Here is a 56124-nt window from a genome sequence, read left to right as displayed (position 1 = left end):
GGAACACGGTCGCGCCATGGCTGGCATTCAGATCGGCCCGCTCGAGGATCGTGAAGCCGAGGGCGGCGAAGTCGGCGGCGGCCTTTTCGAGGTCGTGCACCAGCAGCACCACGTGGTCGAAACGCAAATTCAAGCTCGTTGTCCTTCTGTCATGTCGATCATCCTGCGGTCCCGCGCTCGTGCTGGACGGGCGGCCGGTTGACCCGCAGCGCGGGCAGCTCGCCGTCGAACCTTTCGACCTCCACGAGGCAGGATTGCGCGGCGCAGCCCTGACCCAGTTCGGAGGTGCCGATGTCGCGGGTCAGCACGTTTGGATTGCTGTTGCGGTCGCTCGTGCCGTCGGGATCGTAGGTTGCTCCGGTCGGCAGCAGCACCACGCCGCGCATCACGCCTTCGTCGAGCCCCGCCACAGCGAAGCAGGCGCCCCGGCCATTGTAGAGGCGAACCGCGTCGCCCTCGGCGATGCCCCTGGCTGCGGCATCCTCCGGGTGGATTTGCATGATCTCGCGGTCCCGCACCTTGCCCGCCCGGCTGTGCGCGCTCCAGTCCATCTGGCCATGCAGCCGCCGCGCCGGTTGCGGCGTCAGGAGATGCAGCGGCCAGGTGCGGGCGAGATCGGCGCCGAGCCATTCTTCCGGATCGAGCCAGGCCGGGTGGCCCGGCTGCGCTCCGTCCGTCATGGCCGCGATCCCCGCGCTGGCCAGTTCGATCCGTCCCGATGGAGTCGGCAGCCGGTGCGTCTCCGGATCGTCCCGGAAATCGGCGAACATCACGTAATTGTCGCGCGGCTCCGGCAACTGGAAGTATCCGGCCTGCCAGAAGTCCTCGAAACTCGGTGGCTCGAGGCCGCGCTCCGACAGGCGCGCACCGATCTGCTCCCAGGCTTGCCGCACCCACTCGCTCGATGTGCGCCCTTCCGTAAAGGCCTCGCCGACATCGAGGCGTCCAGCGAGCGCGGCGAAGATGTCGTAGTCGTCGCGCGCTTCGCCGACCGGCGGCACCACCTGCTGCATGGCGAGGATGAAGGGATCGCGCGATGCGCCGCCGATGTCGTCCCGCTCGAGCGCGGTCGTGGCAGGAAACACAATGTCTGCATGGCGCGCCGTCGCCGTCCAGTAGCACTCGTTGACGATGACCGTCTGCGGACTGCGGAAGGCCTCCCGCAGGCGGTTGAGGTCCTGGTGGTGGTGGAACGGATTGCCGCCCGCCCAGTGCACCAGCTCGATCTTCGGATAGACGTGGGTGTCGCCGTCGAAGCGGAACGTCTGACCGGCATTCAGCAGCAGGTCGCTCACGCGCGCGCAGGGAATGGAGAAGCCGGTGACGTTCGAGCCCGTCGGCAGGCCGAACAGCGGCGTGTCGTAGCGCGGATTGCCCATGCCGTTCGACGAGCCGTAGCCGAAGCCGAAGCCGCCGCCCGGCAGGCCGATCTGCCCCAGCATGGCGGCAAGCGCGATGATCGCCCAGTAGGGCTGCTCGCCGTGGCGGGCCCTTTGAAGGCTCCAGTTCGCCGCCACCAGCACGCGCTTGCCGGGGAGGCCGCGGGCGAGCGCGACGATCGCCTCCGCCGCGACGCCGGTGATGCGGCTTGCCCAGGCGGGCGACTTGGGCTCCCCGTCGCTCGATCCGTCGATGTAGGCGATCAGGTCGTCGGCCCCGCTGCAGTAGCGCGCCAGGAACGCCCTGTCGTGGAGGCCATCGGTGACGAGCACGTGCATCAGCGCCAGCAGCAGCGCCGTGTCCGTATTCGGCCGGACCGGCAGCCATTCGCAGCCGAACCGCTCCTCGATGTCGCCGCGGAACGGGCCGATGTTGACGACGCGGGTGCTGCCGGCGACGCCTGCGAGGAAGCTCTCGTAGCGATGCTGGCCGAAACCCCCGGAGTTGACCTCCCAGTTCTTGGCCGGGATACCGCCGAAGGCGAGCATGACGTCGCAATGGTCGCGGATGGTCGCAAAGGAGGTGAGCGAAGCCCCGACCGCGTTTTTCACGCCCACCACGCGGGGAAGGAACGCCATCGCCGCGCCGTAGCTGTAATTGGTCGTCTGGTCGGTGAAGCCGCCGAGTGTGTTGTAGAAGCGGCGGATGAGCGTGCGCGCATGATGGATGCGGCCAGCACTCGACCAGCCATAGGACCCGGCGAAGAGCGCCTGGTTGCCGTGCTGCTCCCTGATTCGACCGATCTCGGCAGCGGCGCGGTCCAGCGCTTCGTCCCAGGGCACCAGCACGAAGTCGTCGTCGCCGCGCGCCCTGCCGCCGTCGCCGTTCAGCCAGCCCCGGCGGATGGCCGGGCGCTCGACCCGCATCGGCGAGGCGAGCATTTCCGGCCAGGCATCGTTGAGCGGGGAAGGGCGCGGATCATGCTCGAACGGCGCCACGGATATGAGCCTGCCGTCGGCCACCGTCGCGCTGAACGCGCCCCAATGGGAAACAGACCGACGGCGGGACATCAGACGTTCCGTTCCTTGAGCTGAATGGCGAATTTCATGGGCATGACCGGCTCCCGCCTATCTTGTGGGCAACGCTAAGACATAATATTCATACCGTCAAGTTGTGCATTCTGGATACGAATGTTATGTCACTTCGGACCGGCGAAAGGGAGGGCCATGCCTTGACAACTGCCGAAGCGAGACTCCGGGGGAGGTCCAGGTGAAGCGGTTCAACATTCGCCAGGTGGAGGCGTTCCGCGCCGTGGTCACGCTGGGAAGCATGACCAAGGCCGCGGAACTGCTGGGTATTTCACAGCCGGCCGTCAGCCGTCTCATGGTCGATTTCCAGGAGGCAGTGGGTTTCAAGCTGTTTCGTCGGCAGCGCAACGGCGCTGAGCCGACAGAGGACGCGCGCCGCCTGTTCGAGCAGGTCGAGAAGCTGTTCGTCGGGCTGGAGGATCTGAACCATCAGGTTCACGCCATCCGCAACCTCACCTCCGGCACGATCTCCATCGCCGCCATGGGCCTCTACGCCAATGGCCTCCTGCCCGAGATCATCGCGAAATTCGTCAAGCGCTTCCCCGACATCGCGATACGACTCGACAGCCAGCCGCAGGACCGCATCGTCGAATGGGTGTCGTCGCGCCGCTCCGACCTCGGCGTCGCGACGCTGCCGCTGGCGAATCCGACGATCCCGGTTCGCGAGCTCCTCAGCCGGCCTGCCATGTGCGTGTTTCCGGCCGAACACGACTTCGCCTCGCGCGACGAGATCCGCGCCGGCGACCTCGCCGAGATGCCGTTCGTCAGCTTTCCGCGCGGGACCTCGTTCCGCTTCGAGGTGGACACCCTGTTCGATCGCTCAGGCGTCGACCGCGTGATGATGATGGAGGCGACGACCCACGAGGCCGTCTGCAATCTCGTCGCCGCCGGCCTCGGCGTCTCGATCGTCAGTCCCTACTCGCCCCATCTGCGGCGAAATCCCCGCCTTGCCTTCCGTCCCTTCTCGCCCGCGATCCCGATCGTGCTCGGCCTGATCGGCGATCCCGACGAGATGTCCGTCGCGGCGAGGCAGTTCCATGATTTCGTCATCGAATACGTCGCCGCGATCGAGGCCCGCCGTGCCGAAGCGAAAGGGCGGGCCGGGAGCGATGGCGCATGAAACCCACCTCTGACAACCGGACCTTGCGATGAACATCCAGACTGCCAGCCCCCACCAGTTCCATGTCGTCCCGGTCGAGACGGAGGTCGTCATCATCGGTGGCGGCATCGTCGGCGTATGCACGGCGCTCCAACTCGCCCAGCGCGGCATTCCCACCGTGCTCTGCGAAAAGGGGACGATCGGGGAGGAGCAGTCCAGCCGCAACTGGGGCTGGGTCCGCAAGATGGGGCGCGACATCCGCGAGATGCCGCTGATGATCCAGGCGATGAAGCTGTGGGACGACATTCCCAACGTCATCGGCGCCGATCCCGGTTTCCGCCGCCGCGGCATCACTTACTTCTGCGACCAGGAAAAGGACATGGCGAAGTACGAGCCCTGGATGAAGGCCATGGAGCCCTTCGGACTCGACACGCACTTCGTCGGACGGGAACGGGCGAACCAGCTCGCGACCGGCAACACCCGCAACTTCGCCGGCGGCCTCCACACGCCGTCTGACGGCTATGCCGAGCCGCATCTGGCCAGCCGCCTGATTGCCGACGGCGCGCGCAGGCTCGGCGCCACCATCGTCGAGGGTTGCGCGGTCCGCGGCTTCGAGACGGCGGGCGGGCGTGTCTCCGAGGTCGTCACCGAGAAGGGGCGGATCCGCTGCAACACGGTCATTCTGGCTGGCGGCATCTGGTCGAGCCTGTTTGCGCGCAACCAGAACGTCAAGGTGCCGCAGCTCAAGATGCTGTCGCAGGTGATGCGAACCCGACCGGTCGCTGGTGGACCGGAGGGCTGCGGTTCGGGCAACGGCTTCGGGTTCCGCAAACGCAACGACGGCGGCTACAATGTCGGCATGCGATCTGCCCATCCGGTCGACATCGTGCCGGACAGCTTCCGCTATCTGAAGGACTACATCCCGGCCATGAAGAACGAGTGGCGGGCGATGAAATTCCGTATCGGCCGGCGCACCTGGCAGGAGACCATGATGCTGGGCGGCTGGAAGCTCGACCAGCGCACCCCTTTCGAGACCTACCGCATCATGCGGCCCGAGCCGGGCCATTCGATTCTCGACCAGGCGACGATCAACGTGAAAAAGCTGTTCCCGCAGTTCCAGGACATGGTCGTCAACGAGCGCATGAGTGCCTGGATCGACGTCACGCCGGACGCGATCCCGACGATCTCGCCGGTCGAGGCGGTGCCGGGCTTCTTCGTCTCAACCGGCTATTCGGGCCACGGCTTCGGCATCGCGCCGGCGGCGGGCCAGCTGATGGCCGAACTGGTTACGGGCGAGACGCCGCACGTCGATGCCAAGCCGTTCCGCCACAGCCGCTTCATCGACGGCTCGGAGATCGTGCACTGGCCGATCGGATTCTGAGACAGCCTCGGCGTCTTTCACCCGTCCGGCACGGCCGGACGGGTACGGTCCTCGCGAAAGTCTAGGCGGAGCGAAGGCGGGCCAGACCCTCGGCCAGATCGTCGCGCAGGTCCTCGACGGCCTCGAGGCCGACGTGCAGCCGCAGCACCGGCCCCTTGCCGTCCCACCTGGCGATCTGCCGGGTCTCGGGATGGACCGGCAGCACCAGGCTCTCGTAGCCGCCCCAGCTGAAGCCGATGCCGAAATGGCGGAGCCCGTCCACCATTGCGCGCAGGGACGCCGGCTCGCACGGCAGGAGTTCCACGGAGAAAAGGCCGCAGGCGCCCGAGAAGTCGCGCTTCCAGAGCGCGTGGCCGGGAAAGGACGGCAGGCCCGGATGCAGCACCCGCGCCACCTGCGGCTGGTCCTCCAGCCAGGCGGCGAGCGTCAGCGCCGACGCCTCGTGCCGGCGCAGCCGCACACCCAGCGTGCGAAGCCCGCGCAGGCCGAGATTGCATTCCTCCGAACCCGCGCAGGCACCGAGGTCCTGCGTCGAGCGGCGCACCGCGTCGTAGGTCTCGGCCGTCGTCGTCACCGTTCCCAGCATCGCATCCGAATGGCCGACGATGTATTTGGTGGCCGACTGCACCGACACGTCGATGCCGAGCGCGATCGGCTGCAGGAAGACCGGCGTTGCCCAGGTGTTATCCATGATCGTGCGCAGGCCGCGCTCGCGCGCCACCGCGACGACCGCCCGCAGATCCTGCATCTCGAACGTGCCGGAGCCCGGCGATTCCAGATAGATGACGCGCGTGTTCGGCCGGACGAGCCCGGCGATGTCGTCGCCCGCCGCCGGGTCGTAGAACGTCGTCTCGATGCCCAGCCGCGCCAGCATCCTGTTGCAGAAGCGGCGCACTGGCTCGTAGACCGTGTCGACCACCAGGACATGGTCGCCCCGGTCGAGAAAGGCCAGCAGCGCGGCTCCGATCGCCGCCACGCCGGACGAGGTCGCGATGGTCCGGTGCCCGCCCTCCAGTTCGCACACGGCCTGCTCGAAGGCGAAGGTCGTCGGCGTTCCGACGCGGCCGTAGAAGGGTCCGTCGAAGGGCGTCTTCGACGCGGTCTCGAAATCGGCCAGCGTCTCGAACAGATAGGTGGAGGCGCGGTGGACCGGCGGATTGACCGCAATCGCGCTGCGGCCGTGTTCGCGGCCGGCCTTGACAAGAATGCTGTCGATGGAGGCCGGTCGTGGTGTTGCGTCCATGGTCAGGTCGTCTCCTTGGGAAGGTCGTCGCGCTGGCCCCATTCGTGCCAGGAGCCGTCGTAGAGGGTCCAGTCGGTCTTGCCGAGCCGGGCGAGCTGGAAGGCGAGGATGGCGGCCGTGACGCCCGAGCCGCAGGTCGCGATGATCGGCCGGTCGACGTCGACGCCGGCTTCGCGGAAGATCGCCTCCGCCTGCTGTGGCGATACAAAGGTGAAGTCGCCGCTCTGCGGGATCATCCGCCCCCAGGGCACGTTGATCGCGCCCGGCATATGGCCGCCCGCCACGCCCGGATAGCCGGACGGCAATTCGCCGGTGAAGCGCTCCTTCGTTCGCGCGTCAGCCACGACCGCCGAACCGGTCTCGATGGCGGCAAGCACCTCGCGCCAGGTCGCAACGTCGCCGGACGGCTCGCGCGCCGTGAAGTCCGTCGCCGCGGATGGCGAGGCGGATCCGCTCTCCACCGGTCGCCCCTCGGCCTTCCAGCGCTTCCAGCCGCCGTTCAGCACCCGCACATTGTCATGGCCGAAGTGGCGGAACATCCACCAGACCCGGGTCGAGACGTAGCTCGAATCATAGACGACCACGAGGCTGTCGCTGCCGACGCCGAGGTCGCCGGCCACGCGCGTGAAATCGTCCGCCGACGGCAGCATGTTCACGTAGGCGGAGCCGGCATCGGAAGCGCGATCGAGGTCGAAGAATCGGGCGCCGGGAATGTGTCCCTGTTCGAATTCGTCGCGGGCGCTCTTGCCTGCCTCCGGAATGTACCAGGAGCAGTCGAGCACCACGATGCCGGCCGCGCCGAGCCTTTCCTCCAGCCACTGGGGCTCGACCAGAAACGCATTCATTCCAACCTCCCGAGAGCGATGACAATGTCAGACAGAACCGGAGGAAAACCTATCCTCGCTCATCAGAACCGACAAGCCCTCGGCCCAAATATTCAATCCTTACCGAAGACGCTCCTGATCCGGATTGACAATGGCTGCCGGCTCGTCGAATTTCTGTCAGACAATTATGGAGGAGCGGGTGTCCCAATCTCCCGTTGACGAGACGCTGACAGCCGATGGCGCCGGAACACCGGGCCTCGATCTTCGGGCCGTGGCGGCGCATCTGGCCCTGCACGGTCTGGCGCTCGATGTCGCTGCGGGCGCCGTGCGGCTGTCCGGCGGCCTGTCCAACCTGAACGACCTCGTCTCGGTGAACGGATCGAAGGCGGTGCTCCGGCGTCCGCCGATGGGTCCCCTGCCGCCCGGCGCGCACGACATGCGCCGCGAGCACCGCATCCTGTCGCGTCTGGGAGAGGCCTTCCCGCAGGCGCCGCGCAGCTTCCATCTGTGCGAGGAAATCTCCGTCATCGGCGTGCCGTTCCAGCTGCTCGAATACCGCACCGGCCTGTCGATCCGCGGCGACCGTCTGCCGACGGGATTCGACGCGGCGGCGTGCCGGCTGCTGTCGCACAGGCTCGTCGAGACGCTGGCCGCCCTCCATGCCGTCGATCCTTCGCGGGTCGGGCTCGGCGATTTCGGCAGGCCGGACGGCTTCTATGCGCGCACGGCGGCGGGCTGGCAGCGCCGCGGCAGCCAGGTCGCCCCGGATGCGCAGACGCAGGCCGCCGTCGATCGCATCGGCGCCTGGCTTTCGCGCCGCGAGCCCGCGGTCCTGGCGCCGACGCTGCTGCACTCCGACTTCAAGCTCGACAACTGCATGCTCGACGGCGACGGGCGCATCACCACCGTGCTCGACTGGGACATGGGCACCCGCGGCGATCCGTCGATGGACCTCGCGACGCTGCTCAGCTACTGGGCAGAGCCGGGCGATCCCGACTGCATGCACCGCCTGGCGCAGATGCCCACCGCGAGAGAGGGGTTCCTGCGGCGCGCGGAGGTGGCGGACGCCTATGCGGCGGCGACCGGCCGTCCGCTGCACGACCTCCAGGCCTGGCGGATCCTCGCCCTGTTCAAGCTCGGCATCGTGTTCATTCAACTGCACCGCAACTGGGCGAGCGGCAGCGTCGGCGACGAGCGCTATGCCGGCTTTTCCAGGCTCGGCGCCGATCTCGTCGATTTCACGCTGGCCTCGATCGACCGGCCGCTCTGAGGAGGATTGTCATGGATTTCACCGTTCCGCCCGATCTGGCGGCCCTCGCCGAGGAGATCGGCGCCTTCGTGCGCGACCGGATCATTCCGCTGGAGGACGATCCGCGCTGGACCTCGCACGGCCCGACCGAGGATTTCCGCCGCGAGCTCGTGGCCCTGGCGCGCGAGGCGGGCGTTCTCGCGCCGCACGCGCCGGTCGAGTATGGCGGCCGCGACCTCGGCCATTTCGGCCGTGCGGTCGCCTTCGAGGCCGCCGGCTATTCCATGCTCGGCCCGATCGCCCTGCATTGCGCGGCGCCCGACGAGGGCAACATCCACCTGATGCACGTCGTGGCCGACGACGGGCAGCGCGAGCGCTGGCTGCGGCCGCTGGCAACCGGCGAGACGCGCTCCTGCTTCGCGATGACGGAGCCCATGGGTGCGGGTGCCGATCCGTCGCTGCTGGAGACCGTGGCCGAGCCGGTCGCCGGCGGATACCGCATCCGCGGCCGCAAATGGCTCATCACCGGGGCGCAGGGCGCCGCCTTCACCATCGTCATGGCGCGCATGGCGTCCGGCCAGCACGAGGGCAAGGCGACCATGTTCCTCGCCGACATGGACCAGCCCGAGATCGTGCTCGAGCGCCAGCTCGACAGCATGGATTCCACCTTCACCGGCGGCCACTGGGTCGTCCGCTTCGACGATCTCTTCGTGCCGGAAGGGGACGTGCTGGGTGCCGTCGGGGAGGGGTTCCGCTATGCGCAGGTTCGCCTGGCGCCGGCACGCCTCACGCATTGCATGCGCTGGCTGGGGGCCGCGGTGCGGGCGCAGGACATCGCCCGCGACTACGCCAACCGCCGCACCGCCTTCGGCAAGCCGCTGATCGAGCACGAGGGCGTCGGCTTCATGCTCGCCGACAACGACATGGACATCTATTCGGCGCGGCTCGCGATCTGGCACACCGCCTGGCTGCTCGACCAGGGCGCGCGCGGCGGGGCGGAGAGTTCGCGCGCCAAGGTGATCTGCTCGGAGGCGATCTGGCGCGTCGCCGACCGCTGCGTCCAGATCCTCGGCGGGCTGGGGCTCACCCGCGATACCGTGATCGAGCGCTTCTTCCGGGATGCCCGCGCCTTCCGCGTCTATGACGGCCCCTCCGAGGTCCATCGCTGGTCGCTCGCCCGCCGCATGCGGGAGAAGCGTTCATGACCGCCGGCATCCCGTCGATGTTCGATCTTTCGGGCCGCGTCTGCGTCGTCACCGGCGGCGGGCGCGGCATCGGCAAGGCCATCGCCGCCGCGCTCGCCGCGCATGGCGCCACCGTCGTCATCACCGGCCGGACCCAGGCGACGCTCGACGCCGCCGCAGCCGAGATGGCCGGTTCCGGCGCGACCGTCGACGCGATCGCGGCCGATGTGGCGAACGAGGACGACGTCGCGCGTCTGGCGCGCATCGTCGAGGAGCGGCACGGCGGCGCGCAGGTGCTCGTCAACAATGCCGGCATCAACGCGATCTACAAGAAGGCGGAGGATACGACGCTTTCCGAGTGGAACGAGATCATCGCCACCAACCTCACCGGCGTCTTCCTGACCTGCCGCGCCTTCGGCCGCTCGATGCTGGAGGCCGGCTCGGGGAGCATCGTCACGATCTCCTCGATCGGCGGCCGGGTGGGCCTCGCCAAGACTGCGCCCTACTGCGCCTCAAAGGGCGGGGTGGAGCTTCTCACGCGATCGCTGGCGATCGACTGGGCGCCGCGCGGCGTTCGCGTCAACACCGTCGCGCCCGCCTATGTCGAGACGGATCTCACCGCCGGGCTGGCGTCGCATCCGGTACTGGGGGAACGCATCGTCCAGCGCACGCCGATGCACCGCTTCGGCCAGCCCGACGAAATCGCCGGTGCCGTCGTGTTCCTCGCCTCCGACGCGTCGCTCTACGTGACCGGCCAGACCATCGGCGTCGACGGCGGCTGGACCGCCGCATGAGCGCGCAGGCTTCACCGCCGCGCCGCGCGCTCGAAGGCCTGGTCGTCCTCGATCTCACGCGGCTCCTGCCTGGCGCCTTCTGCTCGCAGATCCTGGCGGATATGGGCGCCGAGGTCGTCAAGATCGAGACCCCGGACGGCGGCGACTACAACCGCTCCTGGGAACCGAAGGCCAAGGAGGAATCGGGCTCCTTCCTGCTCTTGAACCGCAACAAGAAGAGCCTGACGTTGAACCTCAAGGCCGAGGCCGGAAAGGCGGTGTTTCGACGCCTCGCGGCGGCCGCCGACGTCGTCCTCGAGGGATACCGTCCGGGCGTCATGGAGCGGCTGGGCCTGTCCTACGAGACGCTGCGGCAGGACAATCCGGGTCTCGTCTACTGTGCCATCTCCGGCTTCGGCCAGGACGGGCCGATGCGGCTCTCCTCCGGCCACGACCTCAACTACCTGGCGATCGCCGGCGCGCTGCCGCTCTTTGCACGGCCGGGCGAGGGGCCGTCGGTGCCGGGCCTCTCGATCGCCGACGTCGGCGGCGGCTCGCTGATGGCCACGACCGGCATCCTGGCCGCGCTCCGCTCGCGCGACGCGACGGGGCAGGGCCAGTTCGTCGACATCTCCATGACCGACGGAACCGTCGCATGGCTGGCGCTGCACGGTGCCGACTACCTCTTCGGCGGCATCGAGCCGCGCGGCGGCGAGCGGCCGTTCATCGGCCAGGCGCCCTGCTATGCGGTCTATCTCTGCGCCGACGGACGCCATGTCGCGCTCGGCGCCCTGGAAGCGCATTTCTGGGACAGGTTCTGCGCGCTGGCCGACGTCCCTGCCGACCTGCGGACGCACTATCCCGCGGGTGAGGAGGCTGATCGCCAGCGCGCGGCTGTCGCGCGGATCATGCTCGGCCGCAGCCGCGACGAATGGGTCGCCCTGGCCGAAGCGGCCGACATCCCGCTGTCGCCGGTCAACTCGATGGCGGAGGCCTTCCGCCATCCGCAGCTCGTCCATCGCCGCATGCTGCAGGAGATCGACCATCCGGTGGAGGGGCGCGTCCCGCAGCTGGGCTTTCCGATCAAGCTGTCGGAGACCCCGTGCGACATGCGCGCGCCGCCGCCGCGCCTGGGCGAACACAGCGAGGCGGTGCTGGCTGCCGCGGGCTATTCGACGGAGGAGATCATGGCCTTGCGCGAGGGAGGGGCGATCTGATGCAGACCGGGGGAGGAGTGCCGCTGGTGCGCGGCGGCGGCGACCACGAGGCGGTTCACGCCGCCTTCCGCTGGGACGTGCCTGCGACGTTCAATTTCGGCGTCGACGTCGTCGACCGCATGGCGCGCGATCACGACGGGCCGGCCCTGATCGCCGAAGACGCGGCCGGCGAGGTCCGGCGCTACGCCTTCTCCGACATGGCCCGGCTGACGGACCGGCTGGCCGCCGCGCTGCAGGCGCGCGGGGTGGCGAAGGGCGACTTCGTCCTGATCATGCTGCCGCGGATCCCGGAGTGGCAGATCGCCGTGGTCGCGGCACTGAAGCTCGGCGCGGTGCCGATCCCGTGCATCGAGATGCTGACCGAAAGGGACCTCGCCTACCGGATCGCCAATTCCGGCGCGCGCGCCGTGGTCTGCCGGGCCGGCCAGACCGGCAAGTTCGCCGCTCTGGCCGCGGCGATCGACGTCCGCATCAGCGTCGGCGCCGCGCCGGGCTGGGATGATTTCGAGGAGGCGCTGCGCGACGCGCCGGAAGCGTTCGTGGCGCCCGTCGTGGCGGCAGAGGACCCCGCGATCATGTACTACACGTCCGGCTCCACGGGACATCCGAAGGGCGTGCTGCACGCCGCCCGCGGCCTCTACGCCTGGTGGGTCTCGGCGGCCTACTGGCTCGACCTGGAACCGGGCGACCTGATCTGGTGCACCGCCGACACCGGCTGGAGCAAGGCGGGCACCAGCATCCTGTTCGGCCCCTGGGCACGCGGCGCATGTGCTTTCTTCTACGACGGCCCGTTCGACCCGGCGACACGCCTCGACCTCCTGGAACGCCACCGCATCAACGTCTACTGCGCGCCCGCGACGGAACTCGCCCGGGTCGCCGAGGAGGATTTTTCGTGCCGCGACCTGTCGGCCCTGCGCCGCACCGTGTCCGCCGGCGAGGCCGTCAGCGCGGTCATCGCCGGCCACTGGCAGCGCGCGGCCGGCATGCCGGTCTCGGAGGCCTACGGCCAGACGGAAGCGCTGATGCTCGTCCTCAACTGTCCGGGCGAGCCGGTCAGGCCGGGGTCGATGGGTCGGCCGTCGCCCGGCAGCGGCATGGCGATCATCGACGAGGCGGGGAGAGAACTGCCGACGGGCGAGGAGGGCGACATCGCGCTGGAAACACCGCATCCGCAGCTGATGCTCGGCTACTGGAAAGAGCCGGAGCGCACGGCCGCCTGCTTCCGCGACGGTCCGGACCGTCGGTGGTACGTCACCGGAGACCGCGGCGTCCGCGACGGCGACGGCTATCTCTGGTACCGCGGACGCGCCGACGACATCATCAACTCCGCCGGCTACCGGATCGGTCCGGGCGAGGTCGAGGACGTGCTGCTGGCCCATCCGGCCGTGCGCGAATGCGCCGTCGTGGGCAAGCCGGACCCGGCACGGGGGGAGATCGTCATGGCCTATGTCCTGCCGAGGGATAGCGAGGCGGCCGGCGATTCGCTCGCGCGCGCGCTGCAGGATCACTGCAAGTCGCTGACGGCGCCCTACAAGTACCCGCGCGAGATCGTCTTCGTCGATTCGCTGCCGAAGACGTTGACAGGCAAGACAAGGCGAAGCGAACTGCGACGGAGAGCGGCAGGCGAGGCGGTTTGATGGGTTTGCAGGACATGGCGGACGGAAGCGATCCCGGTGCGGGATCCGAACCAGAAGCCAGGGGACGGTCGGAACCCGCCTTCCGGGTCATCGCCCGGGAGCTCGAGCGGCAGATTCTTGCCGGAGACCTTCCCGTCGGCGGCGCGCTGCCGAGCGAGACCTCGCTCGCGACCCGCTTCGGCGTCAGCCGCTCGACGATCCGCGAGGCGATCCGCGTGATGGAGCAGATCGGCCTGATCCGCCGCGAGGAGGGACGCAACAAGCTGCGCATCACCGCGCCGCAGACCAAGGCGATCGGGGCGCAGATCAAGACCGCGTTCCTTTTGCAGGAGACGACCTTCGAGCAGTTGTGGGAGGTGCTGAGCGCTATCGAGCCGGCCTGCGCCGCATCGGCCGCGATCAGGGCCGGCGAGGACGACCTGCGCCGGATCGCGGACAACATCCGCCGCACCGAGCAGCGGATGGACGATCACGAGGCGCTGGTGGAACTCGACATCGAATTCCACAACCTGGTCGCCGCCGCGACCGGCAACGGCGCGCTGCAGCTGAGCCGCGAAACCGTCGGCGAACTGTTCTATCCGGCCTTCGCGCAGGTGATGGCCCGCCTCAACGCCGGAGAACGCCTGCTCCTGGCGCATCGCAAGATCCATGAGGCGATCGCCGCCCGCGACGACCGACAGGCGCGCCTGTGGATGGAACGCCACATCGGCGACTTCCTGCGCGGATGCGACCTCGCCAATCTCGACATCGGCGCCCCGATCACCGGCGGCATGACGAAGGCGAAGCACGCCTAGAGCTGTATCCCAGACGCGGGCAGCGGTTTCGGCCTGGGGATACACGGCAACGATCATATTCGCCGTTCACTTCCGGCGAGAAGCCATCGTTGCAATTCGCAGACGTCAAGACCGGCGTCGGATTTGCGGCATTCTACTGCCGGGGAACCGGCCCCGCTGATGGTTGAGGGAGCCGCTACCAACAGGGTCGAAGTCGCCGCCGCGCCAAACGCCGATTCCTGTCTACACGTCGTGGGTGGACCGAAACCGCTTCGATCAACGCCCAGACGCCGACGGCCGCCCGGAGGGGCGGCCGCCTGGCTTTGCCTGTCTTGTCGCCTGCGTCAGCCGCCGAAGCCGAAGCCTTCCGGCATGTCGTCCAGCGTGATGCCGAAAGGCTCCAGGCTCTTGACGATCCAGGTCTGGTTGTTGCCGATGCGGCGGTTGTAGGCGGCCCAGCCCGACACGAAGCTCTTCCAAACCTCGTCGGCGCCGTAGTTGACCGCCACCACCGACGGCGTCGACAGCACCGGCGTCGGCACCATGACCGAGCCGAGGTCGGCGGTCTTCTTGGTCATCACCAGCCCGTTCAGCATGGTGTTGACGAGGCCGTCGGCCTTGCCGGTCGCCACCGCCACAATCGCCTCGTCGCGCGTCTTGAAGCGCAGCATGTTGGCCTTGGGCAGGTACTGCGTGGCGATCAGGTCCTGTGCGGAGCCGAGGTCGACGGCGAAGGTGTACTGCGGATCGTTGAGCTCGGCCCAGGTCTTGCCTTCCAGCTCGGCCTTGGCCGACACAAGCACGAAGGAGTTGAAGTAGGTCGGTTCGGAGAACCACACCGACAGCGCCCGCGTCGGCGTCGCCGTCACGGCGAAGGCCATGTCGACCTTGCCGCTCTGCACGTCTAGGATGGCGTTGGCCCAGCTCGATTCCACCACCTCCAGCTTGACGTCCAGCGTCTTGGCGATGTCGCCCGCCATGTCGATGACGAAGCCCTTCCATTCCCCGGTGCGCGGGTCCTTGGAGAAGTAGGGCACCTCGTTGAGGATGCCCGGCACGCGCAGCACGCCGCGCGCCTTGATCTCGTCGACGGTGCTCTGCGCCTGCGCCGCTCCGCCCATCAGTCCAAGCGCGATCGCCGCGCCCGCCAGAATCGTCTTGAGGATCTTCATTCGACAAACCCCTTGTTGTTCCCCGGTCCGCTCGCGCGGTGGATCGCCATTTGTGCACATCCGGACGCAGCGTAACCCCGGGTGGGGCGGGGACAATGCTAGACAATAGCGGGGACTTATCTCGATTTTTGTAGGTTGGCCCGGCGTGACGGCATCGAAACAGGTTCAAAGACCGTCCGCGCCGGTCTCGTCCAGCTCGCGCCCGACCAGTTCCTGGCGGCAGATGTCGAACAGTTCGCGCACCGCCGGGTGGTTCTGCAGGAACTCGGCATTGCCGAAATAGACGCCCACAGCGGGCAGGTTGGTGAGCTTGACGCTCGAAATCCCCTGGTCGTCGTCGCGGATGCACCAGGAGGGAATGATGGCGAAGCCGAGGCCCGTCTCGACACAGCGCTTCACCGACGAACTGCCCGAGGTCGAGATCGCCGGCTGCGCGGCCGGCCCGTCGCGGCCGAGGAAGTCGAGCGCCAGGTTGCGCAGCGTCTGGCCCGGCTCATAGGTGACGAAGGGCCGCCCGGTGCTCCAGCCGGGCACGTCCTCGGGCGCAGGGGCGGCACCCCAGGCGCTGGGAAAGACGAGGCTCAGCCGGTAGGAGCCGAGCAGCTTCTGCGGAACCACGGGATCGCCGAAATGGCGCTCGGAGAGGCAGATGTCGAGGCTGCCGTTCTTGACCATCTCGGCCAGCACCGTGTCGCGCTCGGCGACCGCGATCTCCATGTCCGGATGCCGCTCGCGAAAGATCCTCAGCACGTCGGGAAAGAGATAGAAGAAGATCGCCTGCGGCATCCCCACCCGGAGTGCCGAACGCTGGTTCTCCAGCAGCTTCGACAACCGCGCCAGCATGATGTCGAACTCGGGATGCAGCAGGTTGAAGAGCGCCCGGCCGCGCGGCGTCAGCTGGATGCGCTTGGCGCCCTGCTCGGACTCGATCAGCTTCGCCTTCAGGATCTGTTCCAGCCGGCGTACGTGGTTGGCGGCGGACTGGTAGCTGATATTGAGTTCGCGCGCCGCGCCCGAGAAGGAGCCGTGGCTGCCCACCTCGTAGAATGTCTGGATGAGCGTCAGGTTGACGCCGCCCCTGCCTTTCCCAGCCTTGCTCATCCGCGACCCTACAAATTTGCTGCGCAGCCAAGGCTGCCTTCTTGCATCGACAGCGTGCAGCGCGCCGCTGAAAATCCCGGTCACCAAGTCTCGCGTGAAAACAAGTCTCGCGTGAAAACAAGCCCGGCTTGAAATCAAGTCTGGCACGAAAGGATGGCGTCGGTCGATGGATGGCAGGGGCGGCAAATCGGTGGTGGTGGTGGGCGCCGGCATTGTCGGCGCAGCTTCCGCCTACTTCCTGGCGCAGAGCGGCTTCCGCGTCCGGCTGATCGAGGCGAAAGCGCCCGCCGCCGCCGCGAGCGGTGCGGCCGACGGCGCCGTCTCCGTCGCCAGCAAGCGTCCCGGCCCGATGATGACGACGGCGCTGGCCGGCATTGCGCTCTACCGACAGCTGGACGAGGAAGGCCTGTTTGCCGGCCTGTTCAAGCAGCGCCCGACCGTCATGGTGGCAGAGGACGAGAGCGAGGTCGAAAGCCTCACCGGCCACGCCGACGCACTTGCAGGCGAAGGCATGGCGCTCCGCCGCATCGAGGGCGAGGCGCTCAGGCGCTACCTGCCCGACGTTTCGAGCGGCGTGCGGCTCGCCATCGAGGTCGGCAACGAGGGCCACGCCATCGGCTACGAGATCGTGCGGAGGCTGATCGCGGCCAGCGGCGTCGCCGTCGAGCGCGACACCACGGTGCACGGCCTCGTCGAAAGCGCCTCGGGCCGGTCGGTCGCCGCCGTCGCCACGTCGCGCGGCCGGGTCGAGGCCGATCACTTCGTCATCGCCGCCGGCGGCGGGTCGGCCGATCTCATCGGACTGTCCGGCATCGTGCGGCCGCGCAAGGGTCAGCTCGCCGTCACCGAGCGCTCGCCCACGCTCAATGCCGCGCTGCCGGGCGCGCTGATGTCGTGCCGCTACCTGCTCAGCAAGGACGCCATCGCCGGTGCGGCCGGCACCGCGGCGCGCCGCTTCGGCCTCGTGGTCGATCCGCTTCGCACCGGCCAGTTCCTGATCGGTGGCACGCGCGAGGAAACCGCCGACACCGGCAACGACCTGGCCGCCATCCGCCACATGCTGGCCAGCGCCGTGCGCCTCCTGCCGCCGCTCGCGCGGCTGCGCGTCATCCGCGTCTTTTCCGGCGTGCGCTCGGCCACGCGTGACGGCCTGCCCATCATCGGGCGCATGCCCGGCCGCGATAATCTTGTCGTGGCGACCGGTTTCGAGGGCGACGGCATCTGCCTCGGCCCGCTCGTCGGACAGGCGGTCGGACGAATCGTCGCCGGTGTGCCTTCCGAACTCGATCTGCGGCCCTTCGCTCCCGACCGCTTCGGCCAGCGGAGCCTCGTGGCATGAGCGGCGGACACTTCCTCTGGGGTGGCAAGCCGATTACCTTCGAGACAGGCGAAAGCATAGCGGTTGCCGTGGCGAAGGCCGGCGTCCGCGACCTTTCGGCCGGAGAAGGGGGGTTGCGGCGCTATTTCTGCGGCATCGGCGCCTGCCAGAACTGCCTCGTGACCATCGAAGGCACCCTTGTCGAGGCTTGCCTGACGCCGGCCCGCGACGGTCTGCGCGTCGACGCGCCGGAGGCCGGCCATGACTGAGCGCCAGCCACTGAGGTGCGACGTGCTGGTGATCGGCGGCGGCGCGGCGGGCGTCGCGGCGGCGGCCGAACTGGCCCTCGCAGGCCTGTCGGTGGAACTGGCCGAGCAGCGCGACGCCCTCGGCGGCGCCTATCATCGCCAGCCGGCCGGCCGGCCGACGGCCGTCCACGCCCGCGGCCGCAGGCAATGGTCGCGCCTCGTCGACGCATTCGCACGGGCCGGCATCGCGCCGCGCCTGCGCCACGTCTTCCTTGGCCTCGACAGCGACGGGCTGGCGATGCTCGACGACCGCGCCGAGGGCCGTGTTCTCGTCGTCCGGCCGCGTGCGCTGGTCATCGCCGTCGGTGCCATCGAGCGGGTGCTGCCGCGTCCCGGCTGGCAGCTTCCCGGCGTGATGACCGCCGGCGGTCTGCAGATGATTCTCAAGGAAGGCGGCAGCCCGCCGCCCGGCGACATCCTGATTGCCGGCAACGGGCCGCTGACGATCGCGCTCGCCGCCGATCTGGCCCGGCTCGGCCACCCGCCGGTGGCGCTGATCGAAGCCGGCGATCCCTTCGCGCGGCCGGCCGCAGCGCTCCGCCTCGCCGCCTATCCAGGCCTCGTTGCCGAAGCCGCAGGGCATCTGGCGCGCGTGTTCGCGTCCCCGACCCCGTGGCTGCGTGGCGAGCGCCTCACCGCGATCGAGCCGCGCAACGGCCGGCTGGCCGCGACAATCCGGGACCGCCGGGGCGCCACCCGGACCCTCGCGGCAGACCTGATTGCGCTCCATGACGGCATTCGGCCGAACGATTTCGGTCTGCCGGCCAATGAGGAGAGTGACATCGTCGTCGTGCGGGCGGGCGATTGCCGGGAGGCGCTCGGCATACGCGCCGCAATCGCCGACGGTCGCCATGCGGCGCGGCAGGTGATTGCGCTGCTGACGCAAGGGCCGTCCATCGCCGACGATGATGCCGTCCTGCGGCAGCGGCGGGCGCAGGCGGTGCTCGGCGATCTGTTCCGCCCGATCGACGGCGCCGATCCGCTGGCCGCGCTGCCGGACGAGACGATCCTGTGCCGCTGCGAAGGCCGCACCTTCAGCGAACTGCGCGCCATGCTGGCGGAAGGCGAGCTCAGCCCGCGCGAGATCCGGCTCAACGGCCGCTTCGGCATGGGCCTCTGCCAGGGCCGATTCTGCGCCGACAACGTGCTGCACCTCATCGCCGCGGCGAGGCCAGGTGATCCCGCAGAGCCCCCAATGCGGCTCGCCCGCGACCGCTGGCCGGCCCGCCCGGTCTCGATCGCTGCCCTGGCCGCCGATGACGACGAACAACGAGAATCATGATGACGCTGACCGCTCCCGAAATCTCGCCGGCCGCCTCTCTGACCGTCCGCGTGTGCAGTCCATTCGACGGATCGCCCGTGGGCGAGGTCGCGGGCAGCACGTCGGCCGAGATCGCGCAGGCCGTCGCATCTGCACGCCGGGCGCAGGCCGCGTTCCGCCGCTCGACGCCTTTCGAGCGCCGCACCCTGCTCGACGCGCTGGCCGCCCGGATCGCTGACCATGCCGAGGAACTGGCGCAGACGATCTGCCGCGAGGTCGGCAAGACCATCGGTGAGGCGCGCAACGAGGTTCGCCGCGCGCAGAACACGCTGCGCCTTTCGGGCGATGCGGCGACATTCCTCGACGGTGAGGTGCTGCATTGCGGGATCGTTTCGGGCGGCGTCGACCGCCGCGCGACCATCACCTTCGAGCCGACCGGTGTGGTCGCTGCCATCACGCCGTTCAACTATCCGCTCAATCTGCTCTGCCACAAGCTCGGCCCGGCGATTGCCGCCGGCAACGCGGTGGTGGCGAAACCCTCGCCGAAGGCGCCGCTGGCCGCCGTGCGGCTGGCGGAGCTGGCGATCGACGCCGGCTTTCCGGACGGCCTGTTCCAGGTCGTCCATGGCGGCGCCGAGGCCGCGCTCTCGCTTGCCCGCGCACCGATCGATCTCCTGTCCTTCACGGGCGGCCCCAAGGCCGGCCTGGCACTGAAGAACGCCTCGGGCCTCGTGCGCTGCCTGATGGAACTCGGCGGCAACGACCCGCTGTTCGTCTTCCCCGATGCCGATCTTGACCGGGCCGTGGCGACGGCGGTCGCGCACCGCTTCGAGATTGCCGGCCAGAGCTGTGCGGCGGTGAAGCGTCTCTACCTCCATCGCGACATCGAGGCGGTTTTCACCGAGCGTCTGCTGGCCGCGGTCTCGACCGTCCGCACCGGCGATCCGACGTCGTCCGACACCGACATGGGACCGGTCATCGACGCGGAGGCGGCGACCCTGGTGCGGTACCGCATCGAGGCGACCATCGCCGGCGGCGCGCGCCTGCTCGCGGGCGGCGGCGGCCAGGGCACGCTGGTCGAGCCGACCGTCCTTGCCGGCCTCGACCCGCGATCACCGGTGATTGCCCAGGAGACCTTCGGCCCTGTCATCGCGATCCGATCCTTCGACGATGCGGCGGCGGCGATCGCCGAGGTCAATGCCGGCGTCTACGGCCTCCAGGCGGGCATCTTCACCAACGACCACGCGCTGGTGAAGCGCTTCTCGCGCGATCTCCTGGTCGGCGGCGTGATGGTCAACGAAGGTCCCGACTTCCGCGCCGAGCACGTGCCCTTCGGCGGCATCAAGTCGAGCGGTCTCGGCCGCGAGGGCGTGCGGATCGCAATCCGCGAGATGTCGGAAACGCGTGTGGTGATCGACTGAGAGGATGTGAAAGAATGCCCGTTTCCGCGCAGCGCAAGCCAAGAATCCCAGGGGTTTCAGTGGGCATTCTTTCGCATCCTCGATTGATTCATACGCTCTGAGATGGAGACGACGATGAGATTCGACGTGAAAAGGCTCGACGGCGTGTTCACCGCGCTTGTCACGCCGTTCCGGGACGGCCGGGTCGACACCGCCGCCTTCGAGGCGCTGGTCGAGCGCCAGATCGCGGCCGGCGTCGCCGGCCTGGTGACGGCCGGCACCACGGGTGAGGCAGCGACGCTGCGCCAGGACGAGATCGACGACCTCGTCGCCCGCACGGTGAGGATCGCGCGCGGGCGTGCGATGGTCATCGCCGGGGCAGGGACCAACGACACGCTGGCGACGCTCGACAAGGTGCGCCGGGCGGAGGCGTCGGGCGCCGACGGGCTGCTGATCGTCACGCCCTACTACAACCGTCCCTCGCAGCGCGGGCTGCTGCAGCATTACGGCGCGGTGGCCGACGCGACCGGCCTGCCGATCATGCTCTACAGCGTGCCGGGCCGCTGCGGCGTGGAGATCGCGACTGAAACCTGCGCGGCGCTTCGCGACCGGTACGACAACATCGTCGCCATCAAGGAGGCCGGCGGGTCGGTCGAGCGGGTGACGCGGCTGCGCCGTGCGTGCGGCGCCGACTTCCCGATCCATTCCGGCGACGACGGGCTGACGCTTCCCTTCCTCGCCGCCGGTGCGGTGGGTGTGACCAGCGTCGTCTCCAACGTCGCACCGGAAGGAATGGTCGCGCTGGTCCGGGCCTGGCAGGCCGGCGATGCAGCCGGGGCGCTTGCCTTGCACGAGCAACTGGCGGAACTGTCGGAGATCCTGTTCGTCGAGCCGAACCCGGTTCCGGCGAAGGCGGCGCTCGCGCTCGACGGCTACGCCGCACCCGACCTGCGCCTGCCGCTGACGCCGATGGAACCGAAGAACCTCGGCCTGCTCGAAGCGGCGCTGCGCCGCTACCGCGCGTCGGGCTTCGCGCCCCGGCGGCAGCATGCGGCCAGCGTCGGGTGAGGGCGCCCGCGGCGGAAGAACGTCACGCAATTCGGTTCGCGACAGCGGCCCGCGATCAAGGGGGATCATGATGTACAGATGGGATTTCGACGTCCTGTGGCAGTACTGGGACCTGTTCCTGTACGGGCTGTGGCTGACGGTGGTCTACACCTTCGGATCCATCCTGTTCGGCGTTGTGATCGGGCTCGTCGTCTGCGCCGCGCGCCTGTCGGGCTGGATGATCCTGTCGCTGATCGCGCGGACCTACCAGGAGATATTCCGCTGCACGCCGCTTCTGGTGCAGCTGCTCTGGTTCTACTACGCCTTCCCGCTGCTCGTCGGCATCTCGATCGACAACCGGGTGGCGGCGATGCTGACGCTGTCGCTCTATGTCGGCGCCTTCTACGCCGAGATATTCCGCGGCGGCATCCTGTCGATCGAGAAAGGCCAGCGCGAGGCCGCCGCCGCCATCGGCATGAGTTCATGGCAGGCGATGACCCGCATCGTCATGCCACAGGCCTTCAAGCGCATGCTGCCGTCCTTCATCAACCAGTCGGTCATCCAGTTCAAGAACACCTCGCTGGTCTCGGTCATCTCGGTCGCCGACCTCGCCTACATGGCAGCGGTGGTGAACGGCCAGACCTACCGGCCGCTGGAATCCTACACCGTCATGGCCGCGCTCTATATCGCGGTGCTTTTCCCGCTCACCCAGATCGCCGACTGGATCGAACGGCGCCTGCGCGTCAGCGACTAGAGAGAATGGAGCGCACAGGATGACCAATGCACGAGACACCGGCGCCCCGACCGTCCTGGAGGCGCGCGGCATCCGCAAGTCCTTCGGCGGGCTCGAGGTTCTGAAGGGCGTCGACCTTTCCCTGTCGCGCGGCGAGGTCGTCGGCCTGATCGGTCCTTCGGGCTCGGGCAAGTCGACGCTGATCCGTTGCCTCAACATGATGGAAAAGCCGACCGGCGGTTCCGTGATCTTCCGTGGCCACGCGATCGGCAAGTCCTTCCGCGACCGCGACGGCACCACAGGCATCGGCACGCTGCGTCGCCATGTCGGCATGGTGTTCCAGCACTTCAACCTGTTTCCGCACAAGACCGTGCTGCAGAACGTCACCGAGGGGCCCATCGTGGTCTGCAGGACACCGCGCGCCGAGGCGGAGGAGCGCGCCATGGCGCTGCTGGCCGAGGTCGGGCTCGCCGAAAAGTGCGACGCCTATCCGAGCCACCTGTCGGGCGGCCAGAAGCAGCGCGTGGCGATTGCCCGGGCGCTCGCCATGCAGCCCGAGGTGCTGCTGCTCGACGAGGTGACCAGCGCGCTCGACCCGGAACTCGTCGGCGAGGTGCTCAACGTCATCCGGCGGCTGGCCGACGGGGGCATGACGATGGCGATCGTCACCCACGAGATGGCCTTCGCCGCCGACGTGGCCGACCGCATCCTGTTCCTCGACGAGGGCCGGATCGTCGTGGAGGGCAAGCCGTCCGAGACGATCCGCAATCCGGCCAACGAGCGGCTGGCGGCCTTCGTCGCCCGCTTCAACCATTGAGGTTCGACCGATGACGCAGGACCGGCGCGCGGGCAGGGTGGCGATCTTCGGCGCGGGCCGGGTCGGCCTGTGCCTCGCCGACCTCCTGGCCGGCGATTGGGACGTGACGCTTGCCGACTGCACCGAGGAGGCGCTGGCGACGGCGGCCGCGGCAGGCCATGCCGCCGTGCATGCCGACGTCTCGCGCGGCGAGGACATCGGCAGGTTACTCGCGGGAACCGATCTGGTCGTCGCCGCCGTTCCCGACCGCCTGGCTCCCCGCCTGGCGCGTGCCGCGGCCGACGCCGGACTGCACTATCTCGATTTCAGCGACCCGTGCGACGAGACCCGCGCCGCCGGCACCCGCGCCGCGCCCGACCGCGCCTTCCTGCCCGGCTGCGGCATCTCGCCGGGCCTCGTCGATTCGATCGCCCATGAACTCGCCTCGCGCCTCGACCCCGGCTGCGACCTCGATATCCGCGTCGGTGCGATCCCCGCCAGCCGCACAAACCGGCTCGGCTACGGCCTGATCTGGAACCTCGACGGACTGCTCGCCGAATACACCCGCCCCTGTGCCGCCATCGTCGAAGGCGAGCGCGTCTTCCTGCCGCCGCTGTCGGGCCGCGAGGAATTCACCTTCGACGGGAACGCCTACGAGGCCTTCCTCACCGCCGGCAGCATCGGCGGCCTCGCGGCACTCGTCGCGCCCCGGGTCAGCAATCTCGTGTTTCGGACGATCCGCTATCCCGGCCATCTCGACTACATGCTGCTGCTCCTCGACGATCTCGGCCTGCGCTCGCGCCGCGACCTGCTCGGCACGGTGCTGCGCAACGGCCTGCCTGCGGGCGGCGCCGACGTCGTTCTGGCCGAAGTCCGTGCGATGGGGTGGCGGGCGGGAAGGCCCGCGCAGGAGCGTTTCGCGATGCGACTCGCGCCGCCTCCGGCCGGGACGCGACACGGCGCGCTCGCTGTTGCGAGTGCTGCGCACGCCGCCGCCCTCATGGACATGCTGCGCGCCGGCGGGCTGGCGGGGCAGGCTCTGCGTGTTCCCGCGCTGGTTTCGCACGACGCGATTCTCGCCAGCCGGTTCTTTGCGGGCCTGTGCGGGTGAACGATCGCAACCCATCGTTCACCTGCCGCGCGGGAAGCGGCGAAACGGCTCCCATGCCGCCTGTTTTCCTGTTCAATATGCGGCGTTGAAGCACTGGCCTTTTGCGGTGCGTGTGTTAGAACGCGCCGCAACATAAGCAGCAAAAACATGGGGCGCCATGTCCGTCCGCCGTCTCGCAGAGCCAGCCGTCCAGCCAGCAGCCTTCGCCTTCGACCAGACGAAAGCGGCTGAAGTCAGGACCTGGATCGCAAAGTACCCCAAGGGCCGCGAACAATCCGCGGTGATCCCGCTCCTCATGCTGGCGCAGGAGCAGGAGGGCTGGGTGACCAAGGCGGCCATCGAGCATGTCGCCGACATGCTGGCCATGCCCTACATCCGCGTCCTCGAGGTCGCGACCTTCTATACCCAGTTCCAGCTCAAGCCGGTCGGCACACGCGCCCACATCCAGGTCTGCGGCACCACGCCCTGCATGCTGCGCGGCTCGGAAGAACTGATGGACGTCTGCCGCTCGAAGATCCACCACGACCAGTTCCATACCAACGCCGACGGCACGCTGTCCTGGGAAGAGGTCGAGTGCCTCGGCGCCTGCGTCAACGCGCCGATGGTGATGATCTTCAAGGACACCTACGAGGATCTGACGCCCGAGCGCCTCGCCGTCATCATCGACGAGTTCGAGGCAGGTCGCGGCGATACCGTGAAGACCGGGCCGCAGACGGACCGCTGGTTCTCTGCGCCCGCGAGCGGCTTCACGGCTCTGAAGGACGAGAAGAACGTCCTCAAGGCGACGCGCGCCGCCCCTTCGGCACCGCCGCCGGCCGAGCTCAAGCCCGATGCCGCCGCGTCCGAACCGTCCAATGCCGCGCGGCCGAAGACCGACGCCCCGGTGACGAACCCGGCGCTGAAGTCGCCCTCCGACGTCAAGGTCAGTCCCGAGGTCGAGAAGGCTGCCAGCGCGCCGACCCCGAAGGAAGACGCCGTGGCGGCCGACCGGTCAGAGCCGCTCGTCGAGGGGGCTTCCCGCAAGCGCCGGTCGCGCACGCCGTCCGACGCCGAGGTTCCTTCGGGAGAAGGCATGAAGACAAAGGCGGGCGCTGCGGAACAGCAGGCCGCGGCCGACGACGCCGATGCGCCCGCCACAGAGCCGACCGTGGCCGATGCGCCGTCGCTCGATGACCGCAACCGCCCGATCGCCATGGCGCGTCCCGCTGCGCCGGACCAGTTGCAGATGATCTCGGGCGTCGGCCCCAAGATCGAGGGCGTCCTGCATTCGATCGGTATCTTCACCTTCGCGCAGATCGCGGCGTGGACGGCCGAGGAACGGGCCTGGGTGGATGGCTATCTGCGCTTCCGGGGCCGCATCGACCGCGAGAACTGGGTCGCGCAGGCGAAGGCCCTCGCCGAGGGCGGCGAGGAAGAGTATATCCGGGTCTTCGGCAGGAAGCCCCGCTGATGGCGATCTGTTCCGCCAGTTCCTGCGACAGGCGTTTCGGGCTGACCGAATGCGCCCGCATGACGGTCCTGAAGACGGCGATCGCCCTGGTCGTGATCATCGGCGCGGGGCTCGTCACCGGCGATGGGGGCTGGTACACGCTCGCCGCCGTCCTCGTCTCGTTCTCGACACTCGTCGTCGGCCTGCAGATGATTCTGCCGGGCAATCGTTCCATCGACGACACGAAACCATCGGTGAATAGCCATGCTCGCTGACAAGGATCGCATCTTCACCAACATCTACGGCCGCTTCGACCGCTCGCTGAAAGGCGCGCAGGCGCGCGGCCACTGGGACGGCACGGCCGGGATCATCGAGAAGGGCCGCGACTGGATCATCAACGAGATGAAGGCGTCGGGTCTGCGCGGCCGCGGCGGCGCAGGCTTCCCGACCGGTCTCAAATGGTCGTTCATGCCTAAGCAGAGCGACGGCCGCCCGTCCTACCTCGTCGTCAACGCCGACGAATCGGAGCCCGGTACCTGCAAGGACCGCGAGATCCTGCGCCACGATCCGCACACGCTCGTCGAGGGCTGCCTCATCGCCGGCTTCGCCATGGGCGCGGTCGCGGCCTACATCTACGTCCGCGGCGAGTTCATTCGCGAGCGCGAGGCGCTGCAGCGGGCGATCGACGAGGCCTACGAGGCGGGCCTGATCGGCAAGGGCAACAAGAACGGCTACGACTTCGACATCTACGTCCACCACGGCGCCGGCGCCTACATCTGCGGCGAGGAGACGGCACTGCTCGAAAGCCTGGAAGGCAAGAAGGGCCAGCCGCGCCTCAAGCCGCCATTCCCGGCAAACGTCGGCCTCTACGGCTGCCCGACCACGGTCAACAACGTCGAGTCCATCGCCGTGGCGCCGACCATCCTGCGCCGCGGGGCGGCCTGGTTCTCCTCGATCGGTCGTCCCAACAATGTTGGCACCAAGCTGTTCATGCTGGTCGGCCACGTCAACACGCCCTGCACAGTCGAAGAAGCGATGGGCATCACCTTCCGCGAACTGGTCGAGAAGCACGGCGGTGGGATCCGCGGCGGCTGGGACAATCTGCTCGCGGTCATCCCCGGCGGCGCATCCTGCCCGGTGGTCAAGGCCGAGGACATCATCGACTGCCCTATGGATTTCGACGGCCTGCGCGAGAAGAAGTCGTCCTTCGGCACGGCGGCGGTGATCGTGATGGACAAGTCGACCGACATCGTGAAGGCGATCGCGCGGCTCTCCTACTTCTTCAAGCACGAGAGCTGCGGCCAGTGCACGCCGTGCCGCGAAGGCACCGGCTGGATGTGGCGCGTGATGGAGCGGCTGGTGCGCGGCGAGGCGCACAAGCGCGAGATCGACATGCTGCTCGACGTGACCAAGCAGGTGGAGGGCCACACCATCTGCGCGCTGGGCGACGCTGCCGCCTGGCCAATCCAGGGCCTGATCCGCAATTTCCGGCCCGAGATCGAGCGCCGCATCGACGAGTTCAGCCGCAACGCGCACCGACACGAGCCGGTGCTGGTGGCGGCGGAGTAACAACGACGGGCCGAATGGCCGCGTAGTAGGAGACGGCCGGGGCGAGAGACCAGCGCGACGAGGAGATTTGCCATGTCGACCGGTTCGGTGCCACCCGAGCGACTGCCCGAGACGAAGATGATGGACGCGAAGCTTCAGGACATCGGCCGCGATCTGGCTGCAGCACTTCCTTCGGCCTTCGGCGGCGACGCCGAGGCGGTGAAGCGCAACATCGCGACGTCGGCGGCGATGGCCGCCTTCGGCGCGGGCATGGCGGGCCATGCCTTCGGCGTCTGGATGAGTGCGGTGTCGAGTTCGCTGGAGGTCGCGCAGCGCCTGACCGTGCTCGCGGCGGGCGTCGCACCGCGGCAGGACGCGCTGGATGAAAGCGTCGCAGCGGTGCCCGTCGCAGCCGAACCGGTTGCGCCGAACCCGGCGCCGGAAGCGCACATGGCACCGAGGGCGCAGGCACGGCCCGACGCGCCGGACGACCTGAAGGCGATCGGCGGCATTGGCCCGAAGCTGGAGAAGGTGTTGAACGGCCTCGGCATCCGGACCTATGCGCAGATCGCCGCGCTGACCGAAGCCGAGATCCTGGGGCTCGACGAGCAGCTGGGATTTCGCGGACGGATCGCGCGCGACGAATGGCTGAAGCAGGCGGCCGCGCTTGCCGCGGCGAAGGCCTGAGGGGACGGCGGAACGGGGGTCGGTCCGGCAGGACGGATGGCGGGCGGCGGCGCGATGTTGCGCTGCGGCGGAAATCCGGCGTAAGGGACCGGTCGAGAGACTGTGAAGACGAGCATGCAGCGCCGCTGGAGCGTTGCGGAGATCGGAAGACGGCATGGCTAAGATCAAGGTCGACGGGAAAGAGATCGAGGTACCCGACCACTACACGCTGCTGCAGGCGGCGGAAGAGGCCGGTGCGGAGGTTCCCCGTTTCTGTTTCCACGAGCGGCTCTCGATCGCCGGTAATTGCCGCATGTGCCTGGTCGAGGTGAAGGGCGGCCCGCCCAAGCCCGCCGCCTCCTGCGCCATGGGGGTGCGCGACCTGCGCCCCGGCCCCAACGGCGAAGCGCCCGAGATCTTCACCAACACGCCGATGGTCAAGAAGGCGCGCGAGGGGGTGATGGAGTTCCTCCTCATCAACCATCCGCTCGACTGCCCGATCTGCGACCAGGGCGGCGAATGCGACCTGCAGGACCAGGCGATGGCCTTCGGCGTCGACGCGTCGCGCTACCACGAGAACAAGCGCGCCGTCGAAGACAAGTACATCGGCCCGCTCGTCAAGACCATCATGACGCGTTGCATCCACTGCACGCGTTGCGTGAGGTTCACGACGGAAGTGGCTGGAATTTCTGAACTCGGCCTGATCGGCCGCGGCGAGGATGCCGAGATCACCACGTATCTCGAGCAGGCCATGACCTCGGAGCTCCAGGGCAACGTCATCGACCTCTGCCCGGTCGGCGCGCTGACCTCGAAGCCCTATGCCTTCCAGGCGCGTCCATGGGAGCTGACCAAGACCGAATCGATCGACGTCATGGACGCCGTCGGCTCGGCGATCCGCGTCGACACGCGCGGCCGCGAGGTCATGCGCATCCTGCCGCGCGTCAACGAGGCGGTGAACGAGGAGTGGATCTCCGACAAGACCCGCTTCGTCTGGGACGGCCTGCGCTCGCAGCGGCTCGACCGGCCCTACGTTCGTCGGAACGGCCGGCTGGCACCCGCCTCCTGGGCCGAAGCCTTCGCCGCCATCTGCGAACGCGTCGCTTCGGCGAAGTCGGATCGCATCGGCGCGATCGCCGGCGATCTCGCCAGCGTCGAGGAGATGTATGCACTGAAGGGGCTGATGACGGCGCTCGGTTCGCGCAACATCGACTGCCGCCAGGACGGCGCAGCACTCGACCCGTCGCTCGGCCGCGCTTCCTACCTCTTCAATCCGACGATCGAGGGCATCGAGAGCGCCGATGCACTGCTGATCGTCGGCTCCAATCCCCGCTTCGAGGCTTCGGTGCTCAATGCCCGCATCCGCAAGCGCTGGCGCATGGGCAACTTCCCCATCGGCGTCGTCGGCGAAGCGGCCGACCTGCGCTACGACCACGAGATACTGGGCGCCGGCGCCGAGACGCTGAAGGAACTGGCCGCCGGCGGCATTTCCTTCCTCGATGTGCTGAAGAAGGCCACCCGGCCGATGATCATCATCGGCCAGGGCGCTCTGGCACGGCCCGACGGTGCAGCCGTTCTCTCGCTGGCGGCAAAGATCGCTGCCGACACCGGCGTGGTGAGCGAGGGCTGGAACGGCTTCGGCGTCCTGCACACGGCGGCAGCGCGCGTCGGCGGCCTCGACATCGGCTTCGTGCCGGGCGAGGGCGGCCGGGACGTGGCCGGAATGATGGGTGCGCTCGACGTGCTCTTCCTGCTCGGTGCCGACGAACTGGCCACCGATGCCATGGGCCAGGCCTTCACAGTCTATATCGGAAGCCATGGCGACAAGGGCGCGCACCGCGCCGACGTCATCCTGCCGGGCGCCACCTACACGGAGAAGTCGGGCACCTTCGTCAACACCGAGGGCCGCGTTCAGATGACAACCCGCGCCGGCTTCGCGCCGGGCGAGGCGAAGGAAGACTGGGCAATCCTGCGTGCGCTGTCCGACGTGCTGGGCAAGAAGCTGCCCTTCGATTCCCTGGCGCAGCTGCGCGCGAAGCTCTACGCGGAGCACCCGCATCTCGCCGGGATCGACGACATCGCGGCAGGCGACCCGGGCGACATCGCCCGGCTGGCATCGCGTGGCGGCGAGATCGGTACCGCCCGCTTCATGCCGGTGGTTGCCGATTTCTATCTGACCAACCCGATCGCGCGTGCCTCGGCGGTGATGGCCGAATGTTCGGCGCTCGCCCGGGACGGCTTCAAGCAGGCTGCGGAATAGGGCAGGGACCATGGAAGACTTCTTCTCGATCTATGTCCTGCCGGCGCTGATCATCCTGCTCAAGTCGGTCGTCCTGATCGTCGTGCTCCTGATCCTGGTCGCCTACCTGCTCTATGCCGACCGCAAGATCTGGGCCGCCGTGCAGCGCCGCCGCGGCCCCAACGTCGTCGGCCCCTGGGGGCTGTTCCAGGCTTTTGCCGACCTTTTGAAGTTCGTCTTCAAGGAGCCGGTCATCCCGTCGGGCGCAAACAAGGGCGTGTTCCTGCTGGCGCCGCTGGTCTCGGCGGTGCTGGCGATCTCGGCCTGGGCGGTCATTCCGGTCGCACCGGGCTGGGCCATCGCCGACATCAATGTCGGCATCCTGTTCGTCTTCGCCATCTCTTCGCTCGAGGTCTACGGCGTCATCATGGGCGGCTGGGCTTCGAACTCGAAATATCCGTTCCTCGGCGCGCTGCGGTCGGCCGCGCAGATGGTCTCCTACGAGGTCTCCATCGGCTTCGTCATCGTCACGGTTCTGCTCTGCGTCGGTTCGCTGAACCTGTCGGCGATCGTGCTGTCGCAGGTCGACGGCCTCGGCACCATGCTCGGCCTGCCCAACACCTTCCTCGACTGGCACTGGCTCGGGCTGTTCCCGATGTTCGTGATCTTCTTCATTTCGGCGCTGGCCGAGACGAACCGCCCGCCCTTCGACCTCGTCGAGGCCGAATCGGAGCTGGTGGCCGGCCACATGCTGGAATATTCCTCGACGCCGTTCCTGCTGTTCTTCCTTGGAGAATACGTGGCGATCGTGCTGATGTGCGCGCTCACCACCATCCTCTTCCTCGGCGGATGGCTGCCGCCCTTCGACTTCGCGCCCTTCACCTGGGTGCCGGGCGTGATCTGGTTCGTTCTCAAGATCTGCTTCGTCTTCTTCATGTTCGCCATGGTGAAGGCTTTTGTGCCGCGCTACCGCTACGACCAGCTGATGCGGCTGGGCTGGAAGGTGTTCCTGCCGATCTCGCTGTTCATGGTCGTCGCCACGGCCGCCTTCCTGAAGATCACGGGACTGTCGGCATGAGCGCGGGCCTCGTCGGCGCTCTCGTCGGCCTCGTGATCGCCATCGTCGATTTCGCGTTGCTGCGGCTGCTCGCCACACGTGTCGAGCTTCCCGAGACGAAGCGCGTCCTCAACGTCACGGGCATGAGCCAGCTGGTGCTCCTGCCCATCGTGGGCTTCTTCGTCGCCCCCCTGTTTTCCGGAGAATAGCCATGTCGGCCCTCGCTCAAGCCGCCAAGTCACTGCTCCTGAAGGAATTCGTCGGCGCCTTCTTCCTGTCGATGCGGCAGCTGTTCGCACCGAAATACACGGTCAACTATCCGCACGAGAAGGGGCCGCTCAGCCCGCGCTTCCGCGGCGAGCACGCGCTGCGGCGCTATCCCAATGGCGAGGAGCGCTGCATCGCCTGCAAGCTGTGCGAGGCGATCTGCCCGGCGCAGGCCATCACCATCGAGGCCGGCCCGCGCCGCAACGACGGCACGCGCCGCACGGTGCGCTACGACATCGACATGGTGAAGTGCATCTATTGCGGCTTCTGCCAGGAGGCCTGCCCGGTCGACGCGATCGTCGAGGGACCGAACTTCGAGTTCTCGACCGAGACGCGCGAGGAACTCTACTACGACAAGGACAAGCTGCTCGCCAACGGCGACCGCTGGGAGCGCGAGCTCGCGCGCAACATCGCACTGGATTCGCCCTACAGGTGATCCGCCAATGATGGACGAGCGGGGTCCGCTCGTCTAAGGGACAACGCGGTTCCGGACCGGCACGATCCGGGGGCCGCTCAAGGGCGCAGCGCAGCTGCGCCGCCGAAACCGGGGGAAACCCATGCTGACAGGACTAGAGGCGATCTTCTTCTACGTGTTCGCCTTCATCGCGGTGGCGAGCGCCTTCATGGTGATCGCGGCCCGCAACCCCGTGCATTCCGTGCTCTACCTGATCCTGACCTTCTTCAACGCGGCCGGGCTCTTCCTGCTCACGGGCGCCGAGTTCCTGGCGATGATCCTGCTCGTCGTCTATGTCGGCGCCGTGGCGGTGCTGTTCCTGTTCGTCGTCATGATGCTCGACGTCGACTTCGCCGAGCTGAAGCAGGGCGCGCTGCAATATGCGCCGATCGGCGCGCTGGTGGGTCTCATCCTCGCGGCAGAGCTGATCATCGTCGTCGGCGGCTACACGCTGGCGCCGCAACTGGCCGGCGAGATCACGCGGCCGATCCCGCCGCCGCTGCTGCGGTCCAACACCGCGGCGCTCGGCGACGTTCTGTACACCGACTTCCTGTTCTTCTTCCAGATCGCCGGCATGGTGCTGCTGGTGGCGATGATCGGGGCCATCGTGCTGACGCTGCGCCACAAGGAAGGCGTCAAACGCCAGTCGATCTCCGCCCAGGTGGCCCGCACGCCGGCCACCGCCATCGAGGTGGTCGACGTCGAGACCGGCAAGGGAATCTGAGGACAGATCATGGAAGTCGGCATCGCGCATTTCCTCACCGTCTCGGCGATCCTGTTCACGCTCGGCGTGTTCGGCATCTTCCTGAACCGCAAGAACGTCATCATCATCCTGATGTCGGTCGAGCTGATCCTGCTCGCGGTCAACATCAACTTCGTCGCCTTCTCGGCCGAGCTCGGCGACCTCGTCGGACAGGTCTTCGCCCTGTTCGTGCTCACCGTCGCCGCCGCCGAGGCCGCGATCGGGCTTGCCATTCTCGTCGTCTTCTTCCGCAACCGCGGCTCGATCGACGTCGAAGACGTCAACATGATGAAGGGCTGATCGGCAGACCATGTATCACGCGATCGTCTTCCTCCCGCTCCTCGGCTTCCTGGTCGCCGGCCTTTTCGGCAATGCGATCGGCGCGAAGGCTGCGGAATACGTCACCTCGGGCCTGCTCTTGGTTGCCGCGCTCCTGTCGTGGGTGGCCTTCTTCAGTGTCGGCTTCGGCGAGGGCGAGGTCTTCACCGTGCCGGTGCTGCGCTTCATCGAGACCGCCGGCCTCAACGTCTCCTGGGCCTTCCGGATCGACACGCTGACCGTGGTCATGCTGGTCGTGGTGAACTCGGTCTCCGCACTCGTCCACATCTACTCGATCGGCTACATGCACCACGACCCGCATCGGCCGCGCTTCTTCGCCTATCTGTCGCTCTTCACCTTCGCCATGCTGATGCTGGTGACGTCGGACAACCTCGTCCAGATGTTCTTCGGCTGGGAAGGGGTGGGCCTGGCGTCCTATCTGCTGATCGGTTTCTGGTACAAGAAACCGTCGGCCAACGCCGCCGCCATGAAGGCCTTCATCGTCAACCGCGTCGGCGACTTCGGCTTCGCGCTCGGCATCTTCGGCGTCTTCGTGCTGTTCGGCTCGATCGAGTTCGGCACGATCTTCGCCAGCACCCAGGCCTTCATCCCGGCCGAGGGCGCGGAGGCGGCCGCGCACGGCCCCGCGGTGCTGAACTTCCTCGGCTACGAACTCGACCGCCATGCCGCCATCACCGTCGTCTGCCTGCTGCTCTTCATGGGCGCCATGGGCAAGTCGGCGCAGGTGCCGCTGCACACCTGGCTGCCTGACGCCATGGAGGGCCCGACCCCGGTGTCGGCGCTGATCCACGCCGCCACCATGGTGACGGCCGGCGTCTTCATGGTCGCGCGCCTGTCGCCGATCTTCGAGCTGTCGCACACAGCGCTTCTCGTCGTCACCGTCATCGGCGCCTTCACCGCCTTCTTCGCGGCGACCGTTGGCCTGGTGCAGAACGACATCAAGCGCGTCATCGCCTATTCCACCTGCTCGCAGCTCGGCTACATGTTCGTGGCCATCGGGCTCGGCTTCTACTCCGCCGCGATCTTCCACCTGTTCACGCATGCCTTCTTCAAGGCGCTGCTGTTCCTCGGCTCCGGCTCGGTCATCCACGCCGTCTCCGACGAGCAGGACATGCGCCGCATGGGCGGGCTGAGGAAGCTCATTCCCTGGACCTACTGGATGATGGTCATCGGCACGCTGGCGCTCACCGGCGTGGGCATTCCCGCCACCATCATCGGCACCGCCGGCTTCTTCTCCAAGGACGCCATCATCGAGGGTGCCTTCGCCGCCCACGGTGCGGCAGCACCCTTCGCGTTCGTGCTGCTGGTCGTCGCGGCCATGTTCACCAGCTTCTACTCCTGGCGGCTGATCTTCATGACCTTCCACGGCAAGCCGCGCGCCACCGCCGACGTCATGCACCACGTGCATGAATCGCCGATGGTCATGCTTGTGCCGCTGTTCGTGCTTGCCTTCGGCGCGCTGTTCGCAGGCGTCATCTTCCACGATTTCTTCATCGGCCACGGCTACGAGGAATTCTGGAAGGGCGCCCTGTTCATCCTGCCCGAGAACCACATCCTGCACGAGTTCCACGACGTGCCGCTTTGGGTGAAGCTCGCGCCGCTGGTGGCCATGCTGACCGGCTTCGGTGTCGCCTTCCAGTTCTACATCCGCTCGCCGGAGACGCCGAAGCAGCTCGCCGCCCAGCATCGCGGTCTCTATGCCTTCCTGCTGAACAAGTGGTACTTCGACGAGCTCTACGACTTCCTGTTCGTGCGGCCCGCCAAGCGCCTCGGCCACTTCCTGTGGAAGACCGGCGACGGCCGCGTGATCGACGGGCTCGGTCCGGACGGCGTGTCCGCCCGCGTCGGCGACATCACCGCCCGCGTCGTCAAGCTGCAGAGCGGCTACCTCTACCACTACGCCTTCGCCATGCTCATCGGCGTCGCCGCGCTCGTGACCTGGATGATGCTGGGGAGCAATTTCTGATGTCTGAGTGGCCCATCCTCTCCACGGTCACCTTCCTGCCGCTCGTCGGGGCGTTCCTGATCCTGATGATCCGGGACGAGGGTGCGGCCGCGCGCCGCAACATCCGCAACGTCGCGCTGTTCACCACCGCCTTCACCTTCGTCCTGTCGCTGTTCATCTGGGCGGCATTCGATCCGGGCACGGCCGGCTTCCAGTTCGTCGAGAAGGCCGACTGGCTCGGCTCGGGCATCGCCTATCACATGGGCGTCGACGGCATCTCGATGCTGTTCGTCATCCTGACGACCTTCCTGATGCCACTCTGCATCCTCGCCTCCTGGGTGTCGGTCGAGAAGCGCGTCAAGGAGTACATGATCGCCTTCCTCGTGCTCGAAACGCTGATGATCGGCGTGTTCTGCGCGCTCGACATCGTGCTCTTCTACGTCTTCTTCGAGGCCGGCCTGATCCCGATGTTCATCATCATCGGGGTGTGGGGCGGCAAGCGTCGCGTCTACGCATCGTTCAAGTTCTTCCTCTACACGCTGCTCGGCTCGGTGCTGATGATGCTTGCCATCATGGCCATGTACTGGCAGGCCGGCACCACCGACATCCCGACGCTGCTGACGCATGATTTCCCGGCGAACATGCAGACCTGGCTCTGGCTCGCCTTCTTCGCGTCCTTCGCGGTGAAGATGCCGATGTGGCCGGTCCATACCTGGCTGCCCGACGCGCACGTGGAAGCGCCGACGGCCGGTTCGGTCATCCTCGCCGGCATCCTGCTGAAGATGGGCGGCTACGGCTTCCTGCGCTTCTCGCTGCCGATGTTCCCGCTCGCCTCGGCCGATTTCGCGCCCTTCGTCTTCGCGCTCTCGGTCATCGCCATCATCTACACCTCGCTGGTGGCGCTGATGCAGGAGGACATCAAGAAGCTGATCGCCTATTCGTCCGTCGCCCACATGGGCTTCGTCACCATGGGCATCTTCACGATGAACGACATCGGCATCCAGGGCGCGATCTTCCAGATGCTGTCGCACGGCCTCGTCTCGGGCGCGCTGTTTCTGTGCGTCGGCGTCGTCTACGACCGCATGCACACCCGCGAGATCGCGGCCTATGGCGGCCTCGTCAACAACATGCCGAAATATGCCGTCGTCTTCCTGATCTTCACCATGGCCAATGTCGGCCTGCCGGGCACCTCGGGCTTCGTTGGCGAGTTCATGACGCTGCTCGGCGCCTTCCAGGCCAACACCTGGGTCGCCTTCTTCGCCACCACCGGCGTCGTCCTGTCGGCCGCCTACGCGCTCTGGCTCTACCGCCGGGTGGTCTTCGGCGCGCTGACCAAGGACAGCCTCAAGGGGCTGCTCGACCTCTCGGCCCGGGAAAAGGCGGTGATCTATCCGCTCGTCATCCTGGTGATCTTCTTCGGCGTCTATCCGTCGCCGATCCTCGACGCGACGGCCGCTTCGGTCGAAGCGCTCGTCAGCAATGTCACTGCCTCGATCGATGCCGGGCGGGCCACCGCCGCGGCGGCTCTGGCGCAGTAAAGGTTTGGTGGGACGATGACGCCTGAACTCTCCTACAGTCTGGCACTGGCCACCCCCGAGCTGATGCTGGCCATCGGCGCGATGGCGATGCTCATGGTCGGCGTCTTCTCCGGCGAGCGGTCGACCACGCTGGTCAACGGCCTCTCGGTGGCGATCCTCATCGCCGCCGGTGCGTGGATGCTGTTCTTCGGCGAGAACGGGCTCGGCTTCAACGGCGTCTTCGTCAGCGATCCCTTCGCCCGCTTCATGAAGATGCTGACGCTGATCGGTTCGATCGTCACGCTCGTCATGTCGGTCGGCTTCGCCAAGGCCGAGAAGTTCGACAAGTTCGAGTTCCCGGTGCTGATCCTGCTGTCGACGCTTGGCATGCTTCTGATGGTGTCGGCCAACGACATGATCACGCTCTACATGGGCCTCGAACTGCAGTCGCTCGCCGCCTACGTCATCGCCGCGATCAACCGCGATTCCGTGCGCTCGACGGAGGCAGGTCTGAAATATTTCGTCCTTGGCGCGCTGTCGTCGGGCATGCTGCTCTACGGCATCAGCCTCGTCTACGGCTACACCGGCAATACCGGCTTCGACGCCATCGCGCTGTCGCTCGCCGGCGGCGAACGCCAGCTCGGCCTGGTCTTCGGCCTCGTCTTCGTGCTCGCGGGCCTCGCCTTCAAGATCTCGGCCGTGCCCTTCCACATGTGGACGCCCGACGTCTACGAAGGCGCGCCGACCCCGGTCACCGCCTTCTTCGCGGCGGCGCCGAAGATGGCGGCAATGGCGCTCATCGTGCGCGTCACGATGGGCGCCTTCGAGCCGATCGCCTTCGACTGGCAGCAGATCGTCGTCTTCATCTCCATCGCCTCGATGCTGCTCGGCGCCTTCGCCGCGATCGGCCAGCGCAACATCAAGCGGCTGATGGCCTATTCCTCGATCGGCCACATGGGCTACGCGCTGGTCGGCCTCGCAGCCAATTCGCAGGCCGGCGTGCGCGGCGTGGCGCTCTACATGCTGATCTACCTGATCATGACGCTCGGCACCTTCGCCTTCATCCTGGCCATGCGGCGCAAGGAAGGCAATGTCGAGCAGATCGATGATCTCGCCGGGCTGTCGTCCACCAACCCGATGATGGCAACCATCCTCACCATCATGATGTTCTCGCTCGCCGGCATCCCCTGGCTCGCCGGCTTCTGGGCCAAGTGGTACGTCTTCCTCGCCGCGATCGATTCCGGCCTTTATGCGCTCGCCGTCATCGGCGTGCTCGCCTCCGTCGTCGGCGCCTACTACTATCTGCGCGTCATCAAGATCATGTGGTTCGACGAGGCGACCGGCGGCTTCCAGCCGATGGCCGGCGAGTTGCGGCTCGTCATGACCGTGGCCGGAGCCTTCGTCTTCTTCTATGTGCTGATCGGCGGCCCGATCGAGAGCATGGCGGAAGCCGCTGCCGGCACTTTCTTCTGAGCCGATGGGATTTGCCCTCGCGCCGACTGCCCTGACTGAAGGCTACCGTCTCGAGGCCTTCGACAGCATCGGCTCGACCAACCTGGAGGCGCTCGACCGGGCTCGGGCGGGCGATCCGGGGCGGCTGTGGCTGGCAGCGCGGCGTCAGGAAACCGGGCGCGGCCGTCGCGGCCGGGTCTGGGAGACGCCGTCCGGCAATCTTGCCGCCACGCTGCTCCTCGTCGACTGCTGCCCGCTGCCGCAGGCAGCCACGCTTGGCTTCGTCGCCGGTCTTGCCCTTGCCGACGCGCTCTCGGCCGTCGCACCGGGAACCCGCGTCGCCGTCGGCCCCGACGGCGGCCATGGGCGGGAGGGCGCGGGCCGCTACGAACTCAAATGGCCGAACGACGTTCTGGCCCACGGCGCCAAGCTCGCCGGCATCCTGCTGGAATCGGTCATGCTGCCCGAAGGACGATTCGCGGTGGCGATCGGCATCGGCGTCAACGTCGTGGCGCATCCCCAGGGCCTGCCTTATCCAGCGATTTCGCTGGCCGGCCTCGGCGCCGACTGTACAGCCGACACCCTCTTCCTCGCTTTGTCGGACGCATGGCTGCGCCACGAGCGCACCTGGAACCGGGGCAGGGGCCTCTCGGCCATCCGCACCGCATGGCTGGCGCGCGCCGCAGGCCTCGGTGCCGACGTCGCGGTCAGGATCGGCGACGAGGTGGTGCGGGGCACATTCGAGACGATCGACGAGGAGTGCCGCTTCCTCGTCCGCGACAGGACGGGCCGTGTGTGGCCCGTGGCGGCAGGTGACGTGCATTTCGGAGCCGTGGCATCGGCCACTGCGATCTAGGAGAGAAAATGGCGAAGAATTCGAGCGACGAACTGGTCTTCGCGCCGCTCGGCGGCGTTGGCGAAATCGGAATGAACTTCGCGCTGTACGGCTTCGGGCCGCGCGAGCGGCGCGAATGGATCATCGTGGACTGCGGGGTGACATTTCCCGGTCCCGACCTTCCGGGCGTCGACCTTGTCCTGCCCGACATCCGATTCATCGTGTCGGAGAAGAAGAACCTGCGCGGCATGATCATCACCCATGCCCACGAGGATCACTACGGCGCGCTGCTGGATCTCTGGCCGCAGCTCGGCTGCCCGGTCTGGATGACGCCTTTCACGGCCGGCCTGCTCGAGGCCAAGCGCCAGTCGGAGCCGGGCGCGAAGCCCAAGATCCCGGTTGAAATCTACCGCGCCGGCGACCGTTTCTCGGTCGGGCCATTCGGCGTCGAGGCCATAGCGGTGACGCACTCCATCCCGGAGCCGGTCTCGCTCGCCCTGTCGACTCCCGTCGGCAGGATCATCCACACGGGCGACTGGAAGATCGATCCCGAGCCGGAGATCGGACCGATGACCGACGAGGCCCGCTTCCGGGCGCTCGGCGAGGAAGGCATCACGGCGCTGATCTGCGATTCCACCAACGCCATGCGCGAAGGCGATTCGCCGTCCGAACAGGCGGTGGGGCAGGGGCTGCGCCAGGTCATCGAAGCAGCGCCCGGCCGCGTCGCCGTCACCACCTTCTCGTCCAATGTCGGGCGCATCCGTTCGATTGCCGAGGCCGCACGCGACGCAGGGCGGCAGTGCCTCGTGCTTGGCCGGTCGCTGAAGCGCGTCATCGATGTCGCCACCGAGCTCGGCTACTTGGACGGCCTGCCCGATTTCATCGCCGAGGAGGATTTCGGCTTCATCCCGCGCGAGAACCTCGTCGTCATCTGCACCGGCAGCCAGGGCGAGCCGCGGGCAGCCCTGGCGAAGCTCGCACGCGACGAGATGCGCAGCGTCGCGCTCACCGCCGGCGACATCGTCATCTTCTCCTCGCGCACCATCCCCGGCAACGAGAAGGGCATCCTCGAGATCAAGAACCAGCTGATCGAGCAGGGCATCCGCATCGTCGAGGACAGCGAGGCACTGGTCCACGTGTCGGGTCATCCGCGCCGCGCCGAACTCCGTCGCATGTATGAATGGGTGCGGCCGCAGATCCTCGTCCCGGTCCATGGCGAGGCTGCCCATCTGGTCGCGCAGGGCGCGCTCGGTGCGGCCGCCGGCATTCCGCACATCGCCCGGGTCCGCAACGGCGACGTGTTCAAGATCGCGCCCGGCGAGCCGGAGATCGTCGACCAGGTTCCCTTCGGTCGCATCTTCAAGGATGGCACGATCATCGGCAACGAGGAGGAAGTCGGCGTCAAGGACCGCCGCAAGCTCTCCTATGTCGGCCACGTCGCCGTCAACGTCGTCATGGATGAGAAGTACGATCTCGCCGGCGACCCCGACCTGATCGCCATCGGCCTGCCCGCGAACGATCGCGCCGGCGGCAACTTCGAGGACCTTCTCCTGGATGCGGCGATCGGCGCCGTTGAAAGCATCCCCCGTGTCAGGCGAAAAGACCTCGACCTCGTGCTCGAGGCGGTGCGCCGCGCGGTGCGCAACTCCGCCAACCAGGCCTGGGGCAAGAAGCCGATCGTCACGGTGTTCGTGACGCGGTGAGACGGAGGGGCGAATGGCGAATGGCGAATGGCGAATGGCGAATGGCGAATGGCGAATGGTGGGATCGCGGATCGTCCGGTCGCAATGACTATTCGCCATTCGCCATTCGCTATTCGCCCTTCACCGCTCGCCCTTCACGGAGGACACCATGCTCGGACGCCTGAACCACGTCGCCATCGCCGTCCCGGATCTGGCATCGGCCAGCGCCATGTACCGTGATACCCTTGGCGCGACCGTAACGGCGCCGCAGCTGCTGCCGGAGCATGGCGTCACCGTCGTCTTCATCGAGCTCGGCAACACCAAGGTGGAACTCCTCGAGCCGCTTGGCGAGGCATCGCCGATCGCAGCCTTCCTGGCGAAGAATCCGGCCGGCGGCATGCACCACGTCTGCTACGAGGTCGACGACATCATCGCCGCGCGCGACCGGCTGAAGGCAGCGGGCGCGCGGGTGCTCGGCGACGGCGAGCCGAAGATCGGCGCGCATGGCAAGCCTGTGCTGTTCCTGCACCCGAAGGACTTTCAGGGTACCCTGATCGAGCTCGAGCAGGTCTGACCGGCACCCAAGAGGAGATCGTCACGTGACCTGGGTATCCTATTTCGCCGTCTTCTTCCTGATCTGGTGGGTGACGCTGTTCGCCATCCTGCCCTTCAGCCTGCGGACGCAGGATGACGACCAGAGCGTCACGCTGGGCACCACCTCCAGCGCCCCGCGCGGCTCGCATGTCCGCCGCGCCGCCCTGCGCACCACCATCGTCTCGCTGATCATCTTCGGGACGCTCTGGGTGCTGACCACCCAACTCGGCTACGACTTCGACGACATCCCGCGCATCGCCCCGATCATCGACTGAGACGGCGTGGACGCTGCACGCCCGAACCACGCAACGCAGCGACTGCGCGGGCGCAGAAATCTGCACAAAAAAAATGCAAGGCCGAAGCCTTGCAATATTTAACGCGTCCGATCTGTTTCCGGTTACCGGCGGCAGCGAGTGACCGCGCCTAGATCGCATCCTCCCAAGACTTTGACCGCGTGAGGAAAACGGATTGTTGCTCCGTCTTCTCGGTTATGGCGGCACACTACCGCAAGCTTCACATGTCTGTCACGATCTTTTTCGCATCCGTGGCCTCAAAGATGTGCTGCGCTGCACAAAAAAACAGCAAGGTTTCCTTATAGTTATACCTGCGAACCTTCTTTTCGGACCCTCCTGCGCTCGGGTTTCCATCCCGCCTCGAAATGGCTATGAAGCGCGTGCAGATACCCTGCCGAAAGCCCGATTCCCGCGGGCGCATCTTTCATTCTCGACGGACATCTCCATGCGATTGTCGCGCTACTTCCTGCCCATCCTCAAAGAGAATCCGCGCGAGGCGGAGATCGTCTCGCACCGGCTGATGCTGCGGGCGGGCATGATCAAGCAGCAGGCCGCGGGCAGCTTCTCCTGGCTGCCGCTCGGCAAGCGCGTGCTCGACAAGGTCTGCCGGATCATCCGCGAGGAGCAGGATCGCGCCGGTGCGCTCGAGATCATGATGCCGACCATCCAGTCGGCCGAGCTGTGGCGCGAGAGCGGCCGCTATGATGCCTATGGTCCCGAGATGCTGCGCCTGCAGGACCGGCACGAGCGCGAGATGCTCTATGGCCCGACCAACGAGGAGATGGTCACCGACATCTTCCGCTCCTACGTCCGCTCCTACAAGGACCTGCCGCTGAACCTCTACCACATCCAGTGGAAGTTCCGCGACGAGGTGCGGCCGCGCTTCGGCGTCATGCGCTCGAGGGAGTTCCTGATGAAGGACGCCTATTCCTTCGACCTCGACTACGACGGCGCGAAGGCCGCCTACAACCGCATGTTCGTCTCCTATCTGCGCACCTTCACCCGCATGGGACTGCAGGCGATCCCGATGCGCGCCGACACCGGCCCGATCGGCGGCGACCTGTCCCACGAGTTCATCATCCTGGCCGAGACCGGCGAGAGCCAGGTCTACTGCCACCGCGACTATCTCGCCTTGCCGGTGCCGGGTGCGGAGACCGACTTCGGCAACGACGCCGAGATCGCCGGCATCGTGAAGGACTGGACGACACCCTACGCCGCCACCGACGAGATGCACGACGAGGACGCCTGGGCTGCCGTCGCTCCCGACGCGCAGGTCTCGGCGCGCGGCATCGAGGTCGGCCACATCTTCCACTTCGGCGAGAAGTATTCGAAGCCCTTCGGCGCCAGCGTCACCGGACCGGATGGCAAGGAGCACCTCGTGTCGATGGGCTCCTACGGCATTGGTCCGTCGCGGCTTATCGCCGCCATCATCGAGGCCTTCCACGACGACGCCGGCATCATCTGGCCGGAGAGTGTCGCGCCTTTCGATGTGGCGCTGATCAACATGAAGCCCGGCGACCAGGCCTGCGACGCCGTCTGCGATGACCTCTACGCGAAGCTGTCGGCGGCCGGAAAGGACGTGCTCTACGACGACACCGACCAGCGCGCCGGCGGCAAGTTCGCCACCGCGGATCTGATCGGCCTGCCCTGGCAGGTCATCGTCGGGCCGCGCGGGGTGGCGGCGGGCGAGGTCGAGATCAAGAACCGCCGCACCGGCGAGCGCGAGACCCTGTCTCCCGCCGACCTTCTCGCACGGTTCGGCGGCCACTGATGGGCGAGACGGCGGCGACACCGGGCGGCGCCGGGCCCTTTTCCGTCTTCGAGCGCATGGTGGCCTGGCGCTACCTGCGTTCGCGGCGCAAGGAAGCCTTCATTTCGGTCATCGCGTCGATCTCCTTCATCGGCATCATGCTGGGCGTCGCCACGCTCATCATCGTCATGGCGGTGATGAACGGGTTTCGCGCCGAACTTCTCACCCGCATCCTCGGCATCAACGGCCACCTCGTTCTCCAGGCTGTCGACACACCGCTCGACGATTACGCGGCCGTGGCTGACCGCATCAACGGCATTCAGGGCGTGCGCTACGCCATCCCGCTGGTCGAGGGCCAGGTGCTCGCCACCGGCAATGTCGGTTCCGGCGCCGGCGCACTGGTGCGCGGCATGCGCGAGGAGGACCTGCGCAAGGTCGAACTGGTTTCCGGCAATATCCGCCAGGGCTCGCTCGATGGCTTCGCCTCGGGGCAGGGAGTGGCCATCGGCCAGCGAATGTCCGAGAATCTGGGCCTGGCGCTCGGCGATGTCATCACGCTCACCTCGCCCGACGGCGACGTCACGCCCTTCGGCACCACCGCGCGGCAGAAGGGCTACCCCGTCACCGCCATCTTCCAGGTCGGCATGTCGGAATACGACGCCTCGATCATCTTCATGGCACTGCCGGAAGCCCAGCTCTATTTCAACTCCGAGGGCCGGGCGCAGACCATTGAGGTCTTCGTCGACGATCCAGATGCCGTCGACGAGTTGCGACCGCTGGTCGAAGTCGCGGCACAGCGGCCGCTGTTCATGGCCGACTGGCGCCAGCGCAACCACACCTTCTTCGCCGCGCTCGAGGTCGAGCGCAACGTCATGTTCATGATCCTGACGCTCATCGTCGTCGTCGCGGCGCTGAACATCATCTCGGGTCTCTTCATGCTGGTGAAGGACAAGGGACGCGACATCGCCATCCTGCGCACCATGGGGGCGACACGCGCCGCGATCCTGCGCATCTTCGTCATGACGGGTGCTGCCATCGGCGTCACCGGCACCCTGGCCGGCGTGGTGCTCGGCATCATCGTCTGCCTCAACGTCGAGTCGATCCGGCAGTTCTTTTCCTGGCTCTCCGGCGAGATGCTGTTCAACCCCGAGCTCTATTTTCTCAGCCAGCTCCCCGCCAAGATCGACATCAGCGAAACCACGTCGGTCGTGCTCATGGCGCTGGCGCTGTCCTTCCTCGCCACGCTGTTTCCCGCCTGGCGTGCCGCCAGCCTCGATCCCGTCGAAGCGCTGAGGTACGAGTGATGGCCGCCGAACTCGCTCTCCAACTGGTTGGCGTCGAACGACGCTACCAGCAGGGTGCACGGGAGCTCGTCATCCTCGACGGTGCCGACTTCGTGCTTGGCCGGGGTGAGACGGTGGCGCTCGTGGCGCCGTCGGGCGCCGGCAAGTCGACGCTCCTGCACACGGCCGGCCTGCTCGAACGCCCCGATTCGGGCGAAGTCCTGCTCAGCGGCATTCCCTGCAGCGGACTTTCCGACGACCGGCGCACCGCCATCCGCCGCAACGAGGTCGGCTTCGTCTACCAGTTCCACCATTTGCTGCCGGAGTTCTCCGCGCTGGAGAACATCGTCCTGCCGCAGCTCGTGCGCGGCCTGCCGCGCGCCGAGGCGGAAGAGCGGGCGCGCCAGCTGCTCGACTACATGAAGATTGGCCCGCGTGCCGACCATCGCCCGGCCGAGTTGTCCGGTGGTGAGCAGCAGCGCGTGGCCATCGCGCGCGCCGTGGCCAATGCGCCGCTCGTGCTGCTGGCCGACGAGCCGACCGGCAACCTCGATCCGCACACCGCCTCCTACGTGTTCGACGCCATGGAGGCGCTGGTGCGCCATTCGGGCTTGGCCGCCCTCATCGCCACCCACAACCACGATCTGGCCGCCCGCATGGACCGCCGCGTTACTCTGCAGGCCGGCAAGATCGTCGAGTTGTGAGACGAGGCGCCAGCGCCACCGAACGGCAACGCCGCGCATCCTCCTCGATTTTCGTCATCCCGGGTCTGCGCAGCGGAATGCGGGATACAGCGCCGCTGCCGCCGCAGAGGCGGGCACGAGCGCAGCGCCCTTCCGCCCGGGTCACAATTCTGGATTCCGGGTTCCGCTGCGCGGCCCCGGAATGACGTCGCGCGCTTAGCGGCCGGGGTAAGGCTGTGACGCAACCTGCGTCCTCTCCTCCGCTTCGTCATCCCGAACGACGTCCGAGCGCAGCGATGGACGACGTATCCGGGATCCATGCCTCGCCGTCGATGCACGCGATCCTGTGCAGGGCGCCGGCGCGCGCCGTCTTCTCCGTCGTCCCGTCCGCATCGCCGAGCCGGTCGCATGCGACGACCGGGAACGCCCGCCCGCCGTCCGCGAAGGCCGGGGCAGGCCGGAGGCTGCCGTCGGTTCCGGATCCCTGAACGTTCGTCCAACCATCTGACGTCGCCGGGTTTTCGTTTGACATTCATCTAATGTTCGCTTTACCCTTTCAACCAGGGCGAACGAAAATCCAACAAACGCAAGACGAAGCCCGGGAGAGACGTTTGGACGGCGGCGCGATCTACGACATCCTGGTCATCGGCGGCGGAATAAACGGCTGCGGCGTCGCGCGCGATGCGGCGGGTCGGGGATACTCCGTGTTTCTGGCGGAGATGAACGATCTGGCCAGCGGCACCTCTTCCTGGTCGACCAAGCTGATCCATGGCGGGCTGCGCTATCTCGAACACTACGAGTTCCGGCTGGTGCGCGAGGCGCTCATGGAGCGCGAAGTGCTGTGGCGCATGGCGCCGAACATCATCTGGCCGATGCGCTTCGTGCTGCCGCACCACAAGGGTCTGCGGCCGGCCTGGCTGCTCAGGCTCGGTCTGTTCCTGTACGACCACATCGGCGGCCGCAAGCTCCTGCCGGCGACCCGCACGCTCGACATGCGCACCGATCCTGCCGGCAAGCCGCTGAAGCCGCTGTTTTCGCGCGCTTTCGAGTATTCCGACTGCTGGGTGAACGACGCAAGGCTGGTGGTGCTGAATGCCCGTGACGCCGCCGATCGCGGCGCCGCCATCCGCACCCGCACCCGCGTCACCTCGGCGCGGCGCGACGGCGGGGTCTGGACGGTCACCGTCGAGGACGGCAGAAGCCGCCGCACCGAGACGGTGCAGGCGAAGCTCCTCGTCAATGCCGCCGGTCCCTGGGTCGACAAGGTGCTCGGCGCGACGCTCGGCAAGAACGACGTCCACAACGTGCGCCTCGTGCAGGGCAGCCACATCGTGGTGAAGCGCAAGTTCGAGGACCCGCGCGCCTATTTCTTTCAGAACCGAGACGGCCGCATCATCTTTGCGATCCCCTACGAGGAGGATTACACGCTGATCGGCACGACCGACCGCGACTACGAGGGCGAGCCGGGCGCGGTGGCGATCACGGACACCGAGATCGACTATCTGTGCGACGCAGCCAGCGAGTATTTTGCCGAACCGGTGCGTCGCGACGACATCGTCTGGACCTATTCGGGCGTGCGGCCGCTGTTCGACGACGGCGCGTCGAAGGCGCAGGAGGCGACGCGCGACTACGTGCTGACGGCCGAGGGCGGCAATGGGCAGGCGCCGCTCATCAATGTCTTCGGCGGCAAGATCACCACCTACCGGCGGCTTTCCGAAGCGATGCTGGAGAAGATCGGCGGCCTGATCGGGCGCAAGGGCGCGCCCTGGACGGCGGGTGCCTCGCTGCCCGGCGGCGACTTTCCGGTGAATGCATTCGACCAGGAGGTCGGGCGGCTGGCGGCGGCCTATCCGTTCCTCGAATCGGCCCATGCGCGCAGGCTCGCCAGGCTGTATGGTACGAAGGCGCGGGCGATCCTCGGTGCGGCGCGCTCGACGGCCGATCTCGGCCGGCATTTCGGTGCGGACCTCTACGAAGTGGAAGTCCGATACCTGATCGACAACGAATGGGCGCTTTCCGCGGACGATGTCCTGTGGCGACGCACCAAGCGCGGACTGCGGCTGAACTCGGGAGAAGCGGCCGCGCTCGACGACTTCATGCGGGGCGCGACGGGACACACGGAGACGGCGGCCGCGGAGTAGCGGCCGGACAGCAGCACCTCTGGGAGGAGGCGACATGCTCGAACTGAGAAACGTGTCGAAGGTGGTGAGCGGCGATGCGCATGTGCGCGACGTCTCGCTGACGCTTCAGCACGGCTCGCTCAACGTCCTGCTCGGCCCGACGCTGTCGGGCAAGACCAGTCTGATGCGGCTGATGGCCGGGCTCGACCAGCCGACGTCGGGCGCCGTGTTCTTCGACGGTGCCGACGTTACCGGCCTGCCGGTGCAGAAGCGCAATGTCGCGATGGTCTACCAGCAGTTCATCAACTATCCGGCGATGACGGTCTATGAGAACATCGCCTCGCCGCTGCGCGTGGCGGGCCGCGACCGCGAGACGATCGACCGTCAAGTGCGGCGCGCTGCCGAGCTCCTGCGGCTGACGCCCTATCTCGACCGCACGCCGCTCAACCTGTCCGGCGGCCAGCAGCAGCGCACGGCGCTCGCCCGCGCCATGGTCAAGAACGCGGGGCTCGTGCTGCTCGACGAGCCGCTCGCCAATCTCGACTACAAGCTGCGCGAGGAACTGCGTGCCGAACTGCCGCGCATCTTCGCCGAGTCGGGCGCGATCTTCGTCTATGCCACGACCGAACCGCATGAGGCGCTGCTGCTCGGCGGGCACACGGCGACGCTCTCCGAAGGCCGCGTCACGCAGTTCGGTCCGACCATCGAGGTGTTCCGGCAGCCGGCAGACCTCGTCACCGCGCGCACTTTCTCCGATCCGCCGCTGAACACCGTGGAGCTCGGCAAGTCCGGCGGGGCGTTCCATCTCGATGGCGGCGCCACCGTACCTGCGCCGGAAAGCCTTGCCGACGGCCGCTACACGATCGGCTTCCAGCCGCACCATCTATCGCTGACCAGGGCAGGGCCAGCGGCCGTGGCCGTCAGGGCCCGCGTCGGCGTCAGCGAGATCACGGGCTCCGAGACCTTCATCCATCTCGACCATGCCGGCCAGCGCTGGGTCCTGCTCGCCCACGGCATCCATCATCTGGCGACGGACGAGGTGATCGACGTCTTCATCGACACGCGGCATCTGATGGTGTTCGACGCCGACGGGCGCGCCGTCGCGATGCCAGCGCAGCTGATGGCATAGGGGAGGCGGCATGGCGCAGATCGAACTCGACCACATCCGCCACGCCTACGGCCCGGCGCCGAAGTCCGACGCGGACTTTGCCCTGAAGGAGGTGCACCACACCTTCAGGGACGGCGGCGCCTACGCGCTGCTCGGGCCGTCCGGCTGCGGCAAGACAACGCTGCTCAACATCATCTCGGGCCTGCTGCATGCCTCCGAGGGCCGGCTCCTGTTCGACGGGCAGGACGTGTCGCGGCTGTCGACGCAGGAGCGCAACATCGCGCAGGTGTTCCAGTTCCCGGTCGTCTACGACACCATGACGGTCTACGACAATCTGGCCTTCCCGCTGCGCAACCGCGGGATCGCCGAGCCGGACGTCGACCGCAAGGTGCGCGAGATCCTCGAGATGATCGACCTCGGCGACTGGGCGAAGCGGAAGGCGAGGGGCCTGACCGCCGACCAGAAGCAGAAGATCTCGCTCGGCCGCGGCCTGGTGCGCTCCGACGTCAATGCGATCCTGTTCGACGAGCCGCTGACCGTCATCGACCCGCACATGAAATGGGTGCTGCGCTCGCAGCTGAAGCAACTGCACCGGCGTTTCGGCCACACCATGGTCTACGTCACCCACGACCAGACCGAGGCGCTCACCTTCGCCGACGACGTGGTGGTGATGTATGAGGGCGAGGTGGTGCAGATCGGCACGCCGGACGAACTCTTCGCCAGGCCCAGGCACACTTTCGTCGGCTATTTCATCGGCTCGCCCGGCATGAACGTGCTGCCGGTTTCCGTCGAGGGCGCGCGGGCGAAGTTCGGCGATGCCTGGATCGACCTGCCGGACCGCCCGCGCGGGCCGATGGGCGGCGCGATCGAGCTCGGCATAAGGCCGGAATTCGTGCAGCTCGGCCGCCACGACGGCATGCCGGCGGAGATCGTCAAGGTCGAGGACATCGGCCGCCACAAGATCGTTCGCGCCAAGCTGCAGGACCACGCGATCTCGGCAATCCTGCGCGAGGACGAGGAGGTGCCCTCCGAGCCCAGGGTGCGCTTCGCGCCGGAGGCCATCAACATCTATGCCGGTTCCTGGCGGGTCGACTACGAGACCGAAGGCGAGGGGGTGTCTGCATGAACAGGACCTGGAACAACCGCGCCTGGTTCATGGTGCTGCCGGTGCTGGTGCTGGTCGCCTTTTCGGCGGTGATCCCGCTCATGACGGTGGTCAACTACTCGGTGCAGGACACTTTCGGCAACAACCAGTTCTTCTGGGCCGGCACCGAGTGGTACGAGGACGTGCTGAGCTCGGACCGGTTCTGGAACTCGATGGCGCGCAACCTCGCCTTCTCGGCCATCATCCTGGCCATCGAGGTGCCGCTCGGCATCTTCGTGGCGCTCAACATGCCGAAGAAGGGGTGGGGCGTTCCGGTGTGCCTGGTGCTGATGGCGCTGCCGCTCTTGATCCCGTGGAACGTCGTCGGCACGATCTGGCAGGTTTTCGGCCGGGTCGACATCGGCCTGCTCGGTTACGTCGCCAATGCCCTCGGTTTCGACTACAACTACGTCAGCGATCCGTTCGACGCCTGGGTGACGGTCATCGTCATGGACGTCTGGCACTGGACGAGCCTGGTCGTGCTGCTCTGCTATGCCGGGTTGGTGTCGATCCCCGACGCCTACTACCAGGCCGCGCGCATCGACGGTGCCTCGCGGCTCGCGATCTTCCGCTTCATCCAGCTGCCGAAGATGAACCGCGTGCTGCTGATCGCGGTGCTGCTGCGCTTCATGGACTCGTTCATGATCTACACCGAACCTTTCGTGGTGACCGGCGGCGGGCCGGGCAACACGACCACATTCCTGTCGATCGACCTGGTGAAGCTCGCCATCGGCGAGTTCAACCTCGGCGAGGCCGCCGCCATGTCGATCATCTACTTCCTGATCATCCTGCTCATGTCGTGGGTCTTCTACACGGTCATGACCAACGTCGATTCGGAGAAATGAGATGACGGTGGAGGACGGCACGGTCGACGGACGCAGCAACGTCCTGATGCGCAGCGGGAGCGCGCAGAGCGGTGCGGCGGGCGCGAGCCCCGACGTGGCGCGGATGATGAAGCGGCGCGGCGAGCCATCGCGCTTCTGGTGGCTGGTGCCGACGCTCTACATCCTGTTCCTGACGCTGCCGATCTACTGGCTGGTCAACATGAGCTTCAAGACAAACCAGGAGATTCTCTCGACGCTGACCTTCTGGCCGCAGCAGCCGACGCTGCGCAACTATCAGGTCATCCTCACCGATCCGTCCTGGTACAAGGGCTACATCAACTCGATCATCTACGTGGTGATGAACACGGTGATCTCGGTGTCCGTGGCGCTGCCGGCTGCCTATGCCTTCTCGCGCTACCGCTTCCTCGGCGACAAGCACCTGTTCTTCTGGCTGCTCACCAACCGCATGGCGCCGCCCGCTGTCTTCGCGCTGCCCTTCTTCCAGCTCTATTCGGCCTTCGGGCTGATCGACACGCACATAGCGGTGGCGCTGGCGCACTGCCTGTTCAACGTGCCGCTGGCGGTGTGGATTCTCGAGGGCTTCATGTCGGGCGTGCCGAAGGAGATCGATGAGACCGCCTATATCGACGGCTATTCCTTCCCGAAATTCTTCCTGAAGATCTTCATGCCGCTGATCGCGTCCGGGATCGGGGTGGCCGCCTTCTTCTGCTTCATGTTCTCCTGGGTCGAACTCCTGATCGCCCGCACGCTGACGACGACCGACGCCAAGCCGATCGCCGCGATCATGACCCGCACCGTCTCGGCGTCAGGCCTCGACTGGGGCGTGCTGGCGGCGGCCGGCGTTCTCACCATCATCCCGGGCGCGCTCGTGATCTGGTTCGTGCGCAACTACATCGCCAAGGGCTTCGCCCTGGGGAGGGTGTGATGACGTCAGTCGATGATGTCTTCGACACCGAGCTTGAGCGCACCGGCGAGCGCCTTCAGCGTCGACAGCCGCGGATCGATCTTGCGGCCTTCGATGTCGCTGACGCTGGCCGGCCGGACGCCCGCTCTGGCGGCGAGCTCGGCCTGGGTCAGGCCGACCGCCTTGCGCCACGCGGCGAGGGGGTGAAGCGTTCCGTCCATGGACGCCAACGCAAGTTCCGCCGGCATGGTCGGCGATCCCTCGGCGGCCATCATCGCGTGCTCGGCTATTGCTGCGTCACCGGCGTCTTCGAGTATCGTCTTGTACTCCTCTTCGGTCATGACGATCAGCTTGACGCCCTGAAGGTTAACGGCTTCGTTCATGATGCATCTCCGTCAGCGATAAGCTTCTCTTCTATGAGCAATTCGGACGACATATACTCCATCGATCATTTCAAATATGGCGCGCCAGTCTCCGTGGCGGAGCCGGTAACCGGGCTGTCCAACCAGCTTGACGACGTTGCCGGTGCCATCGTTGGCGTATCGGACGAGCTTCGCCACCAACGCCACACGATCAGCCGTCGGCATCGTCTTCAAGCCTCTGCGCGCCGCATCGCTGAACCGTACGTTCACCCGTTCGCCCACCTTGCTTGTCGAATTATATACGCCAAAGCGTATTATTTCGCAACCCGGGATCAAGCATCATGAACCTCTCCTGGATGGCCTGGACCTGGCCGACTGCGACCTTCTTCATCGTGATCCTGACCCTGCTCGTGGCCATGGGCGCGTGGGAATACCTGCGCCCGGGCGGACAACCACGTGTCGGCGTGCTGCGCTTCGAGACGACAAGGGGCGACCGCCTCTTCGTCTCGCTGCTCGGCAGCGCCTTCATCACCCTCGCCTGGCTCGGTCTCGTCGGACCGGGCCTCTGGTGGGCTCTCGCTCTCTGCGCGGTCTACGCCATCGGCGTGTTCCGCTTCGTCTAGAGGGAGAACTGAACGGAGCCGCGGCGTGCCGGCCGCGGCCCCGAATCGCACTCGCAACCTTAGGGAGGACTACTCATGCGACGGCACTTTCTAACAACCACCACGGCGCTTGTCTTGTGTCTGAGCGCCGGCCATGCCTTCGCCGGCATGGACGAAGCCAAGGCATTCCTGGACGCGGAGATCGGCGACATGTCGGTGCTCGACCGCGCCGCGCAGGAAGCCGAGATGCAGTGGTTCATCGACGCGGCGAAGCCTTTCGCCGGCATGGACATCAAAGTGGTTTCCGAGACCATCACGACGCACGAATATGAATCGAAGACGCTGGCAAAGGCGTTCTCTGAGATCACCGGCATCAAGGTCACGCACGACCTGATCGGCGAGGGCGACGTCGTCGAGAAGCTGCAGACGCAGATGCAGTCGGGCGAGAACATCTACGACGCCTACATCAACGATTCGGACCTGATCGGCACCCACTGGCGCTACCAGCAGGCGCGCAACCTGACCGACTGGATGGCCAACGCCGGCAAGGACGTCACAAACCCGAACATCGACATCGACGACTTCATCGGTAAGTCCTTCACCACCGCACCGGACGGCAATCTCTACCAGCTGCCCGACCAGCAGTTCGCCAACCTCTACTTCTTCCGCTACGACTGGTTCAACGACGAGAAGAACAAGGCCGACTTCAAGGCGAAGTACGGCTACGATCTCGGCGTGCCGGTCAACTGGTCAGCCTACGAGGACATCGCCGAGTTCTTCACCGGCCGCGAGATCGACGGCAAGAAGGTCTACGGCCACATGGACTACGGCAAGAAGGACCCCTCGCTCGGCTGGCGCTTCACCGATGCCTGGCTGTCGATGGCCGGCAACGGCGACCGCGGCATCCCGAACGGGCTTCCGGTCGACGAATGGGGCATCAAGGTCGACGAGAACTCGCGTCCGGTCGGCTCGTGCGTGGCGCGCGGCGGCGACACCAACGGACCGGCTGCGGTCTACTCGATCGAGAAGTACCTCGAGTGGATGAAGAAATACGCCCCGGCCGCCGCCCAGGGCATGACCTTCGGCGAATCCGGCCCGGTGCCGTCACAGGGCGAGATCGCCCAGCAGATGTTCACCTACACCGCCTTCACCGCCGACTTCGTCAAGGAAGGCCTGCCGGTGGTGAATGCCGACGGCACGCCGAAGTGGCGCTTCGCGCCGTCGCCGCACGGCGTCTACTGGAAGGACGGCATGAAGCTCGGCTACCAGGACGCCGGTTCCTGGACGCTGATGAAGTCGACCCCGGACGACCGCGCCAAGGCGGCCTGGCTCTACGCCCAGTTCGTCACCTCCAAGACCGTCGACGTGAAGAAGAGCCATGTCGGTCTCACCTTCATCCGCCAGTCGACGCTCGACCACCAGTCCTTCACCGATCGCGCGCCGAAGCTCGGCGGTCTCGTCGAGTTCTACCGCTCGCCGGCCCGCCTGCAGTGGTCGCCGACGGGCACCAACGTGCCGGACTATCCGAAGCTGGCGCAGCTCTGGTGGCAGGCGATCGGCGACGCGTCGTCGGGCGCCAAGACCGCGCAGGAGGCGATGGACTCGCTCTGCGCCGAGCAGGAGAAGGTGCTGGAGCGTCTCGAGCGCGCCGGCGTCCAGGGCGACATCGGCCCGAAGCTCGCCGAGGAGCACGATCTCGCCTACTGGAACAAGGATGCGGTCGCCAAGGGCAACCTCGCACCGCAGCTGAAGATCGAGAACGAGAAGGAACAGGGCCAGACCGTCAGCTATGACGAACTGGTCAAGAGCTGGACGAAGAACTAGGACCGGTTCACCGGCCTGATTGCGGGGAGGCGGCAGCGATGTCGCCTCCCTGCGCGTTCCGTGTCGGGCCTGCTCGTGTCAGGACCTCAGGCGCCTGATCGTCTGGAACGCGCCCGGCCAACATGTCCGCTCGCTCACTCGCTGCGCTGCCCACCCGGCCGCGCCGAGGCCGGGCCAAGCTTCAGGTCCGGCACCATGCAACACGAGCGGCAGCCCGATGTCATCGCGCAGGCGCAGGGTGCAATTCCGGCCGGCTGGCTCATCTATGCGCTGGCGCTTCCCGCACGTTCTGGCGGACGTTTTCGTCGTGCCCGCGAGAACGCCGATGCAAGAGTCGGTCGCGATAGCGCCAGGCTTGACCCGCTTGCAGAGGCTGCATAACCATGAAACTCGTAGCGTCGGCCGTCGCGCTTTTCGACATCAACCGGGACATTTCCGACTTGGGCTCATCTCCGACCTGGGCTCTCAAGGGTGTTTAGATCATGCTGGTTTGTCACAGGCACAAATTCATATTCATCAAAACGAAAAAGACGGCAGGAACCTCTGTCGAGGTTCTGCTCCAGCCGCTCTGCGTGCCGCCCGGAATGAAGATCACGGAGGGAACCGATGAGATCGTATCGGAGTACGGGATCGTCGGAGCGCGCTCGCGCGATGCGAAGGAGAGGGCTACCTACTGGAATCATCTGCCGGCTGAGCAGCTGCGCAGCCTGATGGGAGCTGCTGTGTTTGACGAGTACCTCAAGGTAGCGACCGTGCGAAATCCGTTCGACCGGCTCGTCTCTGCGTTCCATCACCTCGCCCTGACGCCGGACGAGCGAGCGACGATGTCGCCAAGGGAATTCATCGATCGCTTTCGCTCCTGGGTGCAGAAAAAGGGCGGCGATCTGGGCAGTACCGCGTCCATGCTCAAGGTCGATGGGCGGCTCTGTCTCGACTATCAGATTCGCTATGAATCCCTTGAAGCCGACCTCGGACGATTGCTTGCGCGAATAGGCATAGCACGCGAATCTCTTGGGCTCATGCCGCTCCTCAAGACGAAGCATCGGCCGCGGAGCGTTCCTGTCCAGGCCTATTACGACCTCTCTACCGAAGAACTGGTTCGTCGTCGCTGCGCGGAGGATTTTGACCTGTTCGGCTACTCGGACCGGGTTTCCGATGTGGCGGTGGTGACCATTCCGACCCCGAAATCTAAGGACGACGACTACGCTCGTGCCTCTCGAGAGGTTCCAACAGGTTCTGATCAGGCGTCGCTCGCGACGACGGGAATGAGTGATGATCTGGTCTATTCCATTTTCAAGGAAGTAGCCGCCGTCGAGGGGAAGCGCAATTCAGATGGAACCTGGAACGGCGCAACGGCTGCCGATGTTCAGCGCATACTGTCGCGCGCTTTCGCCATGGTGAACCGGGCAGCGACGAGGTCGGTCACGAACAGGGAAGGCAAGCCCGACTGACGGTCGATAGTCATGGCGAAAGAGGACCGGCAAGTCCTGCGCCGGATGAAACTGCGCCGATGTTTCGACATCTGCAAGACGTCACTGGATAGCGATCATGCCGGTCATCATAGCTCACGGTCAGCCAAAATCCGGAAGCACGTTTCTGTTCGAGACGGCAAAGGAGTTGCGGGAAATCCGCGATGGCGATGATCACAAACTGGCGCTGCGGGAATGTCTGGGTCCTCGCTTCCATCCCTTTCAGCCACGAATCGACAGGCCGCTGGTGGAGGACATCCTCGCCAAGGCCGGCGACCGGACGCTTGTGATCAAGACACATGGTGCTCTTGACGATGAGGTTCGCTCAATGATCGAATCCGGACGGATCCAGGCTTTCACCTCGTTTCGTGATCCGCGCGATGCATGCCTGTCGATGCTCGACGCCGGGGTTTTGGACAGGGCGAAGGGCAGGACACGCTGGTTCGCCACCAAGACGATGATGCAGGAACTGATAGAGCCTATTCTTTATCATCTGAAAGACCTGGAAGGCTGGATCGCGTGTCCCCCGGTCTTGGCCATACCCTATTACCTCATCGCTCACCATCAGGACCATGCGGTGCGATTGCTCTGCGCTCATCTGGGCCAGGGCGCACTGGGCAGCGTCGTCGCTGCCCGCATGCAGGCCAGGAAATCAACGGTGGTGGAGTTCAACAAAGGCGTGACGGATCGGTTCCTGACCGGCTTTTCCACGGAGGAAATCGGTTATCTGAACACGAGGATGGCCCCGCAGATCCAGCGGTAGGGGAATCGCATTTGAGAAATAGGACTGGCGTGGAGGTTTGATCTGGATTCTTTGGATGGCTCCTATTTTGGAGTTTTCGGATGCCTTCCCTGATCACGATCTTCCGCGACATTCCC

General features: G+C 66.9%; 53 protein-coding genes (1 of these 53 only partly in view). 45 read left to right on the top strand and 8 right to left on the bottom strand.

Features of this window, described 5'->3' with window-relative positions; all coding sequences use genetic code 11:
* On the bottom strand, positions 1–133 hold the start of the coding sequence (locus N1F91_RS22050) for a VOC family protein (protein WP_289995469.1). It extends 647 nt beyond the left edge of the window; the window shows 133 of its 780 coding nt (coding positions 1–133); its start codon is at positions 131–133; its stop codon lies beyond the left edge, outside the window.
* Positions 134–158: 25 nt separating this feature from the next.
* Positions 159–2450 (bottom strand): molybdopterin-dependent oxidoreductase, encoded by a 2292-nt coding sequence (locus tag N1F91_RS22045; protein ID WP_289995468.1) that lies wholly within the window; start codon positions 2448–2450, stop codon positions 159–161.
* 199 nt (positions 2451–2649) lie between these two features.
* Here N1F91_RS22045 and N1F91_RS22040 point away from each other — a divergent pair, with 199 nt between their 5' ends.
* Positions 2650–3588 (top strand): LysR substrate-binding domain-containing protein, encoded by a 939-nt coding sequence (locus tag N1F91_RS22040; RefSeq protein WP_289995467.1) that lies wholly within the window; start codon positions 2650–2652, stop codon positions 3586–3588.
* Between the two features lie 28 nt (positions 3589–3616).
* Positions 3617–4948: an FAD-binding oxidoreductase gene (locus tag N1F91_RS22035; protein ID WP_289995466.1), complete on the top strand. Its 1332-nt coding sequence runs from the start codon at positions 3617–3619 to the stop codon at positions 4946–4948.
* Positions 4949–5009: 61 nt separating this feature from the next.
* Here N1F91_RS22035 and metC read toward each other — a convergent pair whose 3' ends face one another.
* Both metC and N1F91_RS22025 read right to left on the bottom strand, forming a co-directional pair.
* Positions 5010–6191: a cystathionine beta-lyase gene (gene metC, locus N1F91_RS22030; protein ID WP_289995463.1), complete on the bottom strand. Its 1182-nt coding sequence runs from the start codon at positions 6189–6191 to the stop codon at positions 5010–5012.
* Between the two features lie 2 nt (positions 6192–6193).
* Positions 6194–7036: a sulfurtransferase gene (locus tag N1F91_RS22025; RefSeq protein ID WP_289995461.1), complete on the bottom strand. Its 843-nt coding sequence runs from the start codon at positions 7034–7036 to the stop codon at positions 6194–6196.
* 178 nt (positions 7037–7214) lie between these two features.
* Here N1F91_RS22025 and N1F91_RS22020 point away from each other — a divergent pair, with 178 nt between their 5' ends.
* Genes N1F91_RS22020 through N1F91_RS21995 form a run of 6 tightly spaced genes read left to right on the top strand, consistent with a single transcriptional unit; the run spans position 7215 to position 13869 of the window.
* Complete coding sequence (locus N1F91_RS22020; protein WP_289995459.1) at positions 7215–8285, top strand: phosphotransferase family protein; 1071 nt, start codon at positions 7215–7217, stop codon at positions 8283–8285.
* Between the two features lie 11 nt (positions 8286–8296).
* Positions 8297–9469 carry an acyl-CoA dehydrogenase family protein gene (locus tag N1F91_RS22015; protein WP_289995457.1) on the top strand — a complete coding sequence of 391 codons (1173 nt, stop codon included), beginning with the start codon at positions 8297–8299 and terminating at the stop codon, positions 9467–9469.
* On the top strand, positions 9466–10242 hold the full coding sequence (locus tag N1F91_RS22010; protein ID WP_289995456.1) for an SDR family NAD(P)-dependent oxidoreductase: 777 nt from the start codon (positions 9466–9468) through the stop codon (positions 10240–10242). Before N1F91_RS22015 ends, N1F91_RS22010 begins: the two co-directional genes overlap by 4 nt.
* Complete coding sequence (locus tag N1F91_RS22005) at positions 10239–11438, top strand: CaiB/BaiF CoA-transferase family protein (protein ID WP_289995455.1); 1200 nt, start codon at positions 10239–10241, stop codon at positions 11436–11438. The genes N1F91_RS22010 and N1F91_RS22005 overlap by 4 nt, the downstream gene beginning before the upstream one ends.
* Positions 11438–13075, top strand: a complete 1638-nt coding sequence (locus N1F91_RS22000) for an AMP-binding protein (protein ID WP_289995454.1) — start codon at positions 11438–11440, stop codon at positions 13073–13075. The genes N1F91_RS22005 and N1F91_RS22000 overlap by 1 nt, the downstream gene beginning before the upstream one ends.
* Positions 13075–13869 carry an FCD domain-containing protein gene (locus tag N1F91_RS21995; protein ID WP_289995453.1) on the top strand — a complete coding sequence of 265 codons (795 nt, stop codon included), beginning with the start codon at positions 13075–13077 and terminating at the stop codon, positions 13867–13869. Before N1F91_RS22000 ends, N1F91_RS21995 begins: the two co-directional genes overlap by 1 nt.
* A 323-nt stretch (positions 13870–14192) precedes the next feature.
* Here N1F91_RS21995 and N1F91_RS21990 read toward each other — a convergent pair whose 3' ends face one another.
* Both N1F91_RS21990 and N1F91_RS21985 read right to left on the bottom strand, forming a co-directional pair.
* Entirely contained in the window at positions 14193–15020 is an 828-nt protein-coding gene (locus tag N1F91_RS21990; protein WP_289995452.1) for a transporter substrate-binding domain-containing protein, read from the bottom strand.
* Between the two features lie 165 nt (positions 15021–15185).
* On the bottom strand, positions 15186–16121 hold the full coding sequence (locus tag N1F91_RS21985) for a LysR family transcriptional regulator (RefSeq protein ID WP_289995451.1): 936 nt from the start codon (positions 16119–16121) through the stop codon (positions 15186–15188).
* Positions 16122–16287: 166 nt separating this feature from the next.
* Between N1F91_RS21985 and N1F91_RS21980 the strand changes: the two genes are divergently transcribed.
* The 33 genes from N1F91_RS21980 (at position 16288) to N1F91_RS21820 (ending at position 51009) form a co-directional block, all read left to right on the top strand.
* Positions 16288–17460: an FAD-binding oxidoreductase gene (locus N1F91_RS21980; protein ID WP_289995450.1), complete on the top strand. Its 1173-nt coding sequence runs from the start codon at positions 16288–16290 to the stop codon at positions 17458–17460.
* Positions 17457–17708, top strand: coding sequence for a 2Fe-2S iron-sulfur cluster-binding protein (locus N1F91_RS21975; RefSeq protein WP_289995449.1), 252 nt, complete (start codon positions 17457–17459; stop codon positions 17706–17708). Before N1F91_RS21980 ends, N1F91_RS21975 begins: the two co-directional genes overlap by 4 nt.
* A complete protein-coding gene (locus N1F91_RS21970) occupies positions 17701–19029 on the top strand; it encodes an FAD-dependent oxidoreductase (protein ID WP_289995448.1) in 1329 nt (442 codons plus the stop codon). The genes N1F91_RS21975 and N1F91_RS21970 overlap by 8 nt, the downstream gene beginning before the upstream one ends.
* A complete protein-coding gene (locus N1F91_RS21965; protein WP_289995446.1) occupies positions 19026–20429 on the top strand; it encodes an aldehyde dehydrogenase family protein in 1404 nt (467 codons plus the stop codon). The genes N1F91_RS21970 and N1F91_RS21965 overlap by 4 nt, the downstream gene beginning before the upstream one ends.
* A 114-nt stretch (positions 20430–20543) precedes the next feature.
* A complete protein-coding gene (dapA, locus tag N1F91_RS21960) occupies positions 20544–21476 on the top strand; it encodes a 4-hydroxy-tetrahydrodipicolinate synthase (RefSeq protein ID WP_289995444.1) in 933 nt (310 codons plus the stop codon).
* A gap of 67 nt (positions 21477–21543) precedes the next feature.
* The gene (locus N1F91_RS21955; RefSeq protein WP_289995443.1) at positions 21544–22209 is read left to right on the top strand and encodes an amino acid ABC transporter permease; all 666 of its coding nucleotides are present in this window, start codon (positions 21544–21546) and stop codon (positions 22207–22209) included.
* A gap of 19 nt (positions 22210–22228) precedes the next feature.
* On the top strand, positions 22229–23005 hold the full coding sequence (locus N1F91_RS21950) for an amino acid ABC transporter ATP-binding protein (RefSeq protein WP_289995442.1): 777 nt from the start codon (positions 22229–22231) through the stop codon (positions 23003–23005).
* A 10-nt stretch (positions 23006–23015) separates the two neighbouring features.
* Entirely contained in the window at positions 23016–24095 is a 1080-nt protein-coding gene (locus tag N1F91_RS21945; protein WP_289995440.1) for a saccharopine dehydrogenase NADP-binding domain-containing protein, read from the top strand.
* Between the two features lie 157 nt (positions 24096–24252).
* A complete protein-coding gene (locus N1F91_RS21940; RefSeq protein WP_289995437.1) occupies positions 24253–25545 on the top strand; it encodes an NADH-quinone oxidoreductase subunit E in 1293 nt (430 codons plus the stop codon).
* Complete coding sequence (locus tag N1F91_RS21935; RefSeq protein ID WP_289995436.1) at positions 25545–25799, top strand: hypothetical protein; 255 nt, start codon at positions 25545–25547, stop codon at positions 25797–25799. The genes N1F91_RS21940 and N1F91_RS21935 overlap by 1 nt, the downstream gene beginning before the upstream one ends.
* The gene (gene nuoF / locus N1F91_RS21930; RefSeq protein ID WP_289995434.1) at positions 25789–27093 is read left to right on the top strand and encodes an NADH-quinone oxidoreductase subunit NuoF; all 1305 of its coding nucleotides are present in this window, start codon (positions 25789–25791) and stop codon (positions 27091–27093) included. The genes N1F91_RS21935 and nuoF overlap by 11 nt, the downstream gene beginning before the upstream one ends.
* Before the next feature lie 72 nt (positions 27094–27165).
* Entirely contained in the window at positions 27166–27759 is a 594-nt protein-coding gene (locus tag N1F91_RS21925) for an NADH-ubiquinone dehydrogenase (protein ID WP_289995432.1), read from the top strand.
* 154 nt (positions 27760–27913) lie between these two features.
* Positions 27914–29995 carry an NADH-quinone oxidoreductase subunit NuoG gene (nuoG, locus tag N1F91_RS21920; RefSeq protein ID WP_289995431.1) on the top strand — a complete coding sequence of 694 codons (2082 nt, stop codon included), beginning with the start codon at positions 27914–27916 and terminating at the stop codon, positions 29993–29995.
* Between the two features lie 10 nt (positions 29996–30005).
* A complete protein-coding gene (gene nuoH, locus N1F91_RS21915) occupies positions 30006–31052 on the top strand; it encodes an NADH-quinone oxidoreductase subunit NuoH (RefSeq protein ID WP_289995430.1) in 1047 nt (348 codons plus the stop codon).
* Positions 31049–31240: a hypothetical protein gene (locus tag N1F91_RS21910; protein ID WP_289995428.1), complete on the top strand. Its 192-nt coding sequence runs from the start codon at positions 31049–31051 to the stop codon at positions 31238–31240. Before nuoH ends, N1F91_RS21910 begins: the two co-directional genes overlap by 4 nt.
* Positions 31241–31242: 2 nt before the next feature.
* Entirely contained in the window at positions 31243–31734 is a 492-nt protein-coding gene (gene nuoI, locus N1F91_RS21905) for an NADH-quinone oxidoreductase subunit NuoI (protein ID WP_126701320.1), read from the top strand.
* Between the two features lie 121 nt (positions 31735–31855).
* On the top strand, positions 31856–32476 hold the full coding sequence (locus N1F91_RS21900) for an NADH-quinone oxidoreductase subunit J (protein WP_289995426.1): 621 nt from the start codon (positions 31856–31858) through the stop codon (positions 32474–32476).
* Between the two features lie 9 nt (positions 32477–32485).
* A complete protein-coding gene (nuoK, locus tag N1F91_RS21895; protein ID WP_289995424.1) occupies positions 32486–32794 on the top strand; it encodes an NADH-quinone oxidoreductase subunit NuoK in 309 nt (102 codons plus the stop codon).
* A 10-nt stretch (positions 32795–32804) separates the two neighbouring features.
* Positions 32805–34799, top strand: coding sequence for an NADH-quinone oxidoreductase subunit L (gene nuoL / locus N1F91_RS21890; protein ID WP_289995423.1), 1995 nt, complete (start codon positions 32805–32807; stop codon positions 34797–34799).
* A complete protein-coding gene (locus N1F91_RS21885; protein ID WP_289995422.1) occupies positions 34799–36316 on the top strand; it encodes an NADH-quinone oxidoreductase subunit M in 1518 nt (505 codons plus the stop codon). Before nuoL ends, N1F91_RS21885 begins: the two co-directional genes overlap by 1 nt.
* A 15-nt stretch (positions 36317–36331) precedes the next feature.
* Positions 36332–37768, top strand: coding sequence for an NADH-quinone oxidoreductase subunit NuoN (nuoN, locus tag N1F91_RS21880; RefSeq protein ID WP_289995421.1), 1437 nt, complete (start codon positions 36332–36334; stop codon positions 37766–37768).
* Between the two features lie 4 nt (positions 37769–37772).
* On the top strand, positions 37773–38603 hold the full coding sequence (locus tag N1F91_RS21875; protein ID WP_289995420.1) for a biotin--[acetyl-CoA-carboxylase] ligase: 831 nt from the start codon (positions 37773–37775) through the stop codon (positions 38601–38603).
* An 8-nt stretch (positions 38604–38611) separates the two neighbouring features.
* Positions 38612–40285, top strand: a complete 1674-nt coding sequence (locus tag N1F91_RS21870; RefSeq protein ID WP_289995419.1) for a ribonuclease J — start codon at positions 38612–38614, stop codon at positions 40283–40285.
* A gap of 148 nt (positions 40286–40433) precedes the next feature.
* Positions 40434–40838, top strand: a complete 405-nt coding sequence (gene mce, locus N1F91_RS21865) for a methylmalonyl-CoA epimerase (RefSeq protein WP_289995418.1) — start codon at positions 40434–40436, stop codon at positions 40836–40838.
* A 25-nt stretch (positions 40839–40863) separates the two neighbouring features.
* Positions 40864–41133 (top strand): DUF1467 family protein, encoded by a 270-nt coding sequence (locus N1F91_RS21860; protein WP_289995417.1) that lies wholly within the window; start codon positions 40864–40866, stop codon positions 41131–41133.
* Positions 41134–41596: 463 nt separating this feature from the next.
* Positions 41597–42922, top strand: coding sequence for a proline--tRNA ligase (gene proS / locus N1F91_RS21855; RefSeq protein ID WP_289995416.1), 1326 nt, complete (start codon positions 41597–41599; stop codon positions 42920–42922).
* Positions 42922–44205 carry a lipoprotein-releasing ABC transporter permease subunit gene (locus N1F91_RS21850; protein WP_289995415.1) on the top strand — a complete coding sequence of 428 codons (1284 nt, stop codon included), beginning with the start codon at positions 42922–42924 and terminating at the stop codon, positions 44203–44205. The genes proS and N1F91_RS21850 overlap by 1 nt, the downstream gene beginning before the upstream one ends.
* The gene (locus N1F91_RS21845; RefSeq protein WP_289995414.1) at positions 44205–44888 is read left to right on the top strand and encodes an ABC transporter ATP-binding protein; all 684 of its coding nucleotides are present in this window, start codon (positions 44205–44207) and stop codon (positions 44886–44888) included. The genes N1F91_RS21850 and N1F91_RS21845 overlap by 1 nt, the downstream gene beginning before the upstream one ends.
* Before the next feature lie 590 nt (positions 44889–45478).
* A complete protein-coding gene (gene glpD, locus N1F91_RS21840; RefSeq protein WP_289995413.1) occupies positions 45479–47008 on the top strand; it encodes a glycerol-3-phosphate dehydrogenase in 1530 nt (509 codons plus the stop codon).
* Positions 47009–47042: 34 nt separating this feature from the next.
* Positions 47043–48116: an ABC transporter ATP-binding protein gene (locus N1F91_RS21835; protein WP_289995411.1), complete on the top strand. Its 1074-nt coding sequence runs from the start codon at positions 47043–47045 to the stop codon at positions 48114–48116.
* Between the two features lie 10 nt (positions 48117–48126).
* Entirely contained in the window at positions 48127–49221 is a 1095-nt protein-coding gene (locus N1F91_RS21830; protein WP_289995410.1) for an ABC transporter ATP-binding protein, read from the top strand.
* Positions 49218–50084 carry a sugar ABC transporter permease gene (locus N1F91_RS21825; protein WP_289995409.1) on the top strand — a complete coding sequence of 289 codons (867 nt, stop codon included), beginning with the start codon at positions 49218–49220 and terminating at the stop codon, positions 50082–50084. The genes N1F91_RS21830 and N1F91_RS21825 overlap by 4 nt, the downstream gene beginning before the upstream one ends.
* Positions 50085–50187: 103 nt before the next feature.
* Positions 50188–51009 (top strand): carbohydrate ABC transporter permease, encoded by an 822-nt coding sequence (locus N1F91_RS21820; RefSeq protein ID WP_289995484.1) that lies wholly within the window; start codon positions 50188–50190, stop codon positions 51007–51009.
* A 5-nt stretch (positions 51010–51014) separates the two neighbouring features.
* Here the strand turns inward: N1F91_RS21820 and N1F91_RS21815 are convergent, their stop codons facing one another.
* Positions 51015–51371, bottom strand: coding sequence for a helix-turn-helix transcriptional regulator (locus N1F91_RS21815; RefSeq protein WP_289995408.1), 357 nt, complete (start codon positions 51369–51371; stop codon positions 51015–51017).
* Between the two features lie 12 nt (positions 51372–51383).
* Positions 51384–51575, bottom strand: a complete 192-nt coding sequence (locus N1F91_RS31165; protein ID WP_354670556.1) for a type II toxin-antitoxin system RelE/ParE family toxin — start codon at positions 51573–51575, stop codon at positions 51384–51386.
* Between the two features lie 116 nt (positions 51576–51691).
* Between N1F91_RS31165 and N1F91_RS21810 the strand changes: the two genes are divergently transcribed.
* The 4 genes from N1F91_RS21810 to N1F91_RS21795 all read left to right on the top strand — a co-directional run bounded on the left by N1F91_RS21810 (position 51692) and on the right by N1F91_RS21795 (position 56008).
* Positions 51692–51973 carry a DUF2160 domain-containing protein gene (locus N1F91_RS21810; RefSeq protein ID WP_289995407.1) on the top strand — a complete coding sequence of 94 codons (282 nt, stop codon included), beginning with the start codon at positions 51692–51694 and terminating at the stop codon, positions 51971–51973.
* A 75-nt stretch (positions 51974–52048) separates the two neighbouring features.
* Complete coding sequence (locus tag N1F91_RS21805; RefSeq protein ID WP_289995405.1) at positions 52049–53776, top strand: ABC transporter substrate-binding protein; 1728 nt, start codon at positions 52049–52051, stop codon at positions 53774–53776.
* A 482-nt stretch (positions 53777–54258) separates the two neighbouring features.
* Positions 54259–55227 carry a sulfotransferase family 2 domain-containing protein gene (locus N1F91_RS21800; protein WP_289995404.1) on the top strand — a complete coding sequence of 323 codons (969 nt, stop codon included), beginning with the start codon at positions 54259–54261 and terminating at the stop codon, positions 55225–55227.
* 97 nt (positions 55228–55324) lie between these two features.
* Positions 55325–56008, top strand: coding sequence for a hypothetical protein (locus N1F91_RS21795; protein ID WP_289995403.1), 684 nt, complete (start codon positions 55325–55327; stop codon positions 56006–56008).
* Positions 56009–56124: the final 116 nt, after the last annotated feature.

Origin of the sequence: Aquibium sp. ELW1220 (assembly GCF_030398385.1) — a bacterium.
Lineage (GTDB): Bacteria > Pseudomonadota > Alphaproteobacteria > Rhizobiales > Rhizobiaceae > Aquibium.
Note: the sequence above shows the minus strand (reverse complement) of the source record. Positions and strands in the feature narration are given on the sequence as shown.

What these genes read in the sequence shown, in the direction of transcription:
- N1F91_RS22045 (WP_289995468.1), bottom strand. Translation starts at nt 2,450, where the DNA reads ATGTCCCGCCGTCGGTCTGTTTCCCATTGGGGCGCGTTCAGCGCGACG.
- N1F91_RS22035 (WP_289995466.1), top strand. Translation starts at nt 3,617, where the DNA reads ATGAACATCCAGACTGCCAGCCCCCACCAGTTCCATGTCGTCCCGGTC.
- metC (WP_289995463.1), bottom strand. Translation starts at nt 6,191, where the DNA reads ATGGACGCAACACCACGACCGGCCTCCATCGACAGCATTCTTGTCAAG.
- N1F91_RS22025 (WP_289995461.1), bottom strand. Translation starts at nt 7,036, where the DNA reads ATGAATGCGTTTCTGGTCGAGCCCCAGTGGCTGGAGGAAAGGCTCGGC.
- N1F91_RS22015 (WP_289995457.1), top strand. Translation starts at nt 8,297, where the DNA reads ATGGATTTCACCGTTCCGCCCGATCTGGCGGCCCTCGCCGAGGAGATC.
- N1F91_RS22010 (WP_289995456.1), top strand. Translation starts at nt 9,466, where the DNA reads ATGACCGCCGGCATCCCGTCGATGTTCGATCTTTCGGGCCGCGTCTGC.
- N1F91_RS22005 (WP_289995455.1), top strand. Translation starts at nt 10,239, where the DNA reads ATGAGCGCGCAGGCTTCACCGCCGCGCCGCGCGCTCGAAGGCCTGGTC.
- N1F91_RS22000 (WP_289995454.1), top strand. Translation starts at nt 11,438, where the DNA reads ATGCAGACCGGGGGAGGAGTGCCGCTGGTGCGCGGCGGCGGCGACCAC.
- N1F91_RS21995 (WP_289995453.1), top strand. Translation starts at nt 13,075, where the DNA reads ATGGGTTTGCAGGACATGGCGGACGGAAGCGATCCCGGTGCGGGATCC.
- N1F91_RS21990 (WP_289995452.1), bottom strand. Translation starts at nt 15,020, where the DNA reads ATGAAGATCCTCAAGACGATTCTGGCGGGCGCGGCGATCGCGCTTGGA.
- N1F91_RS21985 (WP_289995451.1), bottom strand. Translation starts at nt 16,121, where the DNA reads ATGAGCAAGGCTGGGAAAGGCAGGGGCGGCGTCAACCTGACGCTCATC.
- N1F91_RS21980 (WP_289995450.1), top strand. Translation starts at nt 16,288, where the DNA reads ATGGATGGCAGGGGCGGCAAATCGGTGGTGGTGGTGGGCGCCGGCATT.
- N1F91_RS21975 (WP_289995449.1), top strand. Translation starts at nt 17,457, where the DNA reads ATGAGCGGCGGACACTTCCTCTGGGGTGGCAAGCCGATTACCTTCGAG.
- N1F91_RS21970 (WP_289995448.1), top strand. Translation starts at nt 17,701, where the DNA reads ATGACTGAGCGCCAGCCACTGAGGTGCGACGTGCTGGTGATCGGCGGC.
- N1F91_RS21965 (WP_289995446.1), top strand. Translation starts at nt 19,026, where the DNA reads ATGATGACGCTGACCGCTCCCGAAATCTCGCCGGCCGCCTCTCTGACC.
- dapA (WP_289995444.1), top strand. Translation starts at nt 20,544, where the DNA reads ATGAGATTCGACGTGAAAAGGCTCGACGGCGTGTTCACCGCGCTTGTC.
- N1F91_RS21955 (WP_289995443.1), top strand. Translation starts at nt 21,544, where the DNA reads ATGATGTACAGATGGGATTTCGACGTCCTGTGGCAGTACTGGGACCTG.
- N1F91_RS21950 (WP_289995442.1), top strand. Translation starts at nt 22,229, where the DNA reads ATGACCAATGCACGAGACACCGGCGCCCCGACCGTCCTGGAGGCGCGC.
- N1F91_RS21945 (WP_289995440.1), top strand. Translation starts at nt 23,016, where the DNA reads ATGACGCAGGACCGGCGCGCGGGCAGGGTGGCGATCTTCGGCGCGGGC.
- N1F91_RS21940 (WP_289995437.1), top strand. Translation starts at nt 24,253, where the DNA reads ATGTCCGTCCGCCGTCTCGCAGAGCCAGCCGTCCAGCCAGCAGCCTTC.
- N1F91_RS21935 (WP_289995436.1), top strand. Translation starts at nt 25,545, where the DNA reads ATGGCGATCTGTTCCGCCAGTTCCTGCGACAGGCGTTTCGGGCTGACC.
- nuoF (WP_289995434.1), top strand. Translation starts at nt 25,789, where the DNA reads ATGCTCGCTGACAAGGATCGCATCTTCACCAACATCTACGGCCGCTTC.
- N1F91_RS21925 (WP_289995432.1), top strand. Translation starts at nt 27,166, where the DNA reads ATGTCGACCGGTTCGGTGCCACCCGAGCGACTGCCCGAGACGAAGATG.
- nuoG (WP_289995431.1), top strand. Translation starts at nt 27,914, where the DNA reads ATGGCTAAGATCAAGGTCGACGGGAAAGAGATCGAGGTACCCGACCAC.
- nuoH (WP_289995430.1), top strand. Translation starts at nt 30,006, where the DNA reads ATGGAAGACTTCTTCTCGATCTATGTCCTGCCGGCGCTGATCATCCTG.
- N1F91_RS21910 (WP_289995428.1), top strand. Translation starts at nt 31,049, where the DNA reads ATGAGCGCGGGCCTCGTCGGCGCTCTCGTCGGCCTCGTGATCGCCATC.
- nuoI (WP_126701320.1), top strand. Translation starts at nt 31,243, where the DNA reads ATGTCGGCCCTCGCTCAAGCCGCCAAGTCACTGCTCCTGAAGGAATTC.
- N1F91_RS21900 (WP_289995426.1), top strand. Translation starts at nt 31,856, where the DNA reads ATGCTGACAGGACTAGAGGCGATCTTCTTCTACGTGTTCGCCTTCATC.
- nuoK (WP_289995424.1), top strand. Translation starts at nt 32,486, where the DNA reads ATGGAAGTCGGCATCGCGCATTTCCTCACCGTCTCGGCGATCCTGTTC.
- nuoL (WP_289995423.1), top strand. Translation starts at nt 32,805, where the DNA reads ATGTATCACGCGATCGTCTTCCTCCCGCTCCTCGGCTTCCTGGTCGCC.
- N1F91_RS21885 (WP_289995422.1), top strand. Translation starts at nt 34,799, where the DNA reads ATGTCTGAGTGGCCCATCCTCTCCACGGTCACCTTCCTGCCGCTCGTC.
- nuoN (WP_289995421.1), top strand. Translation starts at nt 36,332, where the DNA reads ATGACGCCTGAACTCTCCTACAGTCTGGCACTGGCCACCCCCGAGCTG.
- N1F91_RS21875 (WP_289995420.1), top strand. Translation starts at nt 37,773, where the DNA reads ATGGGATTTGCCCTCGCGCCGACTGCCCTGACTGAAGGCTACCGTCTC.
- N1F91_RS21870 (WP_289995419.1), top strand. Translation starts at nt 38,612, where the DNA reads ATGGCGAAGAATTCGAGCGACGAACTGGTCTTCGCGCCGCTCGGCGGC.
- mce (WP_289995418.1), top strand. Translation starts at nt 40,434, where the DNA reads ATGCTCGGACGCCTGAACCACGTCGCCATCGCCGTCCCGGATCTGGCA.
- proS (WP_289995416.1), top strand. Translation starts at nt 41,597, where the DNA reads ATGCGATTGTCGCGCTACTTCCTGCCCATCCTCAAAGAGAATCCGCGC.
- N1F91_RS21850 (WP_289995415.1), top strand. Translation starts at nt 42,922, where the DNA reads ATGGGCGAGACGGCGGCGACACCGGGCGGCGCCGGGCCCTTTTCCGTC.
- N1F91_RS21845 (WP_289995414.1), top strand. Translation starts at nt 44,205, where the DNA reads ATGGCCGCCGAACTCGCTCTCCAACTGGTTGGCGTCGAACGACGCTAC.
- N1F91_RS21835 (WP_289995411.1), top strand. Translation starts at nt 47,043, where the DNA reads ATGCTCGAACTGAGAAACGTGTCGAAGGTGGTGAGCGGCGATGCGCAT.
- N1F91_RS21830 (WP_289995410.1), top strand. Translation starts at nt 48,127, where the DNA reads ATGGCGCAGATCGAACTCGACCACATCCGCCACGCCTACGGCCCGGCG.
- N1F91_RS21825 (WP_289995409.1), top strand. Translation starts at nt 49,218, where the DNA reads ATGAACAGGACCTGGAACAACCGCGCCTGGTTCATGGTGCTGCCGGTG.
- N1F91_RS21820 (WP_289995484.1), top strand. Translation starts at nt 50,188, where the DNA reads ATGATGAAGCGGCGCGGCGAGCCATCGCGCTTCTGGTGGCTGGTGCCG.
- N1F91_RS21815 (WP_289995408.1), bottom strand. Translation starts at nt 51,371, where the DNA reads ATGAACGAAGCCGTTAACCTTCAGGGCGTCAAGCTGATCGTCATGACC.
- N1F91_RS31165 (WP_354670556.1), bottom strand. Translation starts at nt 51,575, where the DNA reads ATGCCGACGGCTGATCGTGTGGCGTTGGTGGCGAAGCTCGTCCGATAC.
- N1F91_RS21810 (WP_289995407.1), top strand. Translation starts at nt 51,692, where the DNA reads ATGAACCTCTCCTGGATGGCCTGGACCTGGCCGACTGCGACCTTCTTC.
- N1F91_RS21805 (WP_289995405.1), top strand. Translation starts at nt 52,049, where the DNA reads ATGCGACGGCACTTTCTAACAACCACCACGGCGCTTGTCTTGTGTCTG.
- N1F91_RS21800 (WP_289995404.1), top strand. Translation starts at nt 54,259, where the DNA reads ATGCTGGTTTGTCACAGGCACAAATTCATATTCATCAAAACGAAAAAG.
- N1F91_RS21795 (WP_289995403.1), top strand. Translation starts at nt 55,325, where the DNA reads ATGCCGGTCATCATAGCTCACGGTCAGCCAAAATCCGGAAGCACGTTT.